Below are 48,296 nucleotides of genomic sequence, written 5' to 3'. Positions count from 1 at the left end.
TCTGTTGCAGCTTTAAGTTGCCCAATTTCAGCGCTATGCTTTTCAATCGAGACAGTGTTGCCTTCAATAGCTGCTCGGCTTAGTTCAATTTCAATGTTGTTTAACTCGATTTTAAGCGTGTTTTCATCAATGCGGTTACCGTTGCCGCTAATATCCACACTGTTCTTTCTGACAACTTTAATAAAGTTCTTCATTAACTCTTGTGTGGCGGACTGCTTCCTATCAAAGGAATGCTGCTCCTTCGCCAGCTCCCTAACCTCACTTTTAAGATCATCAAGGCTAAATTCCAGCCTTTCCTGCCCGCTTTGAAGTGCTGCTTGTCCGTCGTCGATCCTGTCCAGGCGGATTAACATGTCTGCGATTAAATCTTCCACATTACTGATTCTGTCTCTGTCTTTCATATAGGATGTGCCGTAAACAAATATAATGATTCTTCATTATCCTATACGGAAAAGACAAGGGTTGGTAACGGGGTGAAGTTGAGAAAATTCAAAAAAAACACCTGAGCACAAAAAAGCCGAAGTACAGGCTCCGGCTCTATCCAAATTCAATTTATTCTCTACCTGGTTTGTTCAACCTGCATTTTTAGTCTTTCCAGTTCTTCCTCCTGGCTTACTGTTTTGAAATAATAATAAAGCCCCGCTATCAGGAAGATTTTCGACAATATGAATACTGCAATGAACGCGGGTCGCCAGAATTTATGGACTTTGATATGTGTATCGTTCACTTCTACGTCCAGATACTGCCGGTCGGTTTTCTCCGCATTGGAAAATTCCTGGCGCGCCTTCTTATCACGCGTGCTTCTCAGTTTGACTACCTCCCGAACATCTTCCGGCGGTGTTACCGACTCTCTGACGAAATATTGATTAATACCTGCTTCGAGTTCAACAACATACTCTTCAAGAGCCTGGTCCGATTCAACCATTTGCCTGACCTTCGTTTGCTCCTCCTGGTTTGTGAGTCCGAGGAGATGGGCTTCCAATATTCCGCTTTCTATAAATTCCTGTGTTTTCAATGCTTTAAGCTTTGCCGTTTGTTTTGAAAAAATCATGGAAGCTGCGTAGCACTTCAGATTTTGTAATGTTTAATTTAACTGCCACTTCGTCCGGCGTAAGTCCGCGGCGAAATGCAAGGTCAAATATGACTTGGGGTGTTGGTGTGCCTGAAAATGGTGCATTGTCCTCTTCAAGTGCGGTAAGCGATGTCAATTTCTTTTTTGCTTCTACTGCCTTCGCGCGCGCCAGCTTGATAATGCAGGCGGCGTAGGAAAATGGATAGCTGTTGCAAGATTGAAGCAAAGGAGATGAAAATACACTTACCAGGACTTCCTGCGCCAGATGCGGTTGTGGAATGATTTGTAAAACAATGCCGTAAGCCATCGCACCAAACTGATCGTAAACTTCGAGCGAACTCAGGTTCCTTTCAGGCTTTGAAACAGGTTGCGGCCCCGCTGCATTGCTTATCCTTTCTAATTCATTCATACTCTACAATTAATTAAACGAAAAGGTATTCAATCCCGGCTGTAAAAAGCCGTGTGGGAAAGAAACAAGAAGGCCCATTTTACTTGTGACTAGTTAACAAGTTAGGGTAAATTTAATAGAATAACATTATTATCTGCTATTTCCAATCGAAACTTCTGACTGCTCCCGCAACTGACTGATTCCGTCTCAGATCGGTTAACCAGCTTGATTGATAGGCGTGTCGTTGCATACCTTTGTAGTATGAAAGATCCAATAGCAGTTATTTTCGATATGGACGGTGTAATTTGCCACACCAATCCGTACCATTCCAAAGCCTTCCGCGCATTTTTTTCGAAGCGTAACCTTAGTCCAACCGATGCTGACTTTGCTGCCCATATGTATGGTAAAAGTAACAGCTACATTCTCAGCCATTTTCTCGAAAGGGTAGTGGAAGGAGAGGAGCTTTTGCAGCTTGAAGATGAAAAGGAAAGTTTGTTCCGAAAAATTTACGAACCTTTTGTAGAGCCAATCAGCGGCTTTGTTCCGTTCATTGAAGATTTGAAAAATAATCAGGTCAGACTGGGTGTAGCTACTTCTGCACCGCGCGCCAATCTGGATCTAATTTTCGGTAAAGTGCCGGTAATGGATTACCTCGGTTCTGTGCTGGCGAGCGAGAATGTGACGAAGCACAAGCCGGATCCCGAAGTGTATCTTGCTTCTGCCAAAAACCTCGGTGTTACCCCACAGCAATGCATTGTTTTTGAGGATTCGTTCTCCGGGGTTTCTGCGGCGATCAATGCGGGAATGCGTGTAGTCGGCGTTTTAAGCTCGCACACCAGGGAAGAGCTGCCTCCGTGCGATCTGTATATTTCAGATTATCAGGAAATGTCTTTTGCGAAAGTGAATGCGCTATTTGCCTGATATCAAAAGGGCCGCATTGCTTTGACGAAACGGCCTTTGAAATAGTTAGAAAACAAATTGTCTTCTCTTACGCCGCGCGAAGTAGATGCGTGGATGAATATAATTTCCTGCGGACTTCTCACGTCGGTTACAATACCGGCGTGGGATACGTAACCTTCCTTGCCGGCTTCCGGTACAAAAAACAGCCAGTCGCCTGCTTTCAAGTCTTTTAACTGACTTACCTCCTGCCCAAATTCAGACTGCTGCCAGGAGATGCGCGGTACTTTCACGCCAATCTCAGAGTACACCGAACAAATTAAACCCGAACAATCGATCCCATTCTTGTCATTCCCTCCCGAACGGTAGGGAGTACCTGTATAAGTTCTTGCTACCTGCACAACCTGCGGGATTTCGGCGCTTGATAAGCTGCCCGGATTGGAATAAACAGGCTTTGTAGCCGGCCTCGCGGCGGTACTCGGCGCTGGTTTTCTTGCAGGCGCTTTCGGTGCGGGCTTGCGCGATGTCAGCGTGCGCCTTCCGCTGGTCTTGGCGTAGCTAGGTTTTTCAGGTGTTTTGCGGAGGGTATCACAGGAAGTCAGGAGGTTGAGGACTAAAAATGAAAAGAAAATGGAAAGAGTAATTTGCTTCTTCATGCGCAAGCTTTGAATTGAAACAATGTTTAACCAAAAATAGCAAGAATTTATTCTTTTGAGCAGCTAAGCCCGCTCTTGCCGGCAGGGAACATCTATATGTAACAACTGTTTCAGGAGCGAAAAATTGTGGCAAATGTTATGTCACTGGCTGCTTTGTAAGTAGTTTTGTTATTGACAGAAATACACATTTAAACCAGATTTACCCCGAATGAAAATAATTTGTGTAGGGCGGAATTATGCGGATCATATCGCGGAGCTGAACAATGCAAAACCTGATGCTCCTGTTATTTTTCTAAAACCTGAAACTGCTCAGCTGCGCCTGGGAGAGCCTTTTTTCTATCCTTCTTTTTCCAAAGATGTCCATCACGAAGTGGAGCTGGTGGTTAAGATCAATCGCGTCGGCAAGAATATTGAAGAGCGGTTTGCGCACAAGTATTATGATGAGATCGGAGTGGGTATTGACTTCACTGCCAGGGATTTACAGTCTGAGTTAAAAAGTAAGGGATTACCCTGGGAGCTCGCGAAGGCATTTAATGGATCGGCGCCTGTGTCAGAATTCGTGCCTATATCTGATTTTGAGGATATCCAGAACATCAATTTCAGTTTGGATATCAATGGAGAAATAAAGCAGCAGGGTAACTCGTCGATGATGCTATACCGGATCAACTACCTGATTTCGTTCGTTTCCCGCTATTTTACATTGAAAAAAGGCGACCTTATTTTTACAGGTACTCCCAAAGGAGTTTCCGCCGTGCAGATCGGGGATAAGCTCACTGCATTCATTGAGGGCAAGAAGATGCTTGAACTATTCGTTAAATAAACCGTATTCTTCAAGTTTATCGGCCAGCTGCGCCGCAATCTCCTTCTTTCATGCATTATTGTTTCCGGGCAATCGTCCGCATCAGCTTTTTTGCTTTGGGTTTTGCCTTTTTGGGCGGGGCTGCTTTTGCCCAAAAGTTGTCTTACCAAAAAGATTACTATCAATTTCCGATCCGGCCCGGATTGCCTAATTCACTGGCCGGCGGGCTTGGCGATCTCCGGAGTAACCACTTTCATGCGGGTTTGGATATCCGCACCGAGCAGCGCGAGGGATTGCCGGTTTATGCTGCGGCGGAAGGTTATGTATATAAAGTAGGTGTACAGCGGACTGGCTATGGTAACGTAATATACCTGCGGCATCCGAATGGACAAACAACCGTTTACGGGCATTTGCTGAAATTCAGTGAGCCGCTGGCCAGCTATGTGCGGGAGGAGCAATATAAAAAGCAGACTTTTGAAACGGAGCTCTTTCCCGAAGAAGGAAGGTTTGCTGTTAAGAAAGGCGAGGTGATCGCCCTCTCAGGAAATACGGGCGGATCAGCTGGTCCGCATTTGCATTTTGAAATCCGTGATTGCAAGAACAATTATCTCAATCCGTTGTATTTCGGGTTTAAGGAAATCCGCGACGTAACTCCGCCCAAATTCGTCAATCTCGCCATTCGTCCGCTTGATATCAATGGGCGGGTGAATGGGCAATTTGACAGAAAGGTATATGCACCTGTCAAGCTTGCAGACGGATCTTACCGCTTGAAAGAACCCGTAACTGCGACCGGAATGGTCGGTTTCGATCTTGTTGCGCATGATCAGATGACGGGGACTGGTTTCCGATACGGACTGCAATGTATCGAGATCACAATGGACGGGCAGGAGGTATTTTCTTACAACATTGAAATTTTCCCCAGCACTTCCACAAGGGATTATAATAACCTCATCGACTACCAAACCGAGCAGGCGACCGGGCAGCGGTTTTTGAAGTGTTATGTTCCTGATGGAAATACATTTAATCTCTACAAAACCAACGCTTTTCAAGGTAAGCTCAACATTACGGATACGCTGAACCACCAAGTCAAAATCCGGATTTCAGATTCCTACGAAAATGCTTCCGAGCTGCTATTCACTATCAAAGGTGAGCCGAGGAATCCTCCATTGCGGATGGATACTACAGAAGTACGTCCGGAGTGGGTTCAAACGGATGTACAGGAAAACACGTTGGTTGTGAAAGCAAAGTATTACCGGAGTACCATTCCATTTGCGACCTATTTTGTCGACGGCAAAGAAGTAAAAAATGAGCCGGACCTTTACGCTGATGATGCAGCTGTTTTTCTGACTGATTTAAGGGAGTATCGCCCGGACTCTGTGAAAGTGGCTAATACTACTGTCAAGACTTACCTGCGCAGCCAGATTTTACCCGGGGTTGCCTCTGCGTACAAGGCTGAAAAGTGGGGCGTGAGCTTCAAGAACACCAGTTTGTTCGATACCCTGTTCCTGACCGGTCAGCAGAATTTCAATGCATTGACAATCAACAACCGCGGCACTGCATTGAACGATTACATTTCAGTTTCATTCACCCCGGAAAAGATACCTGAGAACAAAGAGAAAACAAGGGTTTATCGCTACCTAAATGGAGACTACCGGTTTTTGGGCGGAACGTGGAACGACGACCGTATTGAATTTGATACACGAGAGCTGGGCACTTTCGTAATTATGGCGGATACATTGCCGCCGAAAGTACGCTTGACCGAACATAGCAAGACGCGTATCACCGGCTTTATCAGCGACCCCACGTCCGGCATAGAAAGCTTCAATGCATTTGTAAACGGAGAATGGGTGCTCTTGAATTACGATTATAAAAAAGCATATATCTGGTCTGAAAAACTCGACAAGAGCAAGCTTTTCGAGGGCGAGCTTGTGCTTGAAGTAAAGGACAGGGCGGGAAATAGTACTATCTTGCGAACAGAAATCACCGAACCGGTTGTTATTCGTAAGAAGGTTAAACGTAAAAAGTAAACTATGGCAATTGAGGCAGGAGAGCCCGCACCCGCATTTTCAGCGAAGGACCAAAATGGAGACGAAGTAAAACTTTCGGATTTTCAGGGAAAAAAACTGGTTCTGTACTTTTATCCAAAAGACGATACCCCAACCTGCACGACGCAGGCCTGTAACCTGAGAGATAATTACGAAGAGCTTATCAAAAAAGGGTATAGTGTACTGGGAGTAAGTGTCGACGACCAGAAGTCGCATTTAAAATTTATCAAAAAACATAACCTGCCTTTCTCACTTCTTTCTGATACCGACCACAAGATGGTGGAAGCTTATCAGGTTTGGGGCGAAAAAACGAATTTTGGGAAAACTTATATGGGTATAATCCGCACTACTTTCGTCATTAATGAAGAAGGTACCATTGAGGAGGTTATTCAAAAGGTTGAGGCCAAAAATCACGCAGGTCAAATTCTTGGTAAAACTGAGTAATTATAAGTCATTTTGCCAGTCCGATTAAGCAGACATTTGCCTGGTTAAGTCACTCATCGCGAGGGCGGCCGGATTTAACATAGTCCAATAGAAAATCGATAAAAATGGAAATTGAACAACTAGAAAAAGTAGCTTCACAAGTTCGCAGGGACATTGTACGCATGGTGCATGGCTGCCAGTCGGGTCACCCGGGCGGCTCTCTCGGCTGTACCGAATTATTAGTGGCTCTGTACTTTGAGCGGATGAAGCTGAAAGAGACAGACGGAAAGCCTGTTTTTGATATGAATGGAACGGATGAAGATCTGTTTTTCCTGTCAAACGGTCACATTTCTCCGGTATGGTACAGCACGCTCGCTCGCAGAGGTTATTTCCCGGTTGAAGAAATGGCTACTTTCCGCAAGCTGGATTCAAGATTACAAGGTCACCCAACTACACACGAGCATTTAGAGGGTATTCGCATTGCGTCAGGTTCACTGGGGCAGGGAATGTCTGTGGCGATCGGGGCTGCATTGGCTAAAAAGCTGAATGGAGATAAAGGTCTGGTATATGTGTTAATGGGCGATGGTGAGCAGCAGGAAGGCCAGGTTTGGGAGGCAGCTACGTTTGCGCCGCACCACCAGGTTGACAATCTTATCGCATTTATCGATTTGAACGGACAGCAGATCGACGGTCCAACCGTGAAGGTAATGAACAACCTTGATCTTGGTAAAAAATACGAAGCTTTTGGCTGGGAGGTAATTTCCATTGAAGAAGGTAATGATATGGCAGCAGTGCTGAAAGGTTTGTACGAGGCGAAAAGCCGCCTTGGTCACGGCAGGCCGATCATGATCCTGCTTCACACCGGAATGGGCTATGGTGTTGACTTTATGATGGGAAGCCACAAATGGCACGGCGTTGCGCCAAACGATGAGCAGCTGGCAGCAGCGTTGGGTCAGTTGGAAGAGACTTTGGGAGACTATTGATTTCAGATAACCCAAATTCCTTTAAGCCATTATTTTATTTTACGATATCAAACTCATGAAAAAATACACCTTCACTGAAAAGAAAGATACCCGCTCGGGTTTTGGTGCCGGAATGCACGTTTTGGGTCAGCAAAATCCCAATGTAGTTGCACTTTGCGCCGACTTGGTGGGCTCTTTGAAGTTAGAGCCATTTATTAAAGAAAATCCGGAGCGCTTTGTTCAATGCGGGATTTCGGAAGCGAATATGATCGGTGTTTCAGCTGGTTTGACGATTGGCGGTAAAATCCCATTCGCAACTACTTTCGCGAACTTCGCAACAGGCCGCGTTTACGATCAGATTCGTCAGAGTGTCGCGTATTCAGGTAAAAATGTGAAAATCTGTGCATCTCACGCAGGTTTGACATTGGGTGAAGATGGCGCTACCCACCAGATCCTGGAAGATATCGGAATGATGAAAATGTTGCCTGGAATGACAGTGATCAATCCTTGCGACTACAACCAGACCAAAGCCGCTACCATCGCGATCGCTGATTATGAAGGTCCTGTGTACCTGCGTTTCGGCCGGCCGGTAATCCCTGTATTTACCGATGCAGACCAGAAATTCGAGATCGGAAAAGCGTGGATGGTAAACGAAGGAACTGATGTCAGCATTTTTGCAACCGGTCATATGGTCTGGGAAGCGATCCAGGCGGGCGAGTTGCTGGAAGCAGAGGGCATTAATGCGGAGATTATCAATATCCACACGATCAAGCCGCTTGACGAAGAAGCTGTTTTGAAATCTGTTGAGAAAACTGGCTGTGTGGTTTCTGCCGAAGAGCACAACCGCATTGGTGGACTAGGCGATAGCATTGCGCAGGTTTTAGTGAAAAACAAGCTGGTTCCGCAGGAATATGTAGCTGTGAACGATAGCTTCGGCGAGAGCGGTACCCCGACGCAGCTTTTGGAAAAATACGGACTGACGGCCAAGCACATCGTGGAAGCTGCCAAACGTGCGATTGCCAGAAAGCAGGCTTAACGCAATCAAAGTATAGTAGTAGAAGTTATAAATCAAGCCCGGTGGTAGGTGAAACATGGCTTTCGCTCCCGCTGGGCTTGATTTTTGTTTGATGGAACGGAAAAATCAGCTATTATTGACTTACGTTGATTCTTGTTTTGGCGGCAATGCAGCTCACTTTGCGCTTTCCAGGATTGACTTACAGGTTAGAACCTTTTAAATGTCTGACGAAGAATTATTATCCCTTTTTGCAAATCCCGAAACGCGTCGAAACGCTTTCAATCAGCTGGTGCGGAAGTATCAGCAGAAAGTATATTGGTTAATACGTAAAATGGTCGTTGACCACGACGATGCAAACGATGTTACCCAGGATGTGTTTATTAAGGCGTGGACTGCGCTCGAAAACTTTCGTGGTGATTCCAAGCTGTACACCTGGCTTTACCGCATTGCGAGCAACGAGGCGATCAACTTTTTGAACAAAAAAAGAAGAAAGTACTTCGTCCCGATCTATGATGTTGAAAATGAACTGGCAGAAAAGCTGGAAGCCGATCCGGAGGTAAGCGGCGACGCAATTCAGTTGAAATTACAGAAGGCAATACTAAAACTCCCGGAAAAACAGCGGCTTGTTTTTAACCTCAAATACTTTGAAGAACTGCCTTATGAGGAAATTTCGGAGATCACCGGAACGTCGGTAGGAGCGCTGAAAGCTTCTTATCACTGGGCGTCCAAAAAAATTGAGGATTATTTAAATGACAATGATTAAACCATTTGTAAAGCAAACAGTCAAACTTCCGACAAAGTAAAAAATATTAATAATTATGGATAAGGGACGTATACGATTGGAAGATATCCGCAAGGAGGTTCCATTTTCGGTGCCCGAGGGTTATTTCGATAAGTTGCCCCAGCAAATTCAATCCAGGATACCTGCTGAGCCAGCCCGGAAACCTGTCATAAGCTGGAACTGGCAACGAGTTACAGGCTTGGTGTCGGCGATGGCGATCATACTTATTCTGGTATGGGTAACTGTTCCGGAGCGGCAAGGTTCTCTCGGTCAGGAACCATTGAGCGGCGTTAGCAATGCTTCCATTATCAATTATCTGGAAGAAGAAAATATCAGCTATTACGATCTGAGCGAGCATAAAGTTGTTCAAAAAGCATTTGATACCGACTCTACAGTTTTGTATTATCTGGACGGGCTTGACGATAATCTGATCCGCCAGCAGATCCAGGAAACGGTTACTGCGCAAGAGACTATTTGACCCTAACAGCATTAAAAATGAAGTATAAGCTTATCACCCGAAGATACCTGAACATTCTTGCCGGCCTTTTCATTGTCCTGGCATCAGCTTCCCATGCGAACGCGCAACAGCGCTCGGAAGAGGAAGTTAAGAGGATACAGGATGCAAAAGTGGCAATCATAACAAACCGGCTCAATCTCACTCCGGAACAGTCGGCGGGGTTCTGGCCTGTTTACAATGAATATTCCCAGAAGCGCCGAGAAATCCATCGCTCTCAACGAAAGATCATCAATGACAAGAAGGCGGAGGGGAAAACAGACGACCAGGTTCTGAACAACCTTAAAGAAGTACAGGATTTGCGGCAGAAGGAGCTCGACCTTGAAAAGGAATATCAGAACAAGTTTTTGAAAACCATTACAGCAGCCCAGGTAATTGAATTGTACAAAGCAGAACGTACATTTAACGATATGCTTATTCAGCGTCTCAAACAGAAAAATTAGCGTACCTGATCTATTGGACTATTACAAAAAAGTAATCCCACAACCGAGAACCGGATTGTGGGATTTTTTTGTGATTTGTATTTATCTCAATGTCCGCCTACGGCCTGAACATCGTTGATACCTCTGGTTTCAACAGTAATATTCCGCAGCGGGGCAGAATGCTTTTTGAAGTCCTGAATGATTTCGAGAACGTCGTAGTCAATGTTGAGTGATTTGCTTCCATCGATGATCACCGTGGCTCCGTCCGGCAGGTTTTCCAGTGTCGCATTGATACTTCCTTTATTCAGAAATGTCACCTCTTCCGACAAGATCAATGTGATAACCTCGCCTTCACGATGCTGCTCCTTGACATAATGGTAGGAATGCTGGTAGTTTTTTCTCAAAATAAAATAGATCGCAACTACCATTCCGACAGCAATCCCTTTTAACAAATCAGTGCTGAGAATAGCTATAATGGTTACTATAAACGGAATGAACTGCTCCTTTCCTAACCGGTACATTCCCTGGTAAAGAGAGAATTTGGAGAGTTTATAACCTACCATCAACAAAATAACAGCCAGGGAAGCAAGGGGAATGTAGTTCAGGAATTTAGGAATTAAAACCGCTGACAGCAGCAAAATAGACCCGTGAATAATGGTGCTCATCCGGGTGCGGCCACCGGAGTCGATATTAGCTGAACTGCGCACGATTACTTGTGTCACAGGCAAGCCTCCTATCAAACCCGAAGTCATGTTACCTATGCCTTGAGCAATAAGCTCTCTGTTGGTTGGCGTACTGCGCTTGAACGGGTCAAGTTTGTCTGTTGCTTCCACAGAAAGGAGCGTTTCGAGACTGGCCACGATTGCGAGCGTCAATGCTATTGTATATACTTCCACTCTCTGAAAAGCGGAGAAATCCGGTGTTTTAAAGAACCCGAAGAACTCACTTGGAGTTGAGGCAACCGGCAGTTGCACCATGTGCTCGCCGGAAAGCGTCCAGCTCGGCATGAATGCTGCATACGCAAGGTTTAGTGCAACTCCTATCAGTACGACAAACAATGCCCCCGGCACAAAGCGGAAAAGCTGAATGCGTTTCATAAAGGGCTTGTCGAACAGAATGAGTAACCCAAGGGATACCGCAGAAATAATAATCGCGCCGGTGCTGCTATATCTTACAGAGTTCCAGATTTCCGTAAACGTATTCTGACCATCCTTTTGATTGAACGCTTCGTCGCCCATAAAGTCGGCATCGTACCCGAAAGCATGTGGAATTTCTTTCAGGATCAGTGTTATACCAATTGCCGCAAGCATTCCCTTGATCACTGAGGATGGGAAGTAGTAGCCGATGATACCCGCTTTTAACAAACCTGCAATCACCTGCAATGCACCGGCAATGACCACCGCCAGCAGGAACGCTTCGAAACTCCCGAGGGTGTCGAGTGCATTGAGGACGATTACAACAAGCCCGGCGGCAGGGCCGGCTACACCTAATGAAGATCCGCTGAGCGAGCCAACTATAATTCCACCTACCATCCCGGCAATAATCCCCGAAAAGAGCAGGTCGGACCGGCCGGTGGACGCAAGTGCAACCCCAAGGCAGAGTGGCAGTGCCACCAGGTACACGACGAGTCCCGAGGGGAAATCGTATTTGAGGTTGGCCAATAAACTCTTATTTTTCAATGACATACGACTGATGCGAAAGGATAGTTAGTTTTTTAATTACCAGAGTTAGCTTAAACGAGTTGAAGGCTTTCCAAACGGTACACATCCTCAAAGTCGTTGGTATTGTCAGCTGTTACGTCCAAATCTTGCAGAATACCCGATTTAATATCGTAAACAAGACCGTGAACTTGGAGTGCTTTGCCATTTGCCCAGGCATTTTGCACGATGCTTGTTTTGGATAAACCACGAACCTGTTCGATCACATTCAGTTCAACAAGCCTGTTGCTGCGCAATTGCATATCTGAAATAGCATTCAGCTCTTCCTGGTGCAGCCTGTAAACATCTTTAATGTGGCGTAACCAGTTGTCTATTAGTCCAACCTGCTTATTTCCCATTGCGGTAAGTACACCGCCGCAACCATAATGTCCGCAAACAATGATGTGTATTACACCAAGAACGTTCACCGAGTAATCGAGTACGCTGAGCATGCTCATGTCAGTGTGGATCACCATATTGGCAATGTTGCGGTGGACAAAGATATCGCCCGGCTGAGTGCCGGTCAGTGCATTGGCCGGAACCCTGCTATCGGAGCAGCCAATCCATAGAAATTTAGGGCTTTGTCCTTTAGCCAGGTTATTGAAAAAGTCTGGATTTTCCTGGGTGATGTCATTCACCCATTTCTTATTGTTTTCGAACAATTGCTGATATGATTTGATCATGATCTTTGATTAATATAGAAATAAAAAGATATAATCCTAAATTCCAAAGGATAATATTTATCCATGAAATGCAGGGACATTACAAAATCGGGGGAAATCAGATCAGCTCAGGAGGTGGGGAGAGCAGATTATATACAATGTCATTCCGAAAACTGATGGAATAAAGAAAGGAGTTCTTCGGTGGAATGGACAGGTAGAAATGGTCAAAATGAACCACTTGATCATTAAAGAGCTGATCGTCACTCATTTTTTCAACTTCCGTCTTTTCATTATCACAGGTACCAGTATCACAAGCCACAGACATTTTGCTTTTGAGAAGCAAAATACTCGCTACATCTGTGGCTTTACAGATGAGAAAGGTCGTGAGCAGTATGAGACACAGTGTTCTAAGCAACGTATTTCGGAATTGAGAAGCGAATTGTTAACGCCTGGTTGGGCTAAAACGTTCTTTAGCAGGTAATTTATTACAAATGGTACAGAAAATAAGTTACCGCTGCATTCTGATTGGAGACAAAAAAAGGGCGATGAAGCCCTGTTACTTATTGGTTTTCCAATTCTTTTCATTGTTCTCAAGCCAGCGTCCCACGAGGAATGCGGAACCCAGAAGAACAATATAGAAAACGATCATTATTATTGTCATTCCCATAACTAATCAATTAAATAGACTTTTGACTTTGACAAAAATAGGTAAAAAATGCAAATGGAATCTATTTGAACAAAATTTATAGTACGCCTTTTGTAGAAGGCATAAAATCCAATGCTTTCAGATCGCGGCGCACGGCCATTTTGATCGCCTTGGCAAAAGCCTTGAAAATAGACTCGATCTTGTGATGCTCATTCTGGCCCTCTACTTTGATATTCAGGTTCGACAATGAGGTATCGGAGAATGATTTGAAGAAATGGAAAAACATTTCTGTCGGCATTTCGCCAATTTTTTCGCGTTTGAACTCCGCATCCCATACAATCCACGGCCGACCGGAGAAGTCGATAGCCACTTGTGCAAGAGCTTCGTCCATTGGAAGCAGGAATCCATACCTGTTAATACCCCTTTTATCGCCAATCGCCAAGCGATAAGCTTCGCCTAATGCGAGTGCGGTATCTTCAATCGTGTGGTGCTCATCTATATGTAAATCCCCTTCGACGCGGATAGAAAGATCTGCGCCCGAATGCCGCGCCAGCTGGTCAAGCATGTGATCGAAGAAACCCAGACCTGTGTGAATGTCCGACCGGCCGCTACCGTCCAGATTAAGGGCTATTCTGATCTGTGTTTCTTTGGTATTTCGCTCGACGGAAGCAGTTCGCGAAGGTAATTTCAGATGCTCGTAAATCACATCCCAGTCAGTTGTGATCAATGCAGTTGCCGATTTCATCTCGTCCGAAATGCTGCTATCAGGGAAGGACTCTGAAAACAAAATTGCTTTTGAGCCCAGGTTAACAGCCAGTTGGACGTCAGTCAGTCTGTCGCCGATCACGTAGCTGTTGGCGAGATCATATTCGTCGGTGAAATAGGAAGTCAGCATAGCAGTGCCGGGTTTGCGCGTCGGGAGGTTATCTTCCGGGAAGCTTCTATCGACGTGAATAGCGGCAAAATTTACATTCTCACCTGCAAGTATATGCAGCATTTTATTGTGGGCCGGCCAGAAAGTCGGCTCCGGGAAAGAGTCGGTTCCCAAACCGTCCTGATTGGTTACCATGACGAGTTCATAGTCTGTTTCTTCTGCTATCTTCCGAAGATTTGAAATTGTTTTGGGCAAAAATTCTAGCTTTTCAAGAGAATCGACCTGGAAATCCGTTTTAGGTTCTACAATAATCGTTCCGTCCCGGTCGATAAATAGTACTTTTTTCATTCGTCAAATAGTAAGAAGATAGCAGCAATGCATGAACTGCCTGGCTGTGATTTCCTGCAAAGTTCGCAAAGTATAGGAAATTGAAAAACGATCCCAGCGAATGAACACGAGTTTAACGCATTTATTAAGAATAACAGTGCGCGAGAAATCTTAACTTTGCCTTTCAAACATGAAATGAATAGGATGTTTACAGGAATTGTTGAAGCACTGGGCGAGGTTGTGAAGATAGAGCAGGAGGGGACTAACAAGACATTTACTTTATCGTCTTCCCTAGCCAGAGATTTTAAGATTGATCAGAGTATCAGTCACAATGGCGTTTGTTTGACGGTAGTCGCGGTTGAGGGAGAGCATTACCAGGTTACCGCCATTGAAGAAACGCTTTTGAAAACAAACCTCGGGCAGCTGGTACCCGGCAGCAAGGTCAACCTGGAAAGATGTATGCCTGCAAATGGGCGTTTCGATGGGCACATTGTGCAGGGGCATGTGGATCAAACCGGCATTTGCACCCATTTGGAAGAAAGGGACGGAAGCTGGCTGTTTGACTTTGAGTATGATAGTGCAACCGGCAATATTACCGTTGAAAAAGGCTCTATCTGCATTAATGGCGTGAGTCTCACGGTGTTTAATTCTGAAAAGAATGCATTCAGGGTAGCGATTATACCGTACACTTATTCCTTTACTAATTTTCACTCACTACAAGCAGGCGATTCTGTTAACCTGGAATTCGATATTTTAGGCAAATACATTAAAAGAATTCTTGGCGCTTATGCAGTTTAGCATATTGGCTTCTAAGATTATTACGTTTATTTTTACCCGCATATCATATTTCGTGCATCAGATACATTCATGGCCAAGATAAGTACGCAGTCCAAAAAGGACCTCTTTATACATATAGGAATAATCGTCTCGCTGCTTCTGGTAATTTTTCTCGGCTTTTTCTTTGTTTACCTTCCTTTTACAACCAATCACGGCGAAGCAGTCACTGTCCCTGATCTGAAAAAGAAAAGCGTGGCCGGCCTGGAAGAGTTCTTAAACAGCCGGGATCTTCGTTATGAGGTGGATTGCACATTTGTGGCCAACATCCCTCCGCTTACTATTATTGCGCAGTATCCACCTCCGGGAGCAAAAGTGAAAGAAGGCAGAAAGATATATGTGACAGTAGTATCAAGAACTGCGCCGTTGATCAAAATGCCAAAGCTGACTGATATGACGCACAGAAGCGCCCAGCTGCTTCTGAAGAGCGTCGGCCTGGAAGAAGGAAACATTTCTTATGTGCCTGATATGGCGCAGAATGCTGTATTAAGGCAAATGTATAATGGAAAGGAGATCCTGCCCGGCCAGCCTATTACCAAAGGGTCGAAAATAGATCTGGAACTTGGCGAAGGCCTGGGTACAGCCCAGTTTGAAGCTCCGTCCGTAATCGGAATGCCACTTGACGAAGCCAAAATCGCGATCATTGGATCTGGTTTGAAGGTAGGCCAGCAAATGGAGGTCAAGGCGGAAGAAGGCCAGGCGCCAGGATCAGTTGTAAGACAAAATCCCGATGCAGGCAATAATGTGAGAATTGGAGATGTAATTGATCTTTGGGTAACGCCGCAGTCTTTGGAACCAACTGAGAATGAAACTAGCCAGCCTGAGCAATAGCCTGTTTAAGTCCGAAAAAACTGTTTTCCTTTTCTGGATACTGCTGCTGACCCAGTGTCCGTCCCTATATGCACAACTTAAGATCGTTCCGATTGATGAGTCGGCGTATGAAGCTGAAATGCAGGGCTATGATGAGCGTAACCTGAGAACGCAGGTGTTGACTCTCCCTTTCTTCGATGATTTTTCAACTACCCGCACCGCTTCTCCGGACACGAAATACTGGCTTCCGGGCAGTGGCGTATATGTGAATAACTCACAGTCAGCTTCGCACCCTTCGCGTAATCTGGTCACATTTGACGGACTTAATGCGGGTGGCACGCCTTATAACCTGAACAATCAGCTTGGTCAGGGCTTCACGGATACACTTACTTCTCAACCAATCAATCTTGCAGGTAAAGCAGCCTCTGACTCGGTGTACCTGAGTTTCTACTGGTCCGCAAAGGGATTTGGCGAATTACCTGATTCGAGCGATTTCCTGAGCTTAGAGTATTTCAACAGAAACAATCAGTGGGTTACCGTATGGCAGCAGAATGGATTTGAAGCAGATACTACATTCCGGCAGGAATTTGTAGCTATCACTAATGCAGCTTATTTGCACGCCGCTTTTCAATTCCGCTTCCGGAGCTTCGGTCGAACTTCGGGCGCCTATGATACATGGCACCTCGACTATGTTCACCTTGACGCGAAACGTTCGAGGAAGCAGCCCTATATCTTCGACGTAGCTACCCGCAAGGCGATTTCGCCGCTTTTAAAAAGGTATACTGCTATGCCGCTGCGCCAGTATCTTGTGAATCCCGCCGCCGCATTGTCTGATTCGATCAGAACTGATATTGTCAACCATTTTAATAATTTCAATGTACTGACCAGCACATTCACCTTAACTGACCAGAAAACGGGAAAGGAGTTCCAGCGTAATGTGCAGCGTTCAATCTTTGTAGAATCATTGAAGTCGAAGGCTTTAAGCGTAAAATTGGCGCCTGCTGCGATAACTGCTCCCGGAGACTCCATTCAATTATTGGCGAAATTTTATCTTACAACTACCGACACGATCCCGAATGTGAATTTGAAAAACAATGACACGATCGTTTCCAGGATTGCTCTGACGGACTATTTCGCATTTGACGACGGAAGTGCGGAGTACGGCATTCAGGTCAATCAAAAGCTGGGTCGCGTAGCTGTCAGATACATTCTCGCCAAGCCTGATACAATCGGCGGAGTAAGGATCGCGATCGTTCCGTTTAACAGAGATGTAGCAGGTCAAAACTTTACGGTCCAGTTTTTGAGTAATAAAAACGGAAAACCGGATCAAATTCTGGCACAAAGGTCTGTTTCTGCATCGTATGCAGCCGTTCGGAATGGTTTTGCCGACTACCGGTTGAGCGCTCCTGTTGCAGTTTCCGATACTTTTTACGTGGGCTGGCAGCAGATCAATGAGCAACCTTTGACGCTGGGTTTTGACAGAAATTCATTGTTTGGCAAGGATCAGATCTTCTATAATCTGGGAACTGAATGGGCGCGGGAGCAATCCTTAAATGGGAGTATAATGATCCGGCCGTACCTTGGAGAAAAGGCCCTGGGAGTAGTGACCGGGCGGGAGGAAATCGGGAAGGAGAACTGGTTCTATCCAAATCCAAGTAAAGGTACTATCAGCTGGAAGGCGAAAAATCTGAATCAGATCGACATCTATTCAAACGATGGTAGGCTGATTGAATCGGTTTTACCAGAACGTAATCAGCAGTCTCACGAATTAAAAGGAATAAAGGACGGAATCTACATTCTGAAAGCTTCCGACGGGAAACGATCCTTTGTTCAAAAAATGTTAATATTGAAATAGCTTTTCAGTAAACAAATTCTCGAAATGGATATCACAGTTGAAGAACTTAAAAAGAGACTTGATGATGGTGAAGACCTTCATTTCTACGATGTGCGTGAAGAACACGAGTATGAAGAAGATAATCTCGGTGCCAAGTTGATCCCCCTCGGCGAGCTTCCCGATCACTTGGACGAGCTTGAACCTCTCAAAAACGAAGAACTTATCATTCACTGCCGGTCAGGCGCAAGAAGTGGTAAAGCTGTCAAGTTTCTCGAATCCCAGGGATACACGAATGTCAGAAACGTTGTAGGAGGCATTCTCGCGTACCGGGAACTGGAAGATTAACTGATTGCAGGCACTTGGCACGGCGATTTACATACTTGTAAAATCGCCGTTTTTGTTCTTACCCGGCTAGTTGCTGGTTTATAAAGCCGCGTATCGCACTATAATCCTCCACATCAAACCATTTAAAATCGCCCTGATGACGGAACCAGGTCAACTGGCGTTTTGCGTACCTTCGTGAATTCTGCTTTAAGAGCCGGATCATTTCGGCTTCATCGTATTTGTTGTCAAGAAATTCAAACACTTCCTTGTAGCCAACCGTTTGCAATGCTTGGTGCGCACGGTATGGAACAAGACTTTTTACTTCTTCTACCAATCCATCGTGCAGCATAAGGTCGATGCGCTTGTCAATGCGGTTATACAGCTCTGTGCGGTCGCGGTTCACTGCGATGCAAATCGGTTCAAAATCCCTGCTCTTTACATTTCGAAGCTTGTACTCACTGATTGGCGTGCCGGTTGTATAATATACTTCCAATGCACGCACCACCCTTTGTGGATTGGATATTTCGCTGGAACCCGCAAAGTTTGGGTCGATAGCAGCAAGCTCCTTTTGCAAAGTCTCCAGACCTTGCGAATGCCATTTTTCGGTCAGCGATTCTCTTAATCCTGGCGCAGGAGCGGGCAGATCGTCCAGTCCTTCCAGCACAGCCTTTATATAGAAGCCGGAGCCCCCCGTCATAATCAGATAGTCAGAATGCTCAAAATGCGCTTCTAGGAGCTTGATTACGTCTCGTTCGAAGTCGCCCGCGCTGTATGTTTCCTGAATGGAATGAGAGTTGATAAAATGATGCACAACTTGCTGCAGTTCTTCATTGGTGGGTTTTGCAGTACCGATGTTCAGTTCGCGAAAGAATTGCCGCGAGTCTGCAGAAATTATTTCTGTCTGCAAATCCATTCCCAATTTCACTGATAATGCTGTTTTTCCCACAGCTGTCGGGCCTGCAATTACGATAAGCTTTTTCTTTCCGGTATTCGGCATTACGAGAAGGATTAGTGACTTTTTTTCTATAATTTATGGCTCAAACTGCTTAGGCTTCGTCATTTTAACAAATCCTTGCGTATTTATTTCAAATCTTTTCTTTTCAATTCACATTCTAAACGTAAACAACTATGTTGAAAAAATTATTACTATTTGCCTGGATCGGAGTGATGGTTCTAGCAGTTAGCAGTTGCGAAGGTCCGGAAGGTCCTGCTGGTCCGAAAGGAGATACAGGTGCAGCCGGCCCTGCGGGTCCAGCTGGCCCTGCTGGCCAGGATGGTACTGGAGGAGGTGGCGGTGCAGCTATATTTTCTCTTGGCGAAATTGAATCAACAGTGGATGGGGGACTTAGAGGTCAAATCGGCTTGGACAGTTTATCAGCGGACGAGATCGAGATCTATGAAAGCGCAGTCGTAATGGTATATGTAAAAGCACAAGGCGTTTGGTGGCCTCTCCCGGGAACAGTGAGCTTTGGTGAAGGTAAGGTGAATAATTTCACTTTCGTTCATGGAGTAGACGATTCTACCTTTTTTGTAGATATCATTAACTTGGGATGGTCCGAAGATGTTGAGAAGGCTCCTATGAGAACCTTTGAGGATATCAGATTGATTTTCGTCCCGGGCGAGCTGTTGAGAACTTCTGCCGAAGTTAATTGGAAAGACTACAACGAAGCTGTTAAGGCACTTGGTTTGTCAGAAGGCAGCGTTAAGCTAGGTAAGAAGATCAAATTGTTACGGAAGTAACATTTAGCAAAATGCTATAAAAGTAAAGAGCACCTTGGATGAGGTGCTCCTTTACTTTTATAGCATTTTAAATTGCAGATCTTAATATTCCCAAAGACCGTGCTCCAACTCCATTAACTCCTGTTCGTAATTAAGAGATTTGATCAGCGCTTCTTTTTCTCCATTATAGATATCTAAAAACGCCTTGTCATTGGCATTGGAGAACTTGGTGATCCTTCCGTAGAATAAGCGAAGGTCAAATGCGTCAGCCAGGTTCTTATTTTGCGCTGTATTATGCGTGTTGTACCAGATGTACTTCTTAGGATCGCTTCTGAACAATCTTTCCACGTCTTTGTAGCGGAAAGATGCAACCGGGATCTCTAAACCAGTAGCTGTTTGCTCAGCAGGCAGAATAATCGACAGTGTCTGGATATCGTTGTAGAGTCTTGATCTTTTTTTGTCGAAAGTCCAGTCTTCTTTTATTTCAAGAATGCTTAACTGGTCTGGGAAATACTCTTCTTCTGTTGCTGCTACCTGCGTGTCAAATGAAGTCGTATCTGGCTTTGGCTGCTCTACAACTGGTGGCTCTTCTTTTGCTACCTGCGTGTTTTTAGCACCCTTTTTACTTGACTTTTTCTTTGGAGGTCCCCAACCATCATCCACCGGCTCCGCTTCTTTCTTGGCAGCAGCACCCCAGCTATCATCAGCTGGTTGTGTTTGCTTCGCAGGCTCAGCTGCTGGCTTTGCGCCCCATCCATCATCGGTTTTAGCAGGTGCTCCAAATCCTGCCGCAATCTCTTCTGCCGATAGTCCGGCAGTCTGGTTAGGGATCAGGATGCGTTTATGAAGTTCGTCACCAGTGATTTTAGTTGCGCAGGAATCATTTGTATATGCATCAATTAACCCTGCTTTCGCAGCATCAAGAAGATAACGCGTGATCTCATTGTTCTTAGAGAACATGGAAATGTTCTGCTTTTCTTTAAGATCCACCCTTCTCCAAAGTGTCCTTTTCATCATCACATCTCCATCTGCAATAGGACGTGACGAGAAAACATTAGCAGTCGAATCCTCTTTCTCCTGTGCAAATGCAGATCCCGAAACTAGGGACAAGGATAATAAAGACCATGCAATCGTTTTTCCATTCATTCTTCTCATATCGTGCATAAGTTGTATTGTCCAATCAACGACTAAAATGTTGTCTTAGTATAAAGTAACCTGGCGAGTTTGGGTTCCCATTTCGACTTCGCTGATCGCTCCTTTGAAGTTCTGACGCTCTACTTTGAGAATCGAAATAACGTACCGGTCACCAGGCTGTGCCTGTTGTGCAAGCGATGATATAGAACCACCTGAGCCAGATAGCGTAACACCATTAATACGGCGTGATCCTCTTGCAAGTGATACCTCTATTTGCGACACTCTAAAGCGAGCATCCTCTGGAGAGAAGTTCTTAAAGCTCTCATCCGGAATAGCCACAACCTGAATGCTTCTTGCGCCTGTTGCAGGTGCACCTTTTCTTTCGTCAAAAGGAGCTCCATTGACCCTAACTTCCAACGAAGGTTTCGGAACCCGATTTACCCGGAACGGCTCTGATCCAAGCACATTTCCTGCATTGCTTACTGTAATGTTCAGTTGAGCCCGGTTTGGAACAATAGTAAATTTACCTTTTTGTCCACTTGGAATGATTTCACCACCATCTGTTGAGAAGGTAGGTGCCCAAAGTGCGCCTAATGCAGGGCTCTGAATGCTCAGCTTGTTGGCACAACCGAAATACAATGGAGGTAGTGTTCCTGTTTCGATCTGGTAAGTTGGCTTCACTACAAAGTACTCCTGATTCATGGTGTACGTGGTATCTCTTCCGGATGGAGTAGGGATTGTTATCCTTGCCTGAAGTTCACGTCTTGCAAGTCCTTCTGCATTGTATCCGCCGCCCTGTGCCGTAAACTCGATCAAACCGATTCCGTTTTCAACCTTCACTGGCGATCCGTTCAGGCTCATTCTAGGTGTGATGCCACTGGCAGAAGCTGCAATGAACATTTGACCTTTGAATTTGGTACCTGCAACAACGGTCTTAGCATCTGCGCTTACCATTGCCAATACCCGGTCGAACTTGATGTCAGCAGCACCTACTTTGCTCGCAAGATAGTTCAAGACTTCTCCTTCCATTCTGCGGATGTCCGTCTGCTTCTGGCTTAACACTGCAAGAGCAGCTGCAACGGGAGTTTGGGCGAAGTTCAGTTCAGCGAAATCTTTATTACGTTGTTCCTTATTGCCTTTTGCTACCGGATCCTGATTTCCGTCCAGCGCAAGAGGTTGAAACTTATTAGGCGTGATTTGGTTCAATTGCGAAGTGAAGCTGTTAAGGCTTTTCTGCAGCTGGTATGCTTTTCCATTTTTAGCACCTCCAACCATCAGCTCAGCTACCTTACCTTCTTCCTGCGGATTTTTAATCGCTCCTTCCTCATTCAAACCGCCGCCTGCGTTGTTAATGATTTCTTGCTTTAATGCATTAATTGCGTTAGTAATCTCGGATGTGTACTGACGAACCTGGTCTGCTTCCTTTAAAACGGCAATATCAGCCGAACGGTTACCTGCTTTCTCAACAGCCGCTTTGATTTTAAGTACTGTTTCCTGGTTGATTTTATTGGCTGCGCCTGAGGACAGTTCCAAAGAATTGTTCAAGAGAATGAATTTTTCTATAATGGCTGAACTTACCTGCAATGCAAGCATCGCTGTAAGTACCAGATACATCATTCCAATCATCTTTTGACGGGGTGTTTCTTTTCCACCTGCCATATTATTCAGTAATCGGTTTCAGTGATTAAATAATTTAGGTAGACAAGCTTTTACAATGATTTTTGTAAAAGCTTGTCAGAGGGTTTTACGCGTTTCCGCCACGCATAGCGGTGAGCATGTTACCATAAATGCCATTCAAAGAAGAAATGTTAGTTGTCAATTTCGACATCTCACTTTTGAATACCTGAGATTCTTTGGTCGCATCTGCCATATTTTCCATCGCAGCAGTAAGGTTACCATAGAATGCATTCATAGCTTTCAGGTGTTTGGTAGTGTCCTGAAGTTCAAGCTCATAAACCGCGTTTAATGCACCCATGTTTTTGGTGATCTGCTGGAATTGCTCGCGATATGATTGCGCATCTTTGGTCGCATCTGCCATGGAGGTCATCGCATTGATGGCTACTCCATAAGATTTGTTCATATCACTGATCGCAGTTGACGCAGTTTTCACATTTCTTGCGTAATCATTAGTAGCAACAGTTGCGTCAGTCAGGTCAGTGATCTTGCCAACTGTTTCTGAAAGGTTTCTGAATCCTTTGCCAAGGCTGTCAAATACCTCAGGAGAAAGCTTCGCATTGTCAAGCATGTTGTCAAGCTTGGCAGTAATGTTGCTGCTTTGAGTTGTTGTACCGCGAGTGATCGCAGGTCCATTGTAATCATCAGCAAGTTCAGGATACACTCTTGTCCAGTCCGGATCTCTATCGGTGGATTGAGTTAAAGTTTGCAACGCATAAAGTAAAAATATGAGTACTTCAGTTCCAAGACCGGCAGTAAGCATCGGGCCGCCTCCGTCCCAGTGTTGAATCTTAAATAAAGCTCCTAAAATTACAACGGCAGCACCAGCGCTATAGATTGTTGGTACCAGTTTATCCCAAAAAAAATTAGGTCCGCTATTCTTAGCCATACGAATTAAAATCGGTTACAGTGAATAAATTAAAATAGATACTATGAGTTTGAAGGGATCGAAAAAAAGAAGCAGGGTATTTAACACTGCTTCTCTTTAATGTAAGTTTTGTGATTAGCGACGACGGGCACGGGCACCTCCACGGTCGTTAACATTGTCCATCACGCAGCGGAAGCCGATGAAAGCGCGACGTTCAGTTTCATATTCGAAAGTTCTTGTACCAGTTTGCAGATAGTAGGCAATGTCTTTCCAAGATCCGCCTTTTACCACTTTACGGGGCTCATCAGGGTTGTCATATCTTGGGTTCATATCCCAAACAATTGCTGTGGCATTATCGGTGTAAGCATCCGAAGTCCACTCCGCAACGTTTCCGGCCATATTATAAAGACCAAAGTCGTTTGGATTGTATGCGTTAGCCGGACCTGTATAAGGGTATCCATCTGCATCATAATTTCCGCGTTGCGGCTTGAAGTTCGCCAAGAAGCACCCCTTTGTGTTCATTGTATAAGGGTTACCCCAAGGATATTTCGCAACTGCGCGTCCACCTCTTGCTGCCCATTCCCATTCTGCTTCTGTTGGAAGACGGAAACCTGTTGAATTGAACTGTCCTTCTTTGTTCTGGTAATCATGAAGCAGATTAGTACGCCATTTTGAGAAATACTGGGCGCCTTGCCAGCTCACACCTACAACAGGGTAGGTGTCAAATCCGGGATGCTGATAGTAGTATTCTACAAAAGGATCACCATTAGAATAAGCAAAATCCTTTTTCCATGCAGTAGTATCAGGATAGTATTTTGTCATAATTTCTTCTTCACCTAACACAGACACTGAGTCAACCAGGAGTGCATTCACGAACTGGCGATACTCGTTGTTGGTGATCTCGGTATCGTCCATAAAGAACGAACTGATGGTCACACGGCGGTTCATGTTGTTCATAGAAGAAGCAATGTCTTCATCAGCCTGGCCCATCACGAAAGAACCCGAAGGGACTACCACCATTCCAGCAGGAGTAGTTTGTTTATAGCCTTTTCTGGCAGTTGCAGTAATTTCTCCATTTTGTATACCGCTTTCTTCTTTTCCTCCCTTGCCAAATTTACTCTTGATAAATCCGCAACTCTGCATGAGCATAAGAGCGGCTATCAAAAGCAGACTTTTGACTCCATCCCGATAGAACACTTTCACATTCATAGTGGTTTTGTAAAATTTTAAATAATAAAATGCTAGCCTAAAAACGATAATTGATTCTGTATAGTATAATTGAAAAAGACAAAAGCTACTCTGTTCTGAGCTGATTCAGCGAGTGTCAAATGGAAACAAATACGCACTCAGAGCTGCCAATTCGGATTTATCGACTTAACGTAAAGAAAAAGAGAATTGGTATAACAGTCGATAATTTTACAAATATAAATTAAAGTTTAACAAACTGCCTTAGAGGATTTAGTTAAGCGATTGTAAAAAAACAAGTCGAAAATAGCTGGAATGGTATTTTGGTACTTTAAAATTGAACATTACAAGCTTTCCTGCCGTGGCGCTTAGAACCGGAAACGTGGTGTTCTGATGATCGTTTTCTTGCCAAACTTTGGTGAAGGGAGTGCATACGACAGCATCACTTCGAAAGAGGAAGGTGATTTGGCCCTGTCACCACCTAGCACCAGATCGTACGCTCCGGATAGTCGAAGCGATTGGTCAGGGAGCAGATAGATTCCACCCATCAATATGAAATAAGTATCCTGCTGACGGTAAGTGCCTCCGATCCAGTAGCGTTTGTTATAAGTGACAGTTGCTCCCCCTTCAACAGAGACGGTACTGATATCTGACTTTACTAATACGATAGGTTGAATATCGAGCAAATAGCCAAGTTCAATGTTGACGCCGGCGTTAAAGTATAATGTACGCGGCAATGGGTTAGTACCTGATTCTGACCCAAGCTGGTACTTCGGTTTGAGCAGGTGATTGGCAGACACTCCCGCATAAAATGCATCGGCCTCGTAACGTACGCCGACTGACACATCAGGGTTTATCTCCGAGATCACACCGGTTTGAATCAATGGATCGTCAGGGTCCCGGGCCCGTAGCTTTCCGTAATCAACTGCCTGGCGAAACAGCCCTGCGCTTGCACCTACCTGGAAGTTGCCGCCAGCCAGCGGGATGTGGTAAGCAGCAGACAATTTGAAATCCTGATCCGTTCTTGGTCCGCTGCGGTCATTCAATGCATAAAAGCCGATCCCGAAATTTTTGATCGGCATGCTGAAAGAGAATAGTTGTGTCGAAAGCGCTCCTCCTTCGTCTGTCAGATTTGTGCCCTGGTAACCTGCATACTGTGTCCGATGTATAAGCTGGAATTTGGTAAGACCGTCTGCGCCAGCTGCTGCCGGGTTAAGATAAAGCTGGTTTAAAGAAAATAAGCTAAACTGAGCATCTTTCTGGCCAACAGCAGCAAAGGGAAGCAAAAACAAAATGGCAAGTAACCGGTTATTTTTATTACTCCTTATAGTAAACTTCAAAGTCATGCTTTTGGGTTTGTTTAGGGAATCTACCGAAGGTTTTCAGTTTTGATTTATAACGCATATTGCTTAAAAAAATTGATATAAACACAAAAAAGCCCCGGAAATTTTCCAGGGCTTTTGAGGTGAATTTTAAGCTTATATGCCGTTTGCTTGCCTGATATAAAGGTCAAGTGCACCGGTCATTGAAGGTGCATTTGGCAACGGCGCCTGAATGTCAAGAACGAGGCCGGCATCTTCAACAGCTTTTGCTGTTGTAGGGCCAAAGGCAGCAATGCGGGTGTAGTTTTGTTTGAAGTCCGGAAAATTATCAAATAACGATTTAATACCTGAGGGACTAAAGAACGCGATTATATCGTAGTATACGTCTTCCAGATCAGAGAGGTCAGCAGAAACTGTCTGGTACATTGTAGCCTCCTGGAAGTGGAATTCCTCGGTATCTGCAAACTCTGGAATGTCGCTTTTTCTTACATCAGAGCATGGATAAAGGAACTTCTCTTTCTTATGTTTCCGCATCAGCTCGATCAGCTCGGAGGCAGTTTTCGTGCCTGTGAAGATCTTTCTCTTCCGGATCACAATGTACTTCTGAAGATAGTTGGCCGTTTGCTCCGAGATACAGAAGTACTTCATTGTAGCAGGTACCTCAATGCGACCCTCATTGCAGATCCTGAAAAAATGATCGATGGCATTACGGCTTGTAAAAATGACCGCTGTGTGATCCAGAATGTTGACTTTTTGCTTGCGAAAGTCTTTGTATGAAACTCCGTCAATTTGAATGAAAGGCCGGAAATCAACTTTGATATTATACTTTCGGGCTAATTCGTAGTAGGGTGAATTTTCGTCGGCGGGTCTGGATTGGCTTACAAGCAGGCTGGTCACCTTTTTAAGCCGTTCCTGATCAAAATTGATAGTATCACTCATGTAAAATCCTCATTAGTTTGTTCCAAACTCATCTTTGTATGCTTACAAGGCAAATTTCATACTAACGATGAGCGGGATTATTTCAATAACGCAAAGGTACGAAAATAAATACAGATTAATCAACGAGCCCGGAGGCTTGGTAACCACGTACAGAGCGATAAAACGGGCTATATAGAAAAACAGGAAGGGTAAAACAACGTAGGCCCGCATGTCTGAAATCCAGCTCATATGATTGAAGCTCATTCCGAAAACGATCAGAAAAAAAGCACCATAAAACATATAAGAGGATTGTATTATTTTGATAAACAGGATATCCACCTGCTTATCCAGATTGAGCATATTTCCAGCCAGTAGCATACAAATGTATTTGACGTAGCTAAGCACAAAGAACAGTGTCGACAGGATCAGAAAATCGGCGAAGATCATGAGTGTGTTTGATTTCTCCGAAAGTATGCTGTTTACCGAAAACAGATTAAGCTTGTTGCTGGCAAAGAATAGAAGTACAAAGCTCATCCACATCGCGGTGATGATCGCGAAGAAGATAATTGCATTACTGTAAGGTTTATTGATCTTCGAAATCTGATCTCGCGGGTCGCCGTTGAAAAATTCAATGGGGTTGATCAGGCGCAGAAAGGAGAGCGGGTTCAGATTAAAAATCCACGCATTTAGTATCAATATCAGCACCAGAGCCAGTACCGCGAAATTACCAAACGGCGAAAATGAAATTGGTTTAATATTGATAAAGTTTGGCCGTGTACTGGTAAGTGTAGCTGCATCAGCACTGGTCTTTCTGTGACACAAAAGTGCTGCCTTATCATCAATTCCGGGACTGCCATAGATAGTTACGAGCAATTCGTCCTTCCTGTAAACTTTGAGCAGACTGTCAATACTAAGCTCCCGCCACTGATTGGGGTCAATGCGGGATTGTAGTGCGCCTTCGATGAAGAGATAGCTTTCCGCTTCGGCTGTCAACAGCAATGCATACCTGCGGTTCTTGACCAGATCAATGTAAAGGCTTACCGAACGCGAATCTTCATCAACACCCTGTGAATAGGGGACATAGTTCTTGTAAGCTGCATTGTAAACCAGCCAGTCGTTTTGGTAATTGTAAACAGGAAAATAGCGTTCGGGGAGCGTGACCTTTGCGGCGCTGAATGCAAAAGTCGCGAAAAACATAAATGCCGTAAAGAAAGCCCAACTGGTGCGTGTGAATACGGACTTCATAATTATAAAAGGGCGGGGTTTCCCCAGCCCTCTTAAAAGTGGTATGCGTAAATGTAGATTATTTTCTTCCAAGAGCAAGCAGCATCGTTTCGCCGATCAATGCAGGCGATTCAGCAACAAAGACACCTGACTCTTTCATGATTCTGATTTTAGCTTCTGCAGTATCGTCAGCTCCACCGATGATTGCACCGGCGTGGCCCATTCTGCGACCTTTTGGAGCAGTTTGTCCGGCGATAAAACCTACAACCGGCTTTTTGTTACCAGTCGATTTGATATAGTTGGCGGCATCTGCTTCCATGCTTCCACCAATTTCACCGATCATTACGATAGCTTCGGTTTCAGGGTCATTCATCAAAAGCTCAACTGCTTCTTTTGTAGTTGTTCCGATAATTGGGTCACCGCCAATTCCGATTGCAGTAGTTTGTCCTAGTCCTGCGCGTGTCAGCTGGTCAACTGCTTCGTAAGTTAAAGTTCCTGATTTTGAAACCAAACCAACAGTACCTTTCTTGAAGATAAAGCCAGGCATGATACCAACTTTACATTCTTCCGCAGTAATTACACCTGGACAGTTAGGACCGATCAGGCGGCAGTTCTTATTCTTGATATATTCTTTCGCCTGCATCATATCCTTGGTTGGGATACCTTCGGTGATACAAACGATTACGCCGATACCAGCATCAGCTGCTTCCATGATTGCGTCAGCGGCAAAAGCCGGTGGAACGAAAATAATAGCCACGTCAGCTCCGGTAGAACGAACAGCCTGATCAACAGTGTTGAATACAGGTCTTTCCAAATGAGAAAGTCCGCCTTTACCAGGGGTCACACCACCCACGACATTGCTACCATATTCAATCATCTGCTGGGCGTGAAAAGACCCTTCCGAACCGGTAAATCCCTGAACTATAATCTTAGAATTTTTATTAACTAAAACGCTCATGTTGGTAAATCAGTTTTTTTGGTAAAAGTAGAACGAAAAGCACGAAGTAGCAAAATGTAGCCAGAATTTGTAAATTGCTTTTTTGACAATCTGATGGGTGTTTATGGATATACTTAGCAATCCCCATATATTTTCTAATCTCGTTTTAAGCGGCACCAGTTTGTTCATTTTTTTCAGGTATTTCAATAATCAGCCTACCGTTACAAAATGGCTTTGGGGTATCTTTTTTATCAGTATAGCTGTTGTTGCATTGACGGACTTGCTCGTTTTTGCGGGAGTGGAACAAATGAAACCCGTCAGGGAAATTGCTGCTGCCGGAGAAATGACGCTTGGTGCTATGTGCCTGGTATCGGCATCGTGGTGTCTTTTAATGCGCTATAAAGGCGGGAATTTTCTGCTGTTTTCAACAGTTGCGCTGGGCCTGCTCCTATTTTACTGCATTACCTGGTTCAGGGTAGAATATGTGGGACTCATTATCAAATCCCTCTGCATTTTAGTAACCCTGCTGATATCCTGTGTGGGGCTTGCCAGCAGGCAGAAAAGCGCGCTCTGGGTTGTTATTTCGATGATGTTGCTGGCATTGTCGACCAAATCGGGTAAGCTTCCGATCCCGATGGACCCTGTCGATATTAACCATTATATGATGGTTTTGTCGGTGTTATGTGTGGGTAGAGCTGTGCGCGATCAGTACAAAATCCTGTTCTGACAGATTAGTTTTCAAACAATTGTTAATGAATTGTTTTTTTAAAACACCGTGTCGTAAATTGCACAGGTTAAATTTAATTAAACAAGTATACCTAATACTCATAACATGAAAACGACCAAGTATGGCGTAATGCTTCTTGCCTCAGTTCTGGCTTTCGGAGCAGTTACAATGAACCCTGTTCTGGCTAAGTTGATTCCTGCCAGCACAGTGGTGGACGATGCAAAACAAGTTAAAACCATCGTAATAAAAGGAACTGATGCAATGCAGTTCGACGTGAAAGAGATTAAGGTGAAGGCAGGACAAAAAGTGAAGCTTACACTTACTCACTCAGGTAAACTTGCAAAAACAGCTATGGGACACAACTGGGTATTGTTGAAACCAGGCGTTGACGTTGCAACATTTGGATCGAAAGCGGCAGCAGCCAGAGAAACAGAATACATTCCTGCATCTGAAAAAGCGAGCATTATTGCACATACCAAACTTGTAGGTGGCGGAGAAAGCGATACGATCGAATTCACAGCTCCTGCAAAAGGTACTTACACTTACATTTGCAGCTTCCCAGGTCACTATGCCCTGATGAAAGGTACTTTCGTAGTGGAATAAGCTTTGATAATATAGTTAACAGGAAAGGCGCTGATACCAGCGCCTTTCCTGTTATATGGGTTTCAGATTTCAGCAAGTTGCTTCTCGATCAGATCGATTACTTCGGGCCGGTCCCATTGAGAAGCGCCTATTTCCTGCGCCAAAATTTTTCCTTTGTAGATAATGTATGTTCTTGGAATTGCATTGCCGTCGAGCGCAGCGGGGTAGCTGCCTGTGTATTGATAAAATGGAAGCTGGTACCCCTTTCTTTCAATAAAGGGATTGACAGTAGCCGCGTCCTCGTCTGAGATAATGTAAAAAGCTACATCTTTATGTGACTTATATTTATCGTAAAGCTTTTGAATACCAGGCATTTCCATATTGCACGGCCCGCACCAGGTAGCCCATACATTGATAAATACAAGCTTGTTTTCGTCCATTGCCACAGGCTTTCCTTCGAGGTCAGTCATGGAAGTCAGGTATACCGAAGCGGGTTCACCAGTTTCTTCAACCATATCCTGCTCAGTTGCGACCGGCTCATCAGCGGACTTGAAGAATGCAAAGTATACAGCTGTAACTGCGATAATGAATAATAGTGCGACAAATATTCTTTTTCCTGCTGCTGTCATATCTGAAACGGTTTGTTAAATAGTATGTTGAACGGATGGTACCGCCATAAAAGTAACCAATATCCCCGACTAAGATTTACAAAAACCCGAACCATTTCTTTTTTTGATGCTAAAACGGAATTTGAATACTTTTATAGAATAATTACAATATATCTGATTTGAGGAAAAGGTTTACATTCATGAAATTCTTAGTATCTGGCGTCGCATTTCTATTTGCGCTTACCTTGTCTTGCCCCATTTTTGCCCAGCGTTCAGCCGCCGAATTCTTTGAAGAAGGAAATACAAAAGCCGGAACAGGCGATTTTAACGGCGCATTGCAGGCTTACACCACCGTTATTTCCATGAACCCTGAACACGCGCCAAGCTATTTCAACAGGGGGCTTGCGAAAGCAAATCTGAAAGACCACCGGGGCGCGATACTCGATTACGACAAAGCCATCGAACTCAGCCCGAAAGAATCTTTGTACTACCAAAGCAGGGGAGTGAGCAAGAGTTTGCAGGAAGATTACCGTGCTGCTATCGAGGATTATTCCAAAGCCATTGAACTGAATCCCGAAGAGCCCAAAGCTTACTACAACCGCGGTGTAAGCTACGCCAAGCTGAAAAATCATCGGCATGCATTGGCAGATCTCGATCGCGCGCTCGCATTGAACCCTGACGAGCTTGCTGCATTGTACGCAAGAGGGAACTGCAAGCAGGATTTACAGGAATACGCCGGAAGTCTGGCCGATTTCACGCGGGTAATTGAATTAAGCCCAAAAAGAACAGGCGCTTATGCTGGTCGCGGGCTGGCGAAATTGGAGCTCGGAGATTACCAGGGCGCCAGTGCTGATTTCACAAGAGCAATCGAATTAAGCCCCAATGATAGTGAGCTTTATGCAAACAGAGGTTTGGCGAAGAACAAATTGGAAGACTTTGGAGGAGCTATCATTGATTTTGATAAAACCATTCAACTCAATCCTGATCATTTTCAGGCGTATTACGGTCGTGGTTTTTCAAAATGGAAACTGAATGATCATCGTGGTTCAATTGCAGATTTATCCAAATCCATTGAACTGAAAAATACATACGTAGGTGATCCTAAGAAGATTGTCTATTCGGGGAAAATCAACCGGGAGAAGCTGGATGAACTTCGAGACCAAGTTAAAGAGAATGTCAAGATAGCTACATTGACCAACGAGCGCGCAGAGGCTTATTATATCAGAGGCATTACAAGAGCAAAAATCGGAGAGACGAAAGCTGCAATTCAGGACCTGACAACAGCAGTTGAACTCAATCCGACCTACTCAAATGCCTATTTTTCAAGAGCGATGATCCGCTCTGCCAGCGGCGACCAAATGGGTGCGGTATTGGATTTTACCAGTTCAATTAAACTCCGCTCCGACTATCCGGAAGCATATTACCTGAGAGGTATCCTGAAAAACAGCCTGGGTGAAATCAACGACGGCTGTCTGGATCTCAGCAAAGCCGGGGAATTGGGCTACCAGCAGGCCTATAAGGTCATTTCTTCGTTTTGTAATTAGTTTTTCGTAGGGGAGTGAAGGGAGGAAGTAAAAAGAGGATGGAGCCAGGGACTTACCGGCTCCATCCTCTTTTATTTAAGTACTCAGCTTCTTCCGTTCCCCTCCTCCTTCCTCCCATTCCTCCATTCTCCCTTCCTAAGCTTTCTTCATATTCGCAGCTACTTTCTCCCAGTTTACAACGTCCCAGAATGCTTTGATGTAATCTGGTCTTTTATTTTGGTAATGCAAGTAATAAGCGTGTTCCCAAACATCCAGTCCTAGGATCGGGGTACCTTTTAAGTCAGATACGTCCATGAGTGGGTTATCCTGGTTTGGCGTCGAGCCAACTGCTAGTTTTCCGTCTTTTGCAACCAGCCACGCCCAGCCAGAACCGAAACGGGTAGTAGCTGCCTTGCCGAATTCTTCTTTAAATTTGTCAAAAGAACCAAATTGTGCATTGATCGCGTCAGCAACTGCGCCGGTTGGTCCGGTGCCTTTTTTGGGTCCCATTACTTCCCAGAAGAAAGTATGGTTCCAGTGACCGCCGCCATTATTACGGATCGCAGCGGATGCTTTGCCTACAGACTTGATAATTTCTTCCAGCGACTTCTTCTCAAACTCGGTTCCTTTCACTGCATCGTTCAGATTTTTCACGTAAGCCGCGTGGTGCTTTCCGTAATGGATCTCCATTGTCATTTTATCAATGCTCGGTTCAAGAGCGCCGAAATCGTATGGAAGCGGGCTTTGCTTGAATGGCGCGGTTTCTGCCAAAATGGCTTCGGAATTTCCGGCAAAAGTGTGGTTGGCCAATGCTCCGGCAGTAAGTGCTCCACCGGCAAGTGTCCGCAAAAAATCTGTTCTATTCATAACGGTTCATTGAAATTGTTAATAATCAATCATAAGCCACCCGACTTATAATGCTGCGCCCGAGCGTAATTTCATCGGCATATTCCAGGTCTCCGCCAATGGGTACTCCGCGGGCAATCGTACTTATTTTAACTCCTGTGGCTTTAAGCCTTTTTTGTAGATAAAATGCTGTGGTATCTCCCTCCATCGTGGGACTTAATGCAAGGATGATCTCTTGAACCTGCGCGAACTCACCTGGATTTTCGACCCGTTCAATAAGCGAGTCAATGTGTAAATCGGAGGGTCCGATACCTTCCAGCGGCGAGATAATACCACCGAGTACGTGATATAAACCCTTGTATTGATTGGTAGATTCAATGGCAAGTACATCCCTCGTATCCACTACCACACAAATAATGCTTTGATCACGCTTCTGATTTGCGCAGATATTGCAGTAAATATCATCCGCGATATTGTGGCATTTGGCGCAGTAAGTGGTCTTGGTACGCATATCCAGCAAGGCATTCGAAAGAGACCGGGTTTGTTCCTCTTCTCTTTTGAGCAAATGTAATGCCAGCCGCAATGCGGTTTTTTTGCCAATGCCGGGAAGTCGGGAGATTTCGTTTACTGCATCCTCAATCAGGCGCGAGGGATAATTCATGAGCGTAAGGTTAATGTATTTCGGCTGAAATACCTCTCCGGCAAATTTCGTTCCGCATGCCGGCGAGTTCCTCAAATGCCCCTTCTTTCACGGAACACTTTCCCTTATAATGAATAATGATCGTACATTGTTCAGCCTGCTCGCTAGAATGCCCGCACACCTCTATCAAAGTATCTATCACCCAGTCGAAAGTATTCACATCGTCATTATAAATAATCAGCTTTTTAATGTCGGTGTCAATCGTTTCTTCCAGAATTTCTACATCTGTTTCTGTAAGCGCTTGCATAACAACCAAATTTCTGTTTGATTAGCAAATCTAATTAAAAACGCAGATTATTAGAAGCTTTCAGCCTTTTAATCCATTGCTCCACCAATCCAAAATCCCCCTTTTTTAATGAATCCGTACATTTCGCTGGTCATATTGGTAGTCTATTTTGGGATGCTGATTACGGTCTCCATTTACACTTCCAAAGGGGCGGATACAAATACATTTTTTACTGCTAACCGCCAGTCTCCGTGGTACCTGGTTGCATTTGGTATGATCGGAACTTCGCTTTCCGGGGTCACGTTTGTTTCAGTGCCGGGGGCAGTCGCCAATATTCAGTTTTCGTATTTTCAGGTTGTAATCGGGTATATTCTGGGATACCTTGTAATCGGTACCGTGCTGATGCCGCTTTATTACCGGCTCAATCTGATTTCCATTTATAGCTATCTCGAACAGCGTTTCGGCTTTTGGTCCTATAAAACAGGCTCAGGCTTTTTCTTGCTTTCACGTACAATCGGCTCTGCCGTAAGGCTCTACGTAGCTGCACAGGTTCTACAGCTGGCGCTATTTAAGCCGCTGGGCGTTCCATTCGAAGTGGCAGTCGCGATCACTATATTCCTGATCTGGATTTACACATTCAAAGGCGGTGTGAAAACTATTATTGTCACCGATACCCTGCAGACTTTCTTTCTGATCACTGCCGTAGTTCTGACGATCGTTTTGGTTTCCAGGGAGTTGAACCTGAGTGGGATCGGGGATATCTGGAACGCGGTGGATCAGAGCAAATACTCAAAGATCTTCTTTTGGGATGTCAATGATCCGAAGAACTTCTTTAAGCAGTTTTTTGCAGGTGTATTCATCGCCATTGTGATGACGGGCCTTGATCAGGATTTAATGCAGAAGAACCTGACTTGTAAAAACATAGGCGAGGCACAGAAGAATATGTTCTGGTTCACAATCGTGCTTGTGATCGTGAATTTCCTGTTCCTGTCCCTGGGTGCATTGCTTTACGTATATGCAGAAGCGCAAGGTATACCGGCGACAGCGAAGACAGACGATTTTTATCCAATGCTTGCATTAAACCACCTGGGTTTGCTGGTGGGTATCACCTTCCTGCTCGGTATTACCGCTGCTACTTATGCCAGTTCGGATTCAGCGCTTACCGCGCTGACAACTGCTTTTTGCATTGATTTTATGAATATTGAAAAGCGCCCCGAGGAAAAGCGTTCTTCCATTAAATTCTGGGTGCACATCATGTTCTCGGTTGTCTTCTATCTGGTGATCCTGATCTTCAACCGGCTGAACAGCAAAGAAGTAATTACAGCCGTTTTCGATCTTGCCGGTTATACTTACGGTCCATTGCTCGGACTTTTCTCTTTTGGCGCATTCTTGAAAAGACCGGTGAAAGACCGGTGGGTTCCACTGGTTTGCATTCTCGCACCGATTTTGACTTACATCATCAATGATCATTCTGCTGAATGGTTTAACGGATATAAGTTTGGCTTTGAGAGACTGATTATAAATGGGCTAATTACCTTCATCGGCCTTTGGTTGCTTCATGACCCGAAACCAAAGCTTACAGACAACTACGCTTCGGTCAGGTAAGCTGCAAAATCATAATTGTAAATGAAGCTGTGGCAAATAAAAACGGGCGTCACAGTAACAGCTGAAATGTTCGCTTACGATGTAAAATGTTCGGTTCTGAACAACTTCTTTCTGGCTGGTTTTGAAAATGAAAAGTTCGTATTAATATCGTATATACCTGTAAATCAAGTGTTTGAAAGCTAAATTTTGTGTGTAAAATTTAGTAAACAGCGAACGTGGCACATCCTTTTTTATTTAGAGAGCAACCATGCAGGTGCATGCAGCCAAACTTTAAATACTATTAGCCATGAAAATTTCAAACATCTCAAACCTGTTCTGCGCATTAGCGCTCACATTGTCACTCGCTTCTTTCACCACTGACAAAAAGAAAAACACAGAAGAAAAAGACGCGACCGCAGTAGCATTCGACGCTAGTCTCTACAAGATCTCGGACAGCAACAAAGTCAGACTGTCTGTGAATAAAGCTACAAACGACAAGGTAAAAGTGATCGTAAGGGACAAAGCAGGGAATGTATATTACTCAGAAGTGTTCAATAATAAAGGGTCCAAATACCGTCGCGTATTCAACCTTGACGAAATGAACGACGGAACTTACTACTTTGAAATGCAGAACGGAGGCAGTAAATTGATCAAGGAAGTTCAGATTGAAAGTACGAGCGAAAAGTTGATATCATTGCAATAAGGTTCACCATGAAACAAACAATCCCGACCTCGGCCGGGATTGTTTTCGTTTATCATAGTTCCTTTTCCGGATCCCAGAAGCAGACTTTCCAGTTTTGGATCTTGTTATTTCTTACAATTACACCTTCGCTTTCGAGCCTTTCCTGCATGGTAGTAGGTGTTTCAAAAAGCGCAGAAGCAGTAAGTTCTCCCTGGCTGTTTACAACCCGGTGTGCAGGGATACCTTCACGCGTATAACTGTTCCCCATTGCCCATCCAACCATTCTCGCACCACGGTTGTTTCCCAGGTATTTGGCAATAGCACCGTAAGAAGTAGCGCGTCCAGGCGGTATCTGGCGTACTACATCATACACGTCGTTAAAGAATGCATTATCTTTTTTCATTGGCTCTTGCCTCTTCACGCTCGCCAATTTCGTGGGTTAGCTGATCGTACCATTCTGTTCCATAAGCACGTATCAGCGGCTCCTTCAGGAATTTGTACACAGGCACACCAAGCTGTTTACCAAAGTCACAGGCAGGACTGCAGATGGACCAGCGGTCGTAATTCAGCGCGTGAAATTCGTCATATTTTGTGACCCGAATGGGATATAAATGGCAGGAGATTGGTTTTTTGTAGCTGATCTTGCCGTCGAGATAGGCCGCTTCAATGCCGCATTTAAGAATGTTATTTTCGTCGTAAATAGCGTAAGCGCATTCCTTGCCATCGATAATAGGCGTCACAAAATCACCATCCCAATCTTTGGTTGAAGTGCCTTGCTCGGCAATCGCTTTTTTCCCTGATTCTGTCAGGTAAGGCGCAACCATCGGGTATATTTCGTCCAGAATTGCGATTTCTTCTTCGTCAAGCGGGGCACCTGAATCTCCTTCTACACAGCAAGCACCTTTGCATTTGTCCAGATTACAGACAAAAAGCTGGTCTTCAATATCGTCACTAATACAGGTATGGTCAATTAAAATCATGGGTTCTCTTACTACTGCTGAGGTATTTTAAGTTTTTGTCCCACCATAACGCTATTTCCTGAGATATTGTTTAATCTCTTAAGTTCTTCAATGGAAGTACGATAGGTTTGTGCAATGCGGAAAAGTGTTTCACCGGCCGCAACGATGTGGGTCTGAGCACCGCCACTGATCGCTTGATTAACAGCTTCATTGTCCGACGGGTTACCAGCATCCCGCCTTACCCGCAGCCGCTGGCCCGTTTTAAGTTTGTCAGAAGTACTGAGGTTGTTCAATTCAAAAAGCTCTCTGATGGTCAGACCGTAGGCTCTTGAAATGCTGTAGTAAGTCTGTCCACCCTGCGCAACGTGAAACTCTGCATTCGGATCTGCGGTCAGTCTGGTTTCGTGCTTGATTTCTTCCGGAGTCTTAAATGTTGCCGCAGGCTCGCTGCGTGTCACTGCAATTCTTTCAGGAGCTGTTTTTTCAGGAGTTGCTCTTTCAGCCACAGGCGCAGCTGCATTTTCCGTACCTGATTTGCTTACAATCAATTTCTGGCCGACAACCAATCTTGCCTGAGCGCTTCTGTTGTTAAGATCGAGAAGCTCACGTAATGAGAGATTGTATTTGCTTGCAATACCAAAGTAAGTGTCGCCTGAAACAACAGTGTGCGTTGCCGCCGCCGCAGTAGTTCCAGCACTTGTAGAAACCTCCTTTGCTGCATTCTCTCGCGCAGCACGTTCTTCCGCCGCAGCTCTCTGGCGTGCATACACCGATGTGGAAGCAGTTGTTCTCGTTTCGTTTGGCGTAACTACTTTCGACGGACCGTCAGCTTTTGCAATCGGCCGTTGCTCCTCAGTGGATTTGAATGAGGTATCGGTATTATCCTGCGTGATGATCACAACTCTGTCGTCAGATTCCTGCATTGTTCCTGGCTGTTTGGAAGCAGGGGCCACAGCGCCGGTTTTAGGTACCGATGTTGACGCGGTTACCGGAGGAACTGTAGCGGGCGAAGCTGTTGAAGCAGCAGGGGAGACAGTCTCGGTTGGCCTGGTTTCAGCAGGAGTGGCCGATTCTGTTTTTTCAACCAGTACAGGCGTGTATTTCTTTCTGCCAGACGGTTTGTCCGGAATGGTGTTAGCAGCAGTAGCCGGCGTTTTCTCCGGAACAACAGCAATGACAGGATCTTTCGCAGCAGGAGGCGTAGTCTGCGGCGGCGCTATAATCTCTATCGGCTGTTTCCTCGGCCGTTTTTTGTCCAGGAACAGAACCTGTCCTGTTTGGATCGGATAGTTCCGGCTGGTAGTACGGTTGTATTTCAAAAGATTGACCAAGCGCACGCCATATTGCTGCGACACACTGTGCCAGGTATCTCCCGGCCTCGCGGTATGGAAGGGGGTAGATGCTTTTTTATGCTTTCTTGATAAGTAATATACCTGCCCTGGAACTAGCGGCATTTCGGCAAGCATATCATTGTAACGCATGAATTTCGGTGTCCTGAGCCCACCTGCCTTAGCCAGCGTTTTAGGTTTGGCGCCCGGAGTTGCTTCAACCCCTTTCAGTCCGTTGATCTCGTATAATGCAGGACTTTGGGAAGGCGGCGAGGTCTTTTTAAGAACCGGATAGCCGCTCTCCTCATAGACTGATGCAACAGTAGTCTGCTGGGGAGGAAGTGACAATTTTTCACGTACTTCAGCCACCTGCGACACAGGCACAGGAATGGTTACCAGATATTCTCGGTCAGAAGGGATCTTATCATCTACAAGCCACCTGTTATAGTTTTTCAGCTCTGCCGAACTAATGCCCAGTGAAGTTGCAATCTGGTCGAGAGACTTGCCTTTTCCCAGATCGGACTCGATCAGTACCAATGTATTTGGGGACTTATACCTTTCAATTCCAGCCTCTAATGCGATTTTGTGTGCAAAAAAGCGGAGCATGTAGCGGTCAGTTTTAGCTGTAAGTGTCACCTCACGCGCATAAGCCCAGCTCGCAGGGACGATTTTCCTCACGCCGCCTGCACCCAGATAATAGGAGTACAATGTAGTTACCCAGTTGTTGAACTGCTGGTTGTTTTTCTTAAGATACCAGGCCGCAGCGTGTGTGGATGAACTGATGTTTTTACGCTCATCAATCTTGTCATCCACTCTCAGGTTTAATCCGATTGCAGTTTCCGGTTTGAACTGCCAATAGCCAACTGCATTGGAGGTAGAAATCACATCCGGGCGGAACGAGCTTTCTTGCACTGCAAGGTATTTGAAGTCAATGGGAACTTCTTCGTCCATTAAAATACCTTCAACAATCGGGAAATGCAGGATAGCCCTGTCCATTTTCTCTTCCCAAAACTTCTTATTCGACATCAGGCTTTTTACATCCTCTTCAATCAGATTCTGTGCACCCCTGTCAAACTTTACCGTAATGCCGCCAAAAGATACACTGGCTGGTATCTCTGGGGTTTGCGAAAAAGACTGACTGATTGTAACAAGCGACAAAATCCACGCAACTGCAAGGTACTTGATGTTCTTAATGAAAGTTCTGGCCATAAAATATTGGTACTTGACTTACTGATTGTGTGCTTAATTTTTTTGAAGTATCATTAATCCGTCGCGGATTGGGAGCAGCACATTGGAAACGCGGCTATCCTCGTGAACCATACGGTTGAAATCCAGCAACGCCCGGGTGTCTTTGTCCAGCTTAATGCCTTCCTGAATGACTTTGCCACTCCAGAGTACATTATCGGCGATAATAAAACCGCCCTTTCTTACCTTTTCAAGACAAAGGTTAAAATAAGAAGAATAATTGATTTTGTCCGCATCGATAAAAACCAGATCGAAAGTGTCTTCCAGATCCGGAATCAGGTCGAGGGCATTACCAATCAGGTATTTGATGGAGGAGGAGTACGAAGAACGGTCGAAGAAACCGCGGGTAAATGTTTCAAGTTCTTCGTTGATATCAATGGTAACCAGTTTCCCGCCTGGATTGAGCCCTTCGCAGAGACATAATGCAGAGTAGCCCGTGTAAGTGCCGATTTCCAGGATTCTGTCAGGTCTGATCATCTTCGAAATCATCGACAAAAACCTGCCCTGTAAATGCCCTGAAAGCATACGTGGATTGAGAATGTTAGCGTGTGTCTCTCTGTTTAAAGACTTCAGCAACTCACTCTCATTTTCCGTATGCAGTACGGAATACTCCTCAATTTCCTCTGCCAAAAACTTCATTTAAATAATCCGGACAAAAGAGCCGACGATCAACCGTTGGCTACAATGCGTTCAAGATAAGTGCCATAGCCACTTTTCACGAGAGGCTTGGCGATTTCACGTAACTGGTCTGCAGTAATAAAGCCCATTCGGTAAGCGATCTCCTCAATGCAGCCGACCTTTAAACCCTGGCGCTCTTCAATCACCTGTACAAATTGCCCGGCCTGCATCAGCGATTGGAAGGTACCTGTATCCAGCCACGCTGTTCCACGGTTCAGTACACCTACTTTGAGCTTTCCGCGTTCGAGGTATACCCTGTTAACGTCAGTAATTTCCAGCTCGCCACGTGGGGAAGGCGGGATGGTTTTAGCAATTTCAACAACGTCGTTATCATAGAAATACAAGCCCGGTACCGCGTAGTTTGACTTCGGCGTAGTCGGTTTTTCTTCTATCGAAAGAACATTGTTGGATTTGTCGAATTCCACAACTCCGTAACGCTCAGGATCGTGTACCTGGTATGCGAAGATTACACCACCGTCGGGATCGTTGTTGGATTGTAAAAGCTGCGATAAGCCGGATCCGTAAAAGATGTTATCTCCCAGGATCAGTGCTACTTTCTCATTGCCGATAAACTCCTCGCCAATGATAAATGCCTGCGCCAGTCCGTCCGGACTTGGCTGCACTGCATAGCTGAACTGACAGCCTAGCTGGCTACCGTCTCCAAGCAGCTTTTCAAAGTGAGGCAGGTCGTGCGGGGTAGAAATAATGAGTATCTCGCGAATGCCCGCCAGCATGAGGATAGACAGCGGGTAGTAGATCATTGGTTTGTCGTAAACGGGCATGAGCTGTTTACTAACTGCCAATGTCAAGGGGTGCAACCTGGTTCCGGAGCCCCCGGCCAATATAATGCCTTTCATAAAGTGAGTTCTGTTTGGAGTGAGCGACTAATTGTCCGGAATTATCTTTCCGAGTACATTTCGTCGTAGTATTTCTGGTATGTTCCGGAGGTAACGTTGTTAAGCCACTCCTGGTTGTTGAGGTACCAGTCTACTGTTTTTTCAAGCCCCTCGGCAAATTGCAGGGAAGGTTTCCATCCCAACTCGTTGGAAAGCTTGGTAGCATCAATCGCATAACGCAAATCGTGCCCTGCGCGATCGGTCACGTAAGTGATCAATTGTGCGGTTTCCCCTTCTTCGCGGCCCAGCTTTTTGTCCATAATGGAACAAAGCAGCATAACCAGGTCAATGTTTTTCCATTCGTTGTGACCGCCGATATTGTACGTTTCACCATTTGCTCCGTCGTGGAAAATCACGTCGATTGCTCTGGCGTGGTCTTCTACAAAAAGCCAGTCGCGGATGTTCTCGCCTTTTCCATAAACCGGAAGTGGTTTTTTCTGGATGATATTGTGGATCATCAAAGGAATCAGCTTCTCAGGAAAGTGATTTGGTCCGTAGTTATTGGAGCAATTTGAGATCACAACAGGCAATTTATAAGTGTTGTGATAGGCTCTTACAAAATGATCAGAAGATGCTTTGGAAGCTGAGTAGGGGGAGCGGGGATCATATTTGGTTGTTTCCAGAAAGAAAGTGCCCGGATCGTGCAGCTCACCATAAACTTCATCTGTTGAAACGTGGTAGAAACGGTGGTTTTGAAGATCTTCTTTCCAGGCATTTTTTGCCGAGTTCAGCAGGTTTACTGTTCCAACCACATTCGTCATTACAAATGACATCGGGTCAGAAATGGAACGGTCGACGTGACTTTCTGCTGCCAGGTGAACAACGCCGAAAAAGTCGTGCTCGGTAAAAAGCTTGTCGATGAACGCTGCGTCCACGATGTCGCCTTTTACAAATGTATAATTAGGTGCATTTTCAATGTCACGGAGGTTTTCGAGGTTACCTGCGTAAGTAAGTGCATCCAGGTTGAAAATGTGGTAGTCGGGATGGGAAGTGACAAAGCGGCGTACTACATGTGAGCCGATGAAGCCGGCACCGCCTGTGATCAGGATTTTTTTCATTTACTGAGCTGTTATTTTTAATTGCCAGTTCCATGCATCGCGCAAAGCGTCTGCAATGGTTTTCTCGGCAGTCCATTTCATTACATTATTGACTTTGTCAGACTGCGCGTAAATCTTTTCCACATCCCCTTCGCGGCGCGGCCCGATCGTATAGTTTAATTTGACTCCGTTTACTTCTTCAAAAGTATTGATCAGCTGTAAAACGGTATAGCCTTCGCCGGTGCCTACATTGAACACATCGTAGTAGTTGGTTTCGGTTTCAGATTGCAGCAATTCCAGTGCTTTTACGTGCGCTTTGGCCAAGTCAACCACATGTATAAAATCACGGATGCAAGTTCCGTCGGGCGTATCATAATCGTTTCCGAAAACCGTCAGTGATTTGCGAAGACCAGCGGCAGTCTGCGTGATAAAAGGTACAAGATTGCTTGGTACGCCATTTGGCAGCTCACCAATCAGCGACGATTCGTGTGCACCGATCGGGTTGAAGTATCTCAGAGAAATTGCTTTGATACCCGGTTTGGAGTAAGTATGATCACGAATGATATCCTCGCCGATCGCTTTTGTATTTCCGTAAGGCGAAGTAGCAGGCTTTCTTGGGGTATTTTCTGTAACTGGAATCGCGTCAGGTTGACCGTAAACTGTGCAGGAAGAAGAGAAAACAAAGTTAGGAACATTGAACTCCTGCATTGCGCGTAGAAGGACCAGCAGCGAGATAATGTTGTTTTCGTAGTAGTTCAAAGGTTTTTCAACCGATTCACCGACCGCCTTGTAAGCTGCGAAGTGGATTACTCCGTCGAACTGCTCTTGTGCAAAAAGATCGCGGACCTGGTCTGCATTGTTGCAGTCGATTTCGTAGAACGGAAAATCTTTACCAGTGATCTTTTTAATCCCTTCCAGAACATCCCGGTTTGAATTATAAAGGTTGTCAACAATGACCGGTTTAAAACCCGCTCTGTCCAACTCCACAACAGTGTGGGAACCTATAAATCCGGCTCCTCCGGTAACGAGAATTTTCATGCCCAAAATCTAATTTTAATGATTATCGCTGATATAGCTGCTTGTGAAAAACGCCTTTAAGTATGCAATAAAACAGAATTCAGGGTATGATAACAACTTAAAGTGATTATCTGGGAGAGGTTTTTTTCCCGGGCAAAAGTAGAAAATTTGGCTTCTATAAAAAAAAAATGTTTTTATTTATCCGTTGGTTGTTAAATGCAGATTTGAGGAAAATGAACCAGAGAGAAATAAAGGCACTGATATCCTTACTTGATGACGAAGATCACGAAGTAAGCCAGCACGTTGAAGGCAAAATCCTGTCACTTGGAGGAAGCGTTATCCCGTTTTTGGAAACAGAATGGGAGGAAAGCTTTAATCCTCACGTGCAAAGAAAAATAGAAGAACTGATCCACGAACTGCAGCTCAGCATTATGATAGAGCGGCTGCAAGCCTGGAAAAATGGTGGCGGTCTGGATTTGCTGGAAGGTATGTGGATTATTGCCACTTATCACTATCCAGACCTGTCCATTGAAAAGCTGAGAACCACCATTGAGCAGCTTTATTACGATATCTGGATACAGTTTCAGGAAGAAATGAATGCGGTTGATCAGATTAAACGCATTAACAGCTTGTTCTTTGGCGTAATGAACTTTGCGGCGAATACCAAGAACTTCCATTCGCCTTCCAATTCAATGATCAATGTAGTACTGGAAAGCCGCCGCGGTAACCCGATCACATTGTGCGTGATTTACCTGCTGATTGCTAGAAAGCTTGGCATGCCGGTTTACGGAGTTAATCTTCCCAATCTTTTCGTGCTGACGTACAAGAGCGACAAGACGCAGTTCTATATCAATGTATTTAACCGCGGGATCATTTTTTCCAAGACGGATATTGACCACTACATTGCCCAGCTGAATATCAAATCGAAAGAGATCTTTTATCAGCCCTGCACCAACCTTGAAATCGTGCAGCGCGTATTGCGGAATCTGATCTTGTCGTATGAAAAAACCAGCGAGCAGGATAAAATGCAGGAGATTGAGAAGATATTGAAGTCGACGCTTGACGAGCCGGAGGAGAATTAATCAGAGGGCGATGGCAAGGCAATGTCCGTCAAACCACCTGATGTGTATTCTGGAACTTACGATCTTGTCTTCGTCTGTCAGTTTTCCTTCTGCCAATACCTGTTCAACGGAGAACGGCTGAATGCGGATTGCCTCTTTAAAACTGATCTTTTTCTTCCCGTACATTTTATAGAGTGCTTCCTTGGCGCACCAGTAAATGCTCAGCCTTGAAATGTCGTTTTCAGCGTGGGCAAATTCTTCGGGAGAGAGGTACTTATTGGCAGTCCGCTGCAACTTTGCGTCGCTTTTCTCCATATCAATGCCAACAGCTGCGCTCGGATTGATCGCCACTGCCACAAATTCAGATGTATGCGTAATGGAGATATGGGATTCATTGTCGATCAGAAAAGCTTTGCCGTGTTCGTCCTTGTGCAAGCCAACGTAAGCAATGCCAAAACGCTCTGCCAGGGTTTTAATCAGCATCCGACTGGCCAGCCACTCCCTGACTTTCTGAGGGTGTGAAATGTTGTTCAACTCTTCAATATTGAAGCGGTTACCCAGGTTTTCCCTTAGTTCAGTTTCAGTTTCAGTTAACTTCCACAGCAGCAGTGTACAGGTCTCTTCGATCATCTCGGAATGAACGAGCGGCATAGTTATTCTGTTTAAAACGGATTGGAGCTTTTTAGCTGTTCGGTTGCAGCTAGCTATTGGCTGTTAGCTCCTTTTTTTCAACACAGTAATCGAATTGATTGTTGTTAGGCAAAATAACCGCTTAAATCGTAAAATAAATTCAAATCATCGATCACAATCCTTATTTTCCACAGCTTAACGCAAGGCTAGTCCCTGAAAATTAACAGCTAACAGCTCAGGGCTAAAAGCCAACAGCTGAAAAAGCTAATCACCAAAAACAATGAATATTCACAAAGTAGATACTTTTTCCGGTCATCGGGATAGTGTCTATACAATTATTTCAGATTCGACTTCCCACGGTTTTTATTCTGCCGGCGGCGACGGATTTGTCATTCAATGGGACCTGAACAAGCCAGACCTCGGTAACCTGGTAGCGCGCGCGGGCACCTCCGTCTATGCGCTCGCCCTCAATCCTGAGGACCAAAAGCTCTGGATCGGGCAGAATTACGAAGGAATCCAGCTGCTGGACACCGTGAGCAATAAGATTGAGAAAACATCGAAGATTACAGCCGCCGCTATTTTTGACATCAAGATATCGGGTGAAAATGCATTAATCGCTACCGGAGACGGGGTGATCATTGTCGTGGATATACCGAGCTTTTCAGTTCGTAAGCACATTAAGGTTTCGGGTAAAAGTGTGCGGTCGATTGCAGTCAATCCTTATACCAATGAATTCGCAACCGGCGACAGTGAATGCAATGTACATATCTTTGATCTGGATGGTTTTGTATTAAAAAAGACAATCCAATCACATTCAAACTCCGTTTTCTCCGTTAGGTATTCGCCGGACGGTCATTATCTTTTCACAACCGGGCGCGATGCGCACCTGAAAATTTGGGATGTAAATGATGCTTATGGAACAGTAGCCGATATTCCGGCTCACATGTACGCTATCAACGACATTGCATTCAGTCCCGACCAGCAATTATTTGCAACCTGCAGTATGGACAAATCGATTAAAGTCTGGGATACTGCAACTTTCAAATTGAAGAAAATCATCGACCGGGCACGTCACGCCGGGCATGGAACTTCGGTTAATAAACTCCTCTGGACAACCTGTGAAAACCAGCTGATATCATGCAGCGACGACCGTATGATATCGGTCTGGAAAGTGGCCGAATAGCATACTTATAATATGGTATTATTGGCAAATACTTTGAAAAATGACGCATATATCTTTAACTTACACGACTGATTTTATCTAGTAACAAAGCTTTGAACGCATCATGAAAATATCCGCGATAGAGATACGCAAGCATACTTTTGAAAAGATTTTCAGAGGTTACGACCCGGACGAAGTAGATGCTTTCCTGAATTCACTGTCCCAGGAATGGGAGCGATTTTCGAGTGAAAACAGCTTGTTAAAAATGCAGCTCGAATACGCGGAAAAAGAGCTTAGTAAGTTAAAAGACATAGAATCAACGCTGTTTCGCACACTTAAAGCGGCAGAAGATACAAGTAAGCTGATTGAGAAAGAAGCACACGAGCTGGCCGAAAAAAGAATCGAAGAATCAAAATCCACAGCCAACGATCTGGTGTCGGAAGCAGAAGCAAGAACCAGCCAGATTATACGGGAAACCGAAGATCGTTTAAAGCAGTTTAAGGAAGATTTTGCAACTGAAATAAAACGTCAGGAGCGCGACTTCAGAGCGATTGAAAATTTCAGGGATAACCTCATTGTACAGCTCACTTCGCTGGCTAATAATACCATTGATACTGTTGAACGTTTTGAGCAGAAATACGATAAAGAGTCTGTTCTCAACAAGATGGAGGAAATCAAGCAGCACGTTTCTGAAATTGAAATTCCAAAGAAGCCCAGCTATCACATCCCGGCAATGGAAGTAGCAAGGGAAGCGGAGCCCGAGGAACATGAAGCGGAAGTAGCTGTCATTTTGCAGGACGACAAGCCGGAAGTTGTTTTTGAAATGACGCGGGAAGAAGAAGAGCCTGAAATCGTTGATGTGGAGGAGGGAGCAATTCCGGAGGCTGCATTTGAGCAGGAAGAACTTAATGCAATCGAAGAGCCAGAACCCATTGCCGCGCCTGAACCTGTAGAAGAAGAGATAGTTTATAACAAGCCGCGTGAAACGGTGAGAAGTGCAGCTGACGAAGCAAATGAAGCACTGGCTGAAATGCATAAATCAGCAGAAAAGGCGCGGGATACCGCATCAACCATCAACAGACCGCGCGAGACTGTGCAACCTAAGAAAACAGGCGGTGGCGGTTCATTCTTTGACCAAATCTAAGTGACATTGGGAACTATCAGCCTGGAAGGACTTGAGTTTTTTGCTTACCACGGATATTACCCCGAGGAACAAAGGATAGGCAACAAATATGCGCTTGATATTACAATCACAACCGATTTTTTTAAAGCAGCGCAAGCCGACAAACTCAGCGAAACGGTCAACTACGAAACGATCTACCAGATCGCCTCAAAAGTAATGCAAGAGCCAGCCAAGCTGCTGGAACACATTGGTTTCAATGTCATTGAAAAAATAAGAGAGCATTACCCGCTTGTCGCAAACATCAAAGTGCGGGTCTCCAAATTCAATCCGCCGGTAGGAGGGGTCTGCACCCGGGCGGTGATTACGATGGAGGGTTAGTCTTCGACTGCGCTCAGACTGACAGAACGAAAAGAGGCTGTCTCAAATGAGGCAGTCTTTTTTCATTTTAGAGGTTTGGGTAATTTTTCTGGATTGATTATCTTTAGTTATAAGCAAACCAAAGAAAAATGGGTCGCCGACAGCCTAATTTCAAGCCTTATCACCAGCATCAGTTGATGCTGCTTCCTCCAAGTTTAGAAGATCTTGTCCCCAAAGGGCACGTTGTCCGGGTGGTCAACGATGTGATCAATAAGATCAATTTAGAGCCGCTCAATGCCGCCTACTACCTGACCGGTCCGGCAAGTTACCATCCCCAGATGCTGTTAAAAGTGCTCGTATTT

The 48,296-nt window shown here is 44.9% G+C and carries 53 protein-coding genes; 24 read left to right on the top strand and 29 right to left on the bottom strand.

Annotated elements, in window-relative coordinates; genetic code table 11:
- The 3 genes from Q369_RS29350 to Q369_RS0124905 all read right to left on the bottom strand — a co-directional run.
- Window positions 1–401: hypothetical protein (locus Q369_RS29350; RefSeq protein WP_035333826.1), on the bottom strand; the 401-nt coding region annotated here is incomplete at its 3' end.
- Window positions 402–559: 158 nt separating this feature from the next.
- Complete coding sequence (locus Q369_RS0124910; protein WP_031530436.1) at window positions 560–1,015, bottom strand: hypothetical protein; 456 nt, start codon at window positions 1,013–1,015, stop codon at window positions 560–562.
- A gap of 4 nt (window positions 1,016–1,019) precedes the next feature.
- The gene (locus Q369_RS0124905; protein ID WP_031530435.1) at window positions 1,020–1,481 is read right to left on the bottom strand and encodes a sigma-70 RNA polymerase sigma factor region 4 domain-containing protein; all 462 of its coding nucleotides are present in this window, start codon (window positions 1,479–1,481) and stop codon (window positions 1,020–1,022) included.
- Window positions 1,482–1,721: 240 nt separating this feature from the next.
- Between Q369_RS0124905 and Q369_RS0124900 the strand changes: the two genes are divergently transcribed.
- Window positions 1,722–2,381, top strand: coding sequence for an HAD family hydrolase (locus Q369_RS0124900; RefSeq protein WP_031530434.1), 660 nt, complete (start codon window positions 1,722–1,724; stop codon window positions 2,379–2,381).
- Window positions 2,382–2,383: 2 nt separating this feature from the next.
- Here the strand turns inward: Q369_RS0124900 and Q369_RS0124895 are convergent, their stop codons facing one another.
- Entirely contained in the window at window positions 2,384–3,013 is a 630-nt protein-coding gene (locus tag Q369_RS0124895) for a C40 family peptidase (protein ID WP_031530433.1), read from the bottom strand.
- A 208-nt stretch (window positions 3,014–3,221) separates the two neighbouring features.
- On the opposite strand from Q369_RS0124895, the gene Q369_RS0124890 reads away from it, so the two are divergent.
- The 8 genes from Q369_RS0124890 to Q369_RS0124855 all read left to right on the top strand — a co-directional run bounded on the left by Q369_RS0124890 (window position 3,222) and on the right by Q369_RS0124855 (window position 9,995).
- Window positions 3,222–3,833, top strand: a complete 612-nt coding sequence (locus Q369_RS0124890; protein ID WP_031530432.1) for a fumarylacetoacetate hydrolase family protein — start codon at window positions 3,222–3,224, stop codon at window positions 3,831–3,833.
- Between the two features lie 50 nt (window positions 3,834–3,883).
- Complete coding sequence (locus Q369_RS0124885; RefSeq protein WP_031530431.1) at window positions 3,884–5,839, top strand: M23 family metallopeptidase; 1,956 nt, start codon at window positions 3,884–3,886, stop codon at window positions 5,837–5,839.
- Window positions 5,840–5,842: 3 nt separating this feature from the next.
- On the top strand, window positions 5,843–6,301 hold the full coding sequence (bcp, locus tag Q369_RS0124880; RefSeq protein WP_031530430.1) for a thioredoxin-dependent thiol peroxidase: 459 nt from the start codon (window positions 5,843–5,845) through the stop codon (window positions 6,299–6,301).
- 104 nt (window positions 6,302–6,405) lie between these two features.
- Entirely contained in the window at window positions 6,406–7,263 is an 858-nt protein-coding gene (locus Q369_RS0124875) for a transketolase (RefSeq protein WP_031530429.1), read from the top strand.
- Between the two features lie 55 nt (window positions 7,264–7,318).
- The gene (locus tag Q369_RS0124870) at window positions 7,319–8,278 is read left to right on the top strand and encodes a transketolase family protein (protein WP_031530428.1); all 960 of its coding nucleotides are present in this window, start codon (window positions 7,319–7,321) and stop codon (window positions 8,276–8,278) included.
- 199 nt (window positions 8,279–8,477) lie between these two features.
- The gene (locus tag Q369_RS0124865; RefSeq protein ID WP_031530427.1) at window positions 8,478–9,020 is read left to right on the top strand and encodes an RNA polymerase sigma factor; all 543 of its coding nucleotides are present in this window, start codon (window positions 8,478–8,480) and stop codon (window positions 9,018–9,020) included.
- A gap of 55 nt (window positions 9,021–9,075) precedes the next feature.
- Entirely contained in the window at window positions 9,076–9,516 is a 441-nt protein-coding gene (locus Q369_RS0124860; RefSeq protein WP_031530426.1) for a hypothetical protein, read from the top strand.
- 17 nt (window positions 9,517–9,533) lie between these two features.
- On the top strand, window positions 9,534–9,995 hold the full coding sequence (locus Q369_RS0124855; protein ID WP_031530425.1) for a hypothetical protein: 462 nt from the start codon (window positions 9,534–9,536) through the stop codon (window positions 9,993–9,995).
- A gap of 86 nt (window positions 9,996–10,081) precedes the next feature.
- Here the strand turns inward: Q369_RS0124855 and Q369_RS0124850 are convergent, their stop codons facing one another.
- The 4 genes from Q369_RS0124850 to hisB form a co-directional block, all read right to left on the bottom strand.
- The gene (locus tag Q369_RS0124850) at window positions 10,082–11,659 is read right to left on the bottom strand and encodes a SulP family inorganic anion transporter (RefSeq protein WP_031530424.1); all 1,578 of its coding nucleotides are present in this window, start codon (window positions 11,657–11,659) and stop codon (window positions 10,082–10,084) included.
- 47 nt (window positions 11,660–11,706) lie between these two features.
- Window positions 11,707–12,354 carry a carbonate dehydratase gene (gene can / locus Q369_RS0124845; RefSeq protein ID WP_031530423.1) on the bottom strand — a complete coding sequence of 216 codons (648 nt, stop codon included), beginning with the start codon at window positions 12,352–12,354 and terminating at the stop codon, window positions 11,707–11,709.
- Between the two features lie 97 nt (window positions 12,355–12,451).
- On the bottom strand, window positions 12,452–12,748 hold the full coding sequence (locus tag Q369_RS0124840; protein ID WP_031530422.1) for a hypothetical protein: 297 nt from the start codon (window positions 12,746–12,748) through the stop codon (window positions 12,452–12,454).
- 328 nt (window positions 12,749–13,076) lie between these two features.
- Window positions 13,077–14,201 carry a bifunctional histidinol-phosphatase/imidazoleglycerol-phosphate dehydratase HisB gene (gene hisB, locus Q369_RS0124830; RefSeq protein ID WP_031530421.1) on the bottom strand — a complete coding sequence of 375 codons (1,125 nt, stop codon included), beginning with the start codon at window positions 14,199–14,201 and terminating at the stop codon, window positions 13,077–13,079.
- Window positions 14,202–14,384: 183 nt separating this feature from the next.
- Between hisB and Q369_RS0124825 the strand changes: the two genes are divergently transcribed.
- The 4 genes from Q369_RS0124825 to Q369_RS0124810 all read left to right on the top strand — a co-directional run bounded on the left by Q369_RS0124825 (window position 14,385) and on the right by Q369_RS0124810 (window position 18,003).
- Window positions 14,385–14,978 (top strand): riboflavin synthase, encoded by a 594-nt coding sequence (locus Q369_RS0124825; protein WP_031530420.1) that lies wholly within the window; start codon window positions 14,385–14,387, stop codon window positions 14,976–14,978.
- A gap of 69 nt (window positions 14,979–15,047) precedes the next feature.
- The gene (locus tag Q369_RS0124820; RefSeq protein WP_031530419.1) at window positions 15,048–15,845 is read left to right on the top strand and encodes a PASTA domain-containing protein; all 798 of its coding nucleotides are present in this window, start codon (window positions 15,048–15,050) and stop codon (window positions 15,843–15,845) included.
- On the top strand, window positions 15,820–17,679 hold the full coding sequence (locus Q369_RS0124815) for a T9SS type A sorting domain-containing protein (RefSeq protein WP_031530418.1): 1,860 nt from the start codon (window positions 15,820–15,822) through the stop codon (window positions 17,677–17,679). The genes Q369_RS0124820 and Q369_RS0124815 overlap by 26 nt, the downstream gene beginning before the upstream one ends.
- Window positions 17,680–17,703: 24 nt before the next feature.
- Window positions 17,704–18,003: a rhodanese-like domain-containing protein gene (locus Q369_RS0124810; protein WP_031530417.1), complete on the top strand. Its 300-nt coding sequence runs from the start codon at window positions 17,704–17,706 to the stop codon at window positions 18,001–18,003.
- A gap of 58 nt (window positions 18,004–18,061) precedes the next feature.
- Here the strand turns inward: Q369_RS0124810 and miaA are convergent, their stop codons facing one another.
- On the bottom strand, window positions 18,062–18,979 hold the full coding sequence (gene miaA / locus Q369_RS0124805) for a tRNA (adenosine(37)-N6)-dimethylallyltransferase MiaA (protein ID WP_031530416.1): 918 nt from the start codon (window positions 18,977–18,979) through the stop codon (window positions 18,062–18,064).
- A gap of 170 nt (window positions 18,980–19,149) precedes the next feature.
- On the opposite strand from miaA, the gene Q369_RS29415 reads away from it, so the two are divergent.
- Entirely contained in the window at window positions 19,150–19,722 is a 573-nt protein-coding gene (locus tag Q369_RS29415) for a hypothetical protein (RefSeq protein WP_205624368.1), read from the top strand.
- 81 nt (window positions 19,723–19,803) lie between these two features.
- Here Q369_RS29415 and porN read toward each other — a convergent pair whose 3' ends face one another.
- The 8 genes from porN to sucD all read right to left on the bottom strand — a co-directional run bounded on the left by porN (window position 19,804) and on the right by sucD (window position 28,984).
- On the bottom strand, window positions 19,804–20,847 hold the full coding sequence (porN, locus tag Q369_RS0124795) for a type IX secretion system ring subunit PorN/GldN (protein WP_035333837.1): 1,044 nt from the start codon (window positions 20,845–20,847) through the stop codon (window positions 19,804–19,806).
- A gap of 54 nt (window positions 20,848–20,901) precedes the next feature.
- Entirely contained in the window at window positions 20,902–22,494 is a 1,593-nt protein-coding gene (gene porM / locus Q369_RS0124790) for a type IX secretion system motor protein PorM/GldM (protein WP_084165855.1), read from the bottom strand.
- An 85-nt stretch (window positions 22,495–22,579) separates the two neighbouring features.
- A complete protein-coding gene (gene porL, locus Q369_RS0124785) occupies window positions 22,580–23,398 on the bottom strand; it encodes a type IX secretion system motor protein PorL/GldL (RefSeq protein ID WP_031530412.1) in 819 nt (272 codons plus the stop codon).
- Window positions 23,399–23,512: 114 nt separating this feature from the next.
- Entirely contained in the window at window positions 23,513–24,586 is a 1,074-nt protein-coding gene (gene porK, locus Q369_RS0124780; RefSeq protein WP_031530411.1) for a T9SS ring complex lipoprotein PorK/GldK, read from the bottom strand.
- A gap of 344 nt (window positions 24,587–24,930) precedes the next feature.
- Window positions 24,931–25,908, bottom strand: a complete 978-nt coding sequence (locus tag Q369_RS0124775; RefSeq protein WP_084165854.1) for a PorP/SprF family type IX secretion system membrane protein — start codon at window positions 25,906–25,908, stop codon at window positions 24,931–24,933.
- A gap of 132 nt (window positions 25,909–26,040) precedes the next feature.
- Complete coding sequence (locus Q369_RS0124770) at window positions 26,041–26,823, bottom strand: uroporphyrinogen-III synthase (protein ID WP_031530409.1); 783 nt, start codon at window positions 26,821–26,823, stop codon at window positions 26,041–26,043.
- Between the two features lie 42 nt (window positions 26,824–26,865).
- Window positions 26,866–28,047: a DUF4271 domain-containing protein gene (locus Q369_RS0124765; RefSeq protein ID WP_031530408.1), complete on the bottom strand. Its 1,182-nt coding sequence runs from the start codon at window positions 28,045–28,047 to the stop codon at window positions 26,866–26,868.
- 58 nt (window positions 28,048–28,105) lie between these two features.
- Window positions 28,106–28,984 (bottom strand): succinate--CoA ligase subunit alpha, encoded by an 879-nt coding sequence (gene sucD, locus Q369_RS0124760; protein WP_031530407.1) that lies wholly within the window; start codon window positions 28,982–28,984, stop codon window positions 28,106–28,108.
- Between the two features lie 103 nt (window positions 28,985–29,087).
- On the opposite strand from sucD, the gene Q369_RS0124755 reads away from it, so the two are divergent.
- Both Q369_RS0124755 and azu read left to right on the top strand, forming a co-directional pair.
- The gene (locus Q369_RS0124755) at window positions 29,088–29,690 is read left to right on the top strand and encodes a DUF6962 family protein (protein ID WP_031530406.1); all 603 of its coding nucleotides are present in this window, start codon (window positions 29,088–29,090) and stop codon (window positions 29,688–29,690) included.
- Between the two features lie 105 nt (window positions 29,691–29,795).
- The gene (azu, locus tag Q369_RS0124750) at window positions 29,796–30,293 is read left to right on the top strand and encodes an azurin (protein WP_031530405.1); all 498 of its coding nucleotides are present in this window, start codon (window positions 29,796–29,798) and stop codon (window positions 30,291–30,293) included.
- A 62-nt stretch (window positions 30,294–30,355) separates the two neighbouring features.
- On the opposite strand, the gene Q369_RS0124745 is transcribed toward azu, so the two are convergent.
- On the bottom strand, window positions 30,356–30,901 hold the full coding sequence (locus Q369_RS0124745) for a TlpA family protein disulfide reductase (protein ID WP_031530404.1): 546 nt from the start codon (window positions 30,899–30,901) through the stop codon (window positions 30,356–30,358).
- Window positions 30,902–31,080: 179 nt separating this feature from the next.
- Here Q369_RS0124745 and Q369_RS0124740 point away from each other — a divergent pair, with 179 nt between their 5' ends.
- Window positions 31,081–32,424 carry a tetratricopeptide repeat protein gene (locus tag Q369_RS0124740; protein WP_031530403.1) on the top strand — a complete coding sequence of 448 codons (1,344 nt, stop codon included), beginning with the start codon at window positions 31,081–31,083 and terminating at the stop codon, window positions 32,422–32,424.
- Between the two features lie 135 nt (window positions 32,425–32,559).
- Here the strand turns inward: Q369_RS0124740 and Q369_RS0124735 are convergent, their stop codons facing one another.
- Genes Q369_RS0124735 through Q369_RS0124725 form a run of 3 tightly spaced genes read right to left on the bottom strand, consistent with a single transcriptional unit; the run spans window position 32,560 to window position 34,196 of the window.
- Entirely contained in the window at window positions 32,560–33,270 is a 711-nt protein-coding gene (locus Q369_RS0124735; RefSeq protein ID WP_031530402.1) for a superoxide dismutase, read from the bottom strand.
- 25 nt (window positions 33,271–33,295) lie between these two features.
- Window positions 33,296–33,910 (bottom strand): recombination mediator RecR, encoded by a 615-nt coding sequence (gene recR, locus Q369_RS0124730; RefSeq protein ID WP_031530401.1) that lies wholly within the window; start codon window positions 33,908–33,910, stop codon window positions 33,296–33,298.
- A gap of 10 nt (window positions 33,911–33,920) precedes the next feature.
- Window positions 33,921–34,196, bottom strand: coding sequence for an ATP-dependent Clp protease adaptor ClpS (locus Q369_RS0124725; RefSeq protein ID WP_031530400.1), 276 nt, complete (start codon window positions 34,194–34,196; stop codon window positions 33,921–33,923).
- Window positions 34,197–34,304: 108 nt separating this feature from the next.
- Here Q369_RS0124725 and Q369_RS0124720 point away from each other — a divergent pair, with 108 nt between their 5' ends.
- Complete coding sequence (locus Q369_RS0124720; RefSeq protein WP_031530399.1) at window positions 34,305–35,780, top strand: sodium:solute symporter; 1,476 nt, start codon at window positions 34,305–34,307, stop codon at window positions 35,778–35,780.
- 286 nt (window positions 35,781–36,066) lie between these two features.
- Complete coding sequence (locus Q369_RS0124710; protein ID WP_031530398.1) at window positions 36,067–36,462, top strand: hypothetical protein; 396 nt, start codon at window positions 36,067–36,069, stop codon at window positions 36,460–36,462.
- A 52-nt stretch (window positions 36,463–36,514) separates the two neighbouring features.
- On the opposite strand, the gene Q369_RS0124705 is transcribed toward Q369_RS0124710, so the two are convergent.
- Genes Q369_RS0124705 through galE form a run of 7 tightly spaced genes read right to left on the bottom strand, consistent with a single transcriptional unit; the run spans window position 36,515 to window position 43,622 of the window.
- Window positions 36,515–36,844 carry an MGMT family protein gene (locus Q369_RS0124705; RefSeq protein WP_031530397.1) on the bottom strand — a complete coding sequence of 110 codons (330 nt, stop codon included), beginning with the start codon at window positions 36,842–36,844 and terminating at the stop codon, window positions 36,515–36,517.
- Window positions 36,831–37,421, bottom strand: a complete 591-nt coding sequence (locus Q369_RS0124700; protein ID WP_031530396.1) for a DUF3109 family protein — start codon at window positions 37,419–37,421, stop codon at window positions 36,831–36,833. The genes Q369_RS0124705 and Q369_RS0124700 overlap by 14 nt, the downstream gene beginning before the upstream one ends.
- An 11-nt stretch (window positions 37,422–37,432) precedes the next feature.
- Window positions 37,433–39,937, bottom strand: a complete 2,505-nt coding sequence (locus tag Q369_RS0124695) for a LysM peptidoglycan-binding domain-containing protein (RefSeq protein ID WP_031530395.1) — start codon at window positions 39,935–39,937, stop codon at window positions 37,433–37,435.
- A gap of 33 nt (window positions 39,938–39,970) precedes the next feature.
- The gene (locus Q369_RS0124690) at window positions 39,971–40,612 is read right to left on the bottom strand and encodes an O-methyltransferase (RefSeq protein WP_031530394.1); all 642 of its coding nucleotides are present in this window, start codon (window positions 40,610–40,612) and stop codon (window positions 39,971–39,973) included.
- Window positions 40,613–40,641: 29 nt separating this feature from the next.
- Window positions 40,642–41,508 (bottom strand): glucose-1-phosphate thymidylyltransferase RfbA, encoded by an 867-nt coding sequence (gene rfbA, locus Q369_RS0124685; RefSeq protein WP_031530393.1) that lies wholly within the window; start codon window positions 41,506–41,508, stop codon window positions 40,642–40,644.
- Window positions 41,509–41,549: 41 nt separating this feature from the next.
- A complete protein-coding gene (rfbB, locus tag Q369_RS0124680) occupies window positions 41,550–42,605 on the bottom strand; it encodes a dTDP-glucose 4,6-dehydratase (RefSeq protein WP_031530392.1) in 1,056 nt (351 codons plus the stop codon).
- Window positions 42,606–43,622, bottom strand: coding sequence for a UDP-glucose 4-epimerase GalE (galE, locus tag Q369_RS0124675; RefSeq protein ID WP_031530391.1), 1,017 nt, complete (start codon window positions 43,620–43,622; stop codon window positions 42,606–42,608).
- A gap of 212 nt (window positions 43,623–43,834) precedes the next feature.
- Here galE and Q369_RS0124670 point away from each other — a divergent pair, with 212 nt between their 5' ends.
- Window positions 43,835–44,683 carry a transglutaminase-like domain-containing protein gene (locus Q369_RS0124670; protein ID WP_031530390.1) on the top strand — a complete coding sequence of 283 codons (849 nt, stop codon included), beginning with the start codon at window positions 43,835–43,837 and terminating at the stop codon, window positions 44,681–44,683.
- On the opposite strand, the gene Q369_RS0124665 is transcribed toward Q369_RS0124670, so the two are convergent.
- The gene (locus Q369_RS0124665) at window positions 44,684–45,313 is read right to left on the bottom strand and encodes a 4'-phosphopantetheinyl transferase family protein (protein WP_031530389.1); all 630 of its coding nucleotides are present in this window, start codon (window positions 45,311–45,313) and stop codon (window positions 44,684–44,686) included.
- Between the two features lie 259 nt (window positions 45,314–45,572).
- Here Q369_RS0124665 and Q369_RS0124660 point away from each other — a divergent pair, with 259 nt between their 5' ends.
- From Q369_RS0124660 to Q369_RS28095, 4 genes are all read left to right on the top strand, one after another.
- Window positions 45,573–46,475 (top strand): WD40 repeat domain-containing protein, encoded by a 903-nt coding sequence (locus Q369_RS0124660; RefSeq protein WP_031530388.1) that lies wholly within the window; start codon window positions 45,573–45,575, stop codon window positions 46,473–46,475.
- A gap of 103 nt (window positions 46,476–46,578) precedes the next feature.
- Window positions 46,579–47,598, top strand: coding sequence for a DivIVA domain-containing protein (locus tag Q369_RS0124655; RefSeq protein WP_031530387.1), 1,020 nt, complete (start codon window positions 46,579–46,581; stop codon window positions 47,596–47,598).
- A gap of 6 nt (window positions 47,599–47,604) precedes the next feature.
- Complete coding sequence (folB, locus tag Q369_RS0124650; RefSeq protein ID WP_031530386.1) at window positions 47,605–47,955, top strand: dihydroneopterin aldolase; 351 nt, start codon at window positions 47,605–47,607, stop codon at window positions 47,953–47,955.
- Window positions 47,956–48,083: 128 nt separating this feature from the next.
- A partial coding sequence (locus tag Q369_RS28095) for a transposase (protein ID WP_035333825.1) occupies window positions 48,084–48,296 on the top strand: 213 nt, incomplete at its 3' end.

Source organism: Dyadobacter crusticola DSM 16708, from assembly GCF_000701505.1.
Lineage (GTDB): Bacteria > Bacteroidota > Bacteroidia > Cytophagales > Spirosomataceae > Dyadobacter > Dyadobacter crusticola.
Note: the sequence above shows the minus strand (reverse complement) of the source record. Positions and strands in the feature narration are given on the sequence as shown.

Bases quoted from the DNA above. Each gene is read 5' to 3' on its own strand.
- Q369_RS0124905 (WP_031530435.1), bottom strand. From the start codon at position 1,481: ATGAATGAATTAGAAAGGATAAGCAATGCAGCGGGGCCGCAACCTGTT.
- Q369_RS0124900 (WP_031530434.1), top strand. From the start codon at position 1,722: ATGAAAGATCCAATAGCAGTTATTTTCGATATGGACGGTGTAATTTGC.
- Q369_RS0124895 (WP_031530433.1), bottom strand. From the start codon at position 3,013: ATGAAGAAGCAAATTACTCTTTCCATTTTCTTTTCATTTTTAGTCCTC.
- Q369_RS0124890 (WP_031530432.1), top strand. From the start codon at position 3,222: ATGAAAATAATTTGTGTAGGGCGGAATTATGCGGATCATATCGCGGAG.
- Q369_RS0124885 (WP_031530431.1), top strand. From the start codon at position 3,884: ATGCATTATTGTTTCCGGGCAATCGTCCGCATCAGCTTTTTTGCTTTG.
- bcp (WP_031530430.1), top strand. From the start codon at position 5,843: ATGGCAATTGAGGCAGGAGAGCCCGCACCCGCATTTTCAGCGAAGGAC.
- Q369_RS0124875 (WP_031530429.1), top strand. From the start codon at position 6,406: ATGGAAATTGAACAACTAGAAAAAGTAGCTTCACAAGTTCGCAGGGAC.
- Q369_RS0124870 (WP_031530428.1), top strand. From the start codon at position 7,319: ATGAAAAAATACACCTTCACTGAAAAGAAAGATACCCGCTCGGGTTTT.
- Q369_RS0124865 (WP_031530427.1), top strand. From the start codon at position 8,478: ATGTCTGACGAAGAATTATTATCCCTTTTTGCAAATCCCGAAACGCGT.
- Q369_RS0124860 (WP_031530426.1), top strand. From the start codon at position 9,076: ATGGATAAGGGACGTATACGATTGGAAGATATCCGCAAGGAGGTTCCA.
- Q369_RS0124855 (WP_031530425.1), top strand. From the start codon at position 9,534: ATGAAGTATAAGCTTATCACCCGAAGATACCTGAACATTCTTGCCGGC.
- Q369_RS0124850 (WP_031530424.1), bottom strand. From the start codon at position 11,659: ATGTCATTGAAAAATAAGAGTTTATTGGCCAACCTCAAATACGATTTC.
- can (WP_031530423.1), bottom strand. From the start codon at position 12,354: ATGATCAAATCATATCAGCAATTGTTCGAAAACAATAAGAAATGGGTG.
- hisB (WP_031530421.1), bottom strand. From the start codon at position 14,201: ATGAAAAAAGTACTATTTATCGACCGGGACGGAACGATTATTGTAGAA.
- Q369_RS0124825 (WP_031530420.1), top strand. From the start codon at position 14,385: ATGTTTACAGGAATTGTTGAAGCACTGGGCGAGGTTGTGAAGATAGAG.
- Q369_RS0124820 (WP_031530419.1), top strand. From the start codon at position 15,048: ATGGCCAAGATAAGTACGCAGTCCAAAAAGGACCTCTTTATACATATA.
- Q369_RS0124815 (WP_031530418.1), top strand. From the start codon at position 15,820: ATGAAACTAGCCAGCCTGAGCAATAGCCTGTTTAAGTCCGAAAAAACT.
- Q369_RS0124810 (WP_031530417.1), top strand. From the start codon at position 17,704: ATGGATATCACAGTTGAAGAACTTAAAAAGAGACTTGATGATGGTGAA.
- miaA (WP_031530416.1), bottom strand. From the start codon at position 18,979: ATGCCGAATACCGGAAAGAAAAAGCTTATCGTAATTGCAGGCCCGACA.
- Q369_RS29415 (WP_205624368.1), top strand. From the start codon at position 19,150: ATGGTTCTAGCAGTTAGCAGTTGCGAAGGTCCGGAAGGTCCTGCTGGT.
- porN (WP_035333837.1), bottom strand. From the start codon at position 20,847: ATGAATGGAAAAACGATTGCATGGTCTTTATTATCCTTGTCCCTAGTT.
- porM (WP_084165855.1), bottom strand. From the start codon at position 22,494: ATGGCAGGTGGAAAAGAAACACCCCGTCAAAAGATGATTGGAATGATG.
- porL (WP_031530412.1), bottom strand. From the start codon at position 23,398: ATGGCTAAGAATAGCGGACCTAATTTTTTTTGGGATAAACTGGTACCA.
- porK (WP_031530411.1), bottom strand. From the start codon at position 24,586: ATGAATGTGAAAGTGTTCTATCGGGATGGAGTCAAAAGTCTGCTTTTG.
- Q369_RS0124775 (WP_084165854.1), bottom strand. From the start codon at position 25,908: ATGACTTTGAAGTTTACTATAAGGAGTAATAAAAATAACCGGTTACTT.
- Q369_RS0124770 (WP_031530409.1), bottom strand. From the start codon at position 26,823: ATGAGTGATACTATCAATTTTGATCAGGAACGGCTTAAAAAGGTGACC.
- Q369_RS0124765 (WP_031530408.1), bottom strand. From the start codon at position 28,047: ATGAAGTCCGTATTCACACGCACCAGTTGGGCTTTCTTTACGGCATTT.
- sucD (WP_031530407.1), bottom strand. From the start codon at position 28,984: ATGAGCGTTTTAGTTAATAAAAATTCTAAGATTATAGTTCAGGGATTT.
- Q369_RS0124755 (WP_031530406.1), top strand. From the start codon at position 29,088: ATGGATATACTTAGCAATCCCCATATATTTTCTAATCTCGTTTTAAGC.
- azu (WP_031530405.1), top strand. From the start codon at position 29,796: ATGAAAACGACCAAGTATGGCGTAATGCTTCTTGCCTCAGTTCTGGCT.
- Q369_RS0124745 (WP_031530404.1), bottom strand. From the start codon at position 30,901: ATGACAGCAGCAGGAAAAAGAATATTTGTCGCACTATTATTCATTATC.
- Q369_RS0124740 (WP_031530403.1), top strand. From the start codon at position 31,081: ATGAAATTCTTAGTATCTGGCGTCGCATTTCTATTTGCGCTTACCTTG.
- Q369_RS0124735 (WP_031530402.1), bottom strand. From the start codon at position 33,270: ATGAATAGAACAGATTTTTTGCGGACACTTGCCGGTGGAGCACTTACT.
- recR (WP_031530401.1), bottom strand. From the start codon at position 33,910: ATGAATTATCCCTCGCGCCTGATTGAGGATGCAGTAAACGAAATCTCC.
- Q369_RS0124725 (WP_031530400.1), bottom strand. From the start codon at position 34,196: ATGCAAGCGCTTACAGAAACAGATGTAGAAATTCTGGAAGAAACGATT.
- Q369_RS0124720 (WP_031530399.1), top strand. From the start codon at position 34,305: ATGAATCCGTACATTTCGCTGGTCATATTGGTAGTCTATTTTGGGATG.
- Q369_RS0124710 (WP_031530398.1), top strand. From the start codon at position 36,067: ATGAAAATTTCAAACATCTCAAACCTGTTCTGCGCATTAGCGCTCACA.
- Q369_RS0124705 (WP_031530397.1), bottom strand. From the start codon at position 36,844: ATGAAAAAAGATAATGCATTCTTTAACGACGTGTATGATGTAGTACGC.
- Q369_RS0124700 (WP_031530396.1), bottom strand. From the start codon at position 37,421: ATGATTTTAATTGACCATACCTGTATTAGTGACGATATTGAAGACCAG.
- Q369_RS0124695 (WP_031530395.1), bottom strand. From the start codon at position 39,937: ATGGCCAGAACTTTCATTAAGAACATCAAGTACCTTGCAGTTGCGTGG.
- Q369_RS0124690 (WP_031530394.1), bottom strand. From the start codon at position 40,612: ATGAAGTTTTTGGCAGAGGAAATTGAGGAGTATTCCGTACTGCATACG.
- rfbA (WP_031530393.1), bottom strand. From the start codon at position 41,508: ATGAAAGGCATTATATTGGCCGGGGGCTCCGGAACCAGGTTGCACCCC.
- rfbB (WP_031530392.1), bottom strand. From the start codon at position 42,605: ATGAAAAAAATCCTGATCACAGGCGGTGCCGGCTTCATCGGCTCACAT.
- galE (WP_031530391.1), bottom strand. From the start codon at position 43,622: ATGAAAATTCTCGTTACCGGAGGAGCCGGATTTATAGGTTCCCACACT.
- Q369_RS0124670 (WP_031530390.1), top strand. From the start codon at position 43,835: ATGAACCAGAGAGAAATAAAGGCACTGATATCCTTACTTGATGACGAA.
- Q369_RS0124665 (WP_031530389.1), bottom strand. From the start codon at position 45,313: ATGCCGCTCGTTCATTCCGAGATGATCGAAGAGACCTGTACACTGCTG.
- Q369_RS0124660 (WP_031530388.1), top strand. From the start codon at position 45,573: ATGAATATTCACAAAGTAGATACTTTTTCCGGTCATCGGGATAGTGTC.
- Q369_RS0124655 (WP_031530387.1), top strand. From the start codon at position 46,579: ATGAAAATATCCGCGATAGAGATACGCAAGCATACTTTTGAAAAGATT.